This is a genomic window from Citrobacter sp. Cpo030, from assembly GCF_030333005.1.
In the GTDB taxonomy this organism is placed as follows: Bacteria; Pseudomonadota; Gammaproteobacteria; order Enterobacterales; family Enterobacteriaceae; genus Citrobacter; species Citrobacter portucalensis.
Genome location: NZ_JAOWGT010000067.1, coordinates 57,672 through 115,342, shown reverse-complemented (window position 1 = coordinate 115,342; position 57,671 = coordinate 57,672). Strand labels below are relative to the sequence as shown.

53 protein-coding genes, 5 tRNA genes, 1 other RNA gene and 3 pseudogenes (2 of these 62 cut by a window edge) are annotated in these 57,671 nt (G+C 52.2%); 21 read left to right on the top strand and 41 right to left on the bottom strand.

What is annotated here, in order from left to right; all coding sequences use genetic code 11:
• Window positions 1–566, top strand: partial view of a CDF family zinc transporter ZitB gene (zitB, locus tag OGY37_RS13555; RefSeq protein WP_063940679.1) — the 3' portion only. It extends 376 nt beyond the left edge of the window; only the last 566 of its 942 coding nucleotides appear in the window; its start codon lies beyond the left edge, outside the window; the stop codon is at window positions 564–566.
• Here zitB and pnuC read toward each other — a convergent pair.
• The 19 genes from pnuC to cydA form a co-directional block, all read right to left on the bottom strand.
• Complete coding sequence (gene pnuC / locus OGY37_RS13550) at window positions 563–1,282, bottom strand: nicotinamide riboside transporter PnuC (RefSeq protein ID WP_191233155.1); 720 nt, start codon at window positions 1,280–1,282, stop codon at window positions 563–565. The genes zitB and pnuC overlap by 4 nt on opposite strands.
• Before the next feature lie 26 nt (window positions 1,283–1,308).
• Entirely contained in the window at window positions 1,309–2,352 is a 1,044-nt protein-coding gene (gene nadA, locus OGY37_RS13545; protein ID WP_149281364.1) for a quinolinate synthase NadA, read from the bottom strand.
• 281 nt (window positions 2,353–2,633) lie between these two features.
• Window positions 2,634–2,766: non-coding RNA, RtT sRNA (locus tag OGY37_RS13540), on the bottom strand.
• A 22-nt stretch (window positions 2,767–2,788) separates the two neighbouring features.
• Window positions 2,789–2,864 (bottom strand) — tRNA-Lys (locus OGY37_RS13535).
• Window positions 2,865–2,896: 32 nt separating this feature from the next.
• Window positions 2,897–2,972 (bottom strand) — tRNA-Lys (locus OGY37_RS13530).
• 45 nt (window positions 2,973–3,017) lie between these two features.
• Window positions 3,018–3,093, bottom strand: a tRNA-Lys gene (locus OGY37_RS13525).
• A 3-nt stretch (window positions 3,094–3,096) separates the two neighbouring features.
• Window positions 3,097–3,172 (bottom strand) — tRNA-Val (locus OGY37_RS13520).
• A 36-nt stretch (window positions 3,173–3,208) separates the two neighbouring features.
• Window positions 3,209–3,284: transfer RNA gene (locus OGY37_RS13515), tRNA-Lys, on the bottom strand.
• A gap of 165 nt (window positions 3,285–3,449) precedes the next feature.
• On the bottom strand, window positions 3,450–4,241 hold the full coding sequence (gene cpoB, locus OGY37_RS13510) for a cell division protein CpoB (RefSeq protein WP_003831441.1): 792 nt from the start codon (window positions 4,239–4,241) through the stop codon (window positions 3,450–3,452).
• A gap of 9 nt (window positions 4,242–4,250) precedes the next feature.
• A complete protein-coding gene (gene pal / locus OGY37_RS13505) occupies window positions 4,251–4,769 on the bottom strand; it encodes a peptidoglycan-associated lipoprotein Pal (RefSeq protein WP_003022983.1) in 519 nt (172 codons plus the stop codon).
• Between the two features lie 34 nt (window positions 4,770–4,803).
• On the bottom strand, window positions 4,804–6,096 hold the full coding sequence (tolB, locus tag OGY37_RS13500; protein ID WP_003022981.1) for a Tol-Pal system beta propeller repeat protein TolB: 1,293 nt from the start codon (window positions 6,094–6,096) through the stop codon (window positions 4,804–4,806).
• Between the two features lie 128 nt (window positions 6,097–6,224).
• A complete protein-coding gene (gene tolA / locus OGY37_RS13495; protein WP_008784157.1) occupies window positions 6,225–7,481 on the bottom strand; it encodes a cell envelope integrity protein TolA in 1,257 nt (418 codons plus the stop codon).
• A gap of 64 nt (window positions 7,482–7,545) precedes the next feature.
• Entirely contained in the window at window positions 7,546–7,974 is a 429-nt protein-coding gene (gene tolR, locus OGY37_RS13490) for a colicin uptake protein TolR (protein WP_003022978.1), read from the bottom strand.
• Window positions 7,975–7,977: 3 nt separating this feature from the next.
• A complete protein-coding gene (gene tolQ / locus OGY37_RS13485) occupies window positions 7,978–8,670 on the bottom strand; it encodes a Tol-Pal system protein TolQ (protein WP_003022976.1) in 693 nt (230 codons plus the stop codon).
• The gene (ybgC, locus tag OGY37_RS13480) at window positions 8,667–9,071 is read right to left on the bottom strand and encodes a tol-pal system-associated acyl-CoA thioesterase (RefSeq protein WP_003831439.1); all 405 of its coding nucleotides are present in this window, start codon (window positions 9,069–9,071) and stop codon (window positions 8,667–8,669) included. The genes tolQ and ybgC overlap by 4 nt, the downstream gene beginning before the upstream one ends.
• 275 nt (window positions 9,072–9,346) lie before the next feature.
• A complete protein-coding gene (ybgE, locus tag OGY37_RS13475; RefSeq protein WP_003831434.1) occupies window positions 9,347–9,640 on the bottom strand; it encodes a cyd operon protein YbgE in 294 nt (97 codons plus the stop codon).
• Window positions 9,640–9,753: a cytochrome bd-I oxidase subunit CydX gene (gene cydX / locus OGY37_RS13470; RefSeq protein ID WP_003022970.1), complete on the bottom strand. Its 114-nt coding sequence runs from the start codon at window positions 9,751–9,753 to the stop codon at window positions 9,640–9,642. The genes ybgE and cydX overlap by 1 nt, the downstream gene beginning before the upstream one ends.
• 14 nt (window positions 9,754–9,767) lie before the next feature.
• The gene (gene cydB / locus OGY37_RS13465) at window positions 9,768–10,907 is read right to left on the bottom strand and encodes a cytochrome d ubiquinol oxidase subunit II (protein ID WP_003831431.1); all 1,140 of its coding nucleotides are present in this window, start codon (window positions 10,905–10,907) and stop codon (window positions 9,768–9,770) included.
• A 15-nt stretch (window positions 10,908–10,922) separates the two neighbouring features.
• Window positions 10,923–12,491, bottom strand: coding sequence for a cytochrome ubiquinol oxidase subunit I (gene cydA / locus OGY37_RS13460; RefSeq protein WP_003022965.1), 1,569 nt, complete (start codon window positions 12,489–12,491; stop codon window positions 10,923–10,925).
• Window positions 12,492–13,708: 1,217 nt separating this feature from the next.
• Here cydA and glmS point away from each other — a divergent pair.
• The 10 genes and pseudogenes from glmS (at window position 13,709) to cobO (ending at window position 24,917) form a co-directional block, all read left to right on the top strand.
• A complete protein-coding gene (gene glmS / locus OGY37_RS13455; RefSeq protein WP_003022963.1) occupies window positions 13,709–14,158 on the top strand; it encodes a methylaspartate mutase subunit S in 450 nt (149 codons plus the stop codon).
• Window positions 14,158–15,546: a methylaspartate mutase accessory protein GlmL gene (glmL, locus tag OGY37_RS13450; protein ID WP_003831429.1), complete on the top strand. Its 1,389-nt coding sequence runs from the start codon at window positions 14,158–14,160 to the stop codon at window positions 15,544–15,546. Before glmS ends, glmL begins: the two co-directional genes overlap by 1 nt.
• 18 nt (window positions 15,547–15,564) lie before the next feature.
• A complete protein-coding gene (locus OGY37_RS13445) occupies window positions 15,565–17,010 on the top strand; it encodes a methylaspartate mutase subunit E (protein ID WP_003831428.1) in 1,446 nt (481 codons plus the stop codon).
• Window positions 17,010–18,251: a methylaspartate ammonia-lyase gene (locus OGY37_RS13440; protein ID WP_003831427.1), complete on the top strand. Its 1,242-nt coding sequence runs from the start codon at window positions 17,010–17,012 to the stop codon at window positions 18,249–18,251. The genes OGY37_RS13445 and OGY37_RS13440 overlap by 1 nt, the downstream gene beginning before the upstream one ends.
• Window positions 18,252–18,254: 3 nt before the next feature.
• Entirely contained in the window at window positions 18,255–19,625 is a 1,371-nt protein-coding gene (locus OGY37_RS13435; protein ID WP_003831426.1) for an acyclic terpene utilization AtuA family protein, read from the top strand.
• The gene (locus OGY37_RS13430; protein WP_003831425.1) at window positions 19,622–19,939 is read left to right on the top strand and encodes a DUF4387 domain-containing protein; all 318 of its coding nucleotides are present in this window, start codon (window positions 19,622–19,624) and stop codon (window positions 19,937–19,939) included. The genes OGY37_RS13435 and OGY37_RS13430 overlap by 4 nt, the downstream gene beginning before the upstream one ends.
• 169 nt (window positions 19,940–20,108) lie before the next feature.
• Window positions 20,109–21,390, top strand: a pseudogene (locus OGY37_RS13425) (dicarboxylate/amino acid:cation symporter); the annotation flags it as partial.
• A gap of 169 nt (window positions 21,391–21,559) precedes the next feature.
• A complete protein-coding gene (glsA, locus tag OGY37_RS13420) occupies window positions 21,560–22,561 on the top strand; it encodes a glutaminase A (protein WP_063940684.1) in 1,002 nt (333 codons plus the stop codon).
• 91 nt (window positions 22,562–22,652) lie between these two features.
• Window positions 22,653–24,305 carry a class I fumarate hydratase gene (locus tag OGY37_RS13415; protein WP_003831421.1) on the top strand — a complete coding sequence of 551 codons (1,653 nt, stop codon included), beginning with the start codon at window positions 22,653–22,655 and terminating at the stop codon, window positions 24,303–24,305.
• A gap of 9 nt (window positions 24,306–24,314) precedes the next feature.
• On the top strand, window positions 24,315–24,917 hold the full coding sequence (gene cobO / locus OGY37_RS13410) for a cob(I)yrinic acid a,c-diamide adenosyltransferase (RefSeq protein WP_063940686.1): 603 nt from the start codon (window positions 24,315–24,317) through the stop codon (window positions 24,915–24,917).
• A gap of 82 nt (window positions 24,918–24,999) precedes the next feature.
• Here cobO and OGY37_RS13405 read toward each other — a convergent pair whose 3' ends face one another.
• The gene (locus OGY37_RS13405; protein WP_003022936.1) at window positions 25,000–25,902 is read right to left on the bottom strand and encodes a LysR substrate-binding domain-containing protein; all 903 of its coding nucleotides are present in this window, start codon (window positions 25,900–25,902) and stop codon (window positions 25,000–25,002) included.
• A 405-nt stretch (window positions 25,903–26,307) separates the two neighbouring features.
• Here OGY37_RS13405 and cobA point away from each other — a divergent pair, with 405 nt between their 5' ends.
• Window positions 26,308–27,096, top strand: a complete 789-nt coding sequence (gene cobA, locus OGY37_RS13400; protein ID WP_003831416.1) for a uroporphyrinogen-III C-methyltransferase — start codon at window positions 26,308–26,310, stop codon at window positions 27,094–27,096.
• Here cobA and OGY37_RS13395 read toward each other — a convergent pair.
• From OGY37_RS13395 to sdhC, 9 genes are all read right to left on the bottom strand, one after another.
• Window positions 27,075–27,968 (bottom strand): PocR ligand-binding domain-containing protein, encoded by an 894-nt coding sequence (locus tag OGY37_RS13395; protein WP_286620990.1) that lies wholly within the window; start codon window positions 27,966–27,968, stop codon window positions 27,075–27,077. The two genes, cobA and OGY37_RS13395, sit on opposite strands and share 22 nt — an antisense overlap.
• Window positions 27,969–28,279: 311 nt before the next feature.
• Window positions 28,280–29,149, bottom strand: coding sequence for a succinate--CoA ligase subunit alpha (gene sucD, locus OGY37_RS13390; RefSeq protein ID WP_003022929.1), 870 nt, complete (start codon window positions 29,147–29,149; stop codon window positions 28,280–28,282).
• Window positions 29,149–30,315 carry an ADP-forming succinate--CoA ligase subunit beta gene (gene sucC / locus OGY37_RS13385; RefSeq protein ID WP_003022927.1) on the bottom strand — a complete coding sequence of 389 codons (1,167 nt, stop codon included), beginning with the start codon at window positions 30,313–30,315 and terminating at the stop codon, window positions 29,149–29,151. Before sucC ends, sucD begins: the two co-directional genes overlap by 1 nt.
• A 90-nt stretch (window positions 30,316–30,405) precedes the next feature.
• Entirely contained in the window at window positions 30,406–31,629 is a 1,224-nt protein-coding gene (odhB, locus tag OGY37_RS13380; protein ID WP_003022925.1) for a 2-oxoglutarate dehydrogenase complex dihydrolipoyllysine-residue succinyltransferase, read from the bottom strand.
• Between the two features lie 14 nt (window positions 31,630–31,643).
• Window positions 31,644–34,445 carry a 2-oxoglutarate dehydrogenase E1 component gene (gene sucA / locus OGY37_RS13375; protein WP_003831411.1) on the bottom strand — a complete coding sequence of 934 codons (2,802 nt, stop codon included), beginning with the start codon at window positions 34,443–34,445 and terminating at the stop codon, window positions 31,644–31,646.
• Window positions 34,446–34,710: 265 nt separating this feature from the next.
• A complete protein-coding gene (sdhB, locus tag OGY37_RS13370) occupies window positions 34,711–35,427 on the bottom strand; it encodes a succinate dehydrogenase iron-sulfur subunit SdhB (RefSeq protein WP_003022921.1) in 717 nt (238 codons plus the stop codon).
• Window positions 35,428–35,442: 15 nt separating this feature from the next.
• Window positions 35,443–37,209, bottom strand: a complete 1,767-nt coding sequence (sdhA, locus tag OGY37_RS13365) for a succinate dehydrogenase flavoprotein subunit (protein WP_003831409.1) — start codon at window positions 37,207–37,209, stop codon at window positions 35,443–35,445.
• Window positions 37,209–37,556, bottom strand: coding sequence for a succinate dehydrogenase membrane anchor subunit (gene sdhD / locus OGY37_RS13360; RefSeq protein ID WP_003831408.1), 348 nt, complete (start codon window positions 37,554–37,556; stop codon window positions 37,209–37,211). Before sdhD ends, sdhA begins: the two co-directional genes overlap by 1 nt.
• On the bottom strand, window positions 37,550–37,954 hold the full coding sequence (gene sdhC, locus OGY37_RS13355; protein ID WP_003831406.1) for a succinate dehydrogenase cytochrome b556 subunit: 405 nt from the start codon (window positions 37,952–37,954) through the stop codon (window positions 37,550–37,552). Before sdhC ends, sdhD begins: the two co-directional genes overlap by 7 nt.
• Window positions 37,955–38,337: 383 nt before the next feature.
• On the opposite strand from sdhC, the pseudogene OGY37_RS13350 reads away from it, so the two are divergent.
• The 3 genes and pseudogenes from OGY37_RS13350 to OGY37_RS13340 all read left to right on the top strand — a co-directional run bounded on the left by OGY37_RS13350 (window position 38,338) and on the right by OGY37_RS13340 (window position 41,157).
• Window positions 38,338–38,448, top strand: a pseudogene (locus OGY37_RS13350) (hypothetical protein).
• 203 nt (window positions 38,449–38,651) lie between these two features.
• The gene (locus tag OGY37_RS13345) at window positions 38,652–39,935 is read left to right on the top strand and encodes a citrate synthase (protein ID WP_003831404.1); all 1,284 of its coding nucleotides are present in this window, start codon (window positions 38,652–38,654) and stop codon (window positions 39,933–39,935) included.
• Between the two features lie 175 nt (window positions 39,936–40,110).
• Entirely contained in the window at window positions 40,111–41,157 is a 1,047-nt protein-coding gene (locus OGY37_RS13340; RefSeq protein WP_286620988.1) for an AbrB family transcriptional regulator, read from the top strand.
• Here OGY37_RS13340 and nei read toward each other — a convergent pair.
• The 8 genes from nei to ybgI are packed head-to-tail and all read right to left on the bottom strand — an operon-like array spanning window position 41,154 to window position 47,446.
• Complete coding sequence (nei, locus tag OGY37_RS13335) at window positions 41,154–41,945, bottom strand: endonuclease VIII (protein WP_286546787.1); 792 nt, start codon at window positions 41,943–41,945, stop codon at window positions 41,154–41,156. The genes OGY37_RS13340 and nei overlap by 4 nt on opposite strands.
• A gap of 14 nt (window positions 41,946–41,959) precedes the next feature.
• Complete coding sequence (gene pcp / locus OGY37_RS13330) at window positions 41,960–42,604, bottom strand: pyroglutamyl-peptidase I (protein WP_003831398.1); 645 nt, start codon at window positions 42,602–42,604, stop codon at window positions 41,960–41,962.
• Window positions 42,605–42,613: 9 nt separating this feature from the next.
• On the bottom strand, window positions 42,614–43,609 hold the full coding sequence (locus OGY37_RS13325; RefSeq protein WP_008784131.1) for a DUF979 domain-containing protein: 996 nt from the start codon (window positions 43,607–43,609) through the stop codon (window positions 42,614–42,616).
• Entirely contained in the window at window positions 43,606–44,328 is a 723-nt protein-coding gene (locus tag OGY37_RS13320) for a DUF969 domain-containing protein (RefSeq protein WP_063940693.1), read from the bottom strand. The genes OGY37_RS13325 and OGY37_RS13320 overlap by 4 nt, the downstream gene beginning before the upstream one ends.
• A gap of 51 nt (window positions 44,329–44,379) precedes the next feature.
• Window positions 44,380–45,114: a 5-oxoprolinase subunit PxpA gene (gene pxpA, locus OGY37_RS13315; RefSeq protein ID WP_149335053.1), complete on the bottom strand. Its 735-nt coding sequence runs from the start codon at window positions 45,112–45,114 to the stop codon at window positions 44,380–44,382.
• Window positions 45,104–46,036 (bottom strand): 5-oxoprolinase subunit PxpC, encoded by a 933-nt coding sequence (gene pxpC / locus OGY37_RS13310; protein WP_286620986.1) that lies wholly within the window; start codon window positions 46,034–46,036, stop codon window positions 45,104–45,106. The genes pxpA and pxpC overlap by 11 nt, the downstream gene beginning before the upstream one ends.
• Window positions 46,030–46,686 carry a 5-oxoprolinase subunit PxpB gene (pxpB, locus tag OGY37_RS13305; protein WP_003831391.1) on the bottom strand — a complete coding sequence of 219 codons (657 nt, stop codon included), beginning with the start codon at window positions 46,684–46,686 and terminating at the stop codon, window positions 46,030–46,032. The genes pxpC and pxpB overlap by 7 nt, the downstream gene beginning before the upstream one ends.
• A gap of 16 nt (window positions 46,687–46,702) precedes the next feature.
• Complete coding sequence (gene ybgI, locus OGY37_RS13300; RefSeq protein ID WP_003831390.1) at window positions 46,703–47,446, bottom strand: radiation resistance protein YbgI; 744 nt, start codon at window positions 47,444–47,446, stop codon at window positions 46,703–46,705.
• A gap of 289 nt (window positions 47,447–47,735) precedes the next feature.
• On the opposite strand from ybgI, the gene dtpD reads away from it, so the two are divergent.
• The gene (gene dtpD / locus OGY37_RS13295; protein WP_003831389.1) at window positions 47,736–49,217 is read left to right on the top strand and encodes a dipeptide permease DtpD; all 1,482 of its coding nucleotides are present in this window, start codon (window positions 47,736–47,738) and stop codon (window positions 49,215–49,217) included.
• A 46-nt stretch (window positions 49,218–49,263) separates the two neighbouring features.
• On the opposite strand, the pseudogene OGY37_RS13290 reads toward dtpD, so the two are convergent.
• From OGY37_RS13290 to OGY37_RS13275, 4 genes and pseudogenes are all read right to left on the bottom strand, one after another.
• Window positions 49,264–49,632, bottom strand: a pseudogene (locus OGY37_RS13290) (Rpn/YhgA-type helix-turn-helix domain-containing protein); the annotation flags it as partial.
• Between the two features lie 38 nt (window positions 49,633–49,670).
• A complete protein-coding gene (gene phrB, locus OGY37_RS13285) occupies window positions 49,671–51,089 on the bottom strand; it encodes a deoxyribodipyrimidine photo-lyase (protein WP_286620984.1) in 1,419 nt (472 codons plus the stop codon).
• Between the two features lie 18 nt (window positions 51,090–51,107).
• The gene (locus OGY37_RS13280; RefSeq protein WP_286620982.1) at window positions 51,108–51,662 is read right to left on the bottom strand and encodes a DUF1722 domain-containing protein; all 555 of its coding nucleotides are present in this window, start codon (window positions 51,660–51,662) and stop codon (window positions 51,108–51,110) included.
• Between the two features lie 97 nt (window positions 51,663–51,759).
• Window positions 51,760–51,966 (bottom strand): YbfA family protein, encoded by a 207-nt coding sequence (locus tag OGY37_RS13275; protein ID WP_003022870.1) that lies wholly within the window; start codon window positions 51,964–51,966, stop codon window positions 51,760–51,762.
• A gap of 308 nt (window positions 51,967–52,274) precedes the next feature.
• On the opposite strand from OGY37_RS13275, the gene kdpF reads away from it, so the two are divergent.
• The 5 genes in view from kdpF to kdpD are tightly spaced (at most 20 nt apart) and all read left to right on the top strand, a layout consistent with a single transcriptional unit that may run on beyond the window.
• Window positions 52,275–52,364, top strand: a complete 90-nt coding sequence (kdpF, locus tag OGY37_RS13270; protein WP_001670793.1) for a K(+)-transporting ATPase subunit F — start codon at window positions 52,275–52,277, stop codon at window positions 52,362–52,364.
• Window positions 52,364–54,043, top strand: a complete 1,680-nt coding sequence (gene kdpA / locus OGY37_RS13265; protein WP_032942710.1) for a potassium-transporting ATPase subunit KdpA — start codon at window positions 52,364–52,366, stop codon at window positions 54,041–54,043. Before kdpF ends, kdpA begins: the two co-directional genes overlap by 1 nt.
• A 20-nt stretch (window positions 54,044–54,063) precedes the next feature.
• Window positions 54,064–56,112: a potassium-transporting ATPase subunit KdpB gene (kdpB, locus tag OGY37_RS13260; protein WP_286620980.1), complete on the top strand. Its 2,049-nt coding sequence runs from the start codon at window positions 54,064–54,066 to the stop codon at window positions 56,110–56,112.
• An 8-nt stretch (window positions 56,113–56,120) separates the two neighbouring features.
• Window positions 56,121–56,687 carry a potassium-transporting ATPase subunit KdpC gene (kdpC, locus tag OGY37_RS13255; RefSeq protein ID WP_003831371.1) on the top strand — a complete coding sequence of 189 codons (567 nt, stop codon included), beginning with the start codon at window positions 56,121–56,123 and terminating at the stop codon, window positions 56,685–56,687.
• 10 nt (window positions 56,688–56,697) lie between these two features.
• A protein-coding gene (kdpD, locus tag OGY37_RS13250) for a two-component system sensor histidine kinase KdpD (protein ID WP_148362257.1) crosses the window boundary here: on the top strand, window positions 56,698–57,671 show its beginning. The gene runs 1,711 nt beyond the window's last position; 974 of the gene's 2,685 nt are visible here — the first part of the coding sequence; it begins with the start codon at window positions 56,698–56,700; its stop codon lies off the right edge, out of view.

The following is a 57,671-nucleotide window of genomic DNA, read 5'->3' as shown; positions in this document are numbered from 1 at the left end:
TTATAGCTGTCGCGGGTTTACTGGCCAACGTGCTGGCTTTTTGGGTTCTACACCGCGGCAGTGAGGAGAAAAACCTGAACGTCCGCGCCGCGGCACTGCATGTGATGGGCGATTTACTCGGCTCGGTCGGGGCGATCATCGCTGCGCTGATTATTATCTGGACGGGCTGGACGCCTGCAGACCCGATTCTCTCGATTCTGGTTTCCGTGCTGGTACTGCGTAGCGCCTGGCGACTGTTAAAGGATAGCGTTAATGAATTACTGGAAGGCGCCCCGCTGACGCTGGATATCGCCGCACTGCAGCGCCATCTCAGCCGGGATATCCCTGAAGTCCGCAATGTACACCATGTCCATGTCTGGATGGTGGGTGAAAAACCGGTAATGACGCTGCATGTGCAGGTGGTTCCGCCGCACGATCACGACGCGCTGCTGGAGCGTATTCAGCACTTTCTTATCCATCACTACCAGATTGAACACGCCACGATCCAGATGGAGTATCAGCCGTGTAATGGGCCGGACTGCCACCTGTATCAGGGGGTATCCGGCCATTCACACCATCACCATTAATGGGACAGCGCGTGGGACCCCCGCTCACGCGCGCTGTTAATCCACATCCTGCTACCGTTCAGGGCGATAACAGTCAGGATCACATACTCCAGCGACATGGCATATACGCCTTGCAGGGCGAAAATCACTACGCTTATTACGTTAATGATCACCCACAGCAGCCAGTTTTCAACGTACTTACGCGTCATCAGGATCATCGCCGCAATCGACAACACCATCATGCAGGAGTCCCAGAATGGGAATGCATCGGGTTGCAACTCAGGCACAACAACCTGTAATCCCAATGCCTGCATAATGTTCACCGCAATGCGGGTCAGGAACGCAAAGACCGGATCGATATAGACCGACATCAGGCCGATCGCCACCACGCAAGCCGCCAGCCAGCCGATCGCTTTTGGTAACGGCAGCCAGCGAATTTTCAGTTCCGCTTCATGCTGGCTGGTTTGCCTGGACCAGGCATACCAGCCGTAGATGTTGGCGGCAAAAAAGAAAACTTGCAGCAACAGGCTTGCATAGAGCTGGATCTGAAAGAAGATAATCGCAAACAGCGTGACGTTTATCAGGCCGAAGAAGTAATTGCTGATTTTCTCAAGGCTCGCCAGGCCAATACACAGCAACCCGGCGATCGTCCCCACAGCTTCGATCCAAGACAGATCGTAACCGCCAGCGCCAATCGGAATATGTACCAGAATGTTCTGCGTGCTAAAAAAGTCCATCTTTTCCCCCAGAGCAAAAATATTAATTAAGCTCGAAGTGTAGCCGCAAATTCCAACATGCGGTTTAACGGCAACAACGCCCCTTCTCGCAGCCCAGCATCAACATGTATCTCATGAGCCGCTCCGCCTTGTTCCAGGCCCTCAGCAATCGCCTTGAGGCCGTTCATCGCCATCCACGGACAATGCGCACAGCTGCGACAGGTTGCCCCCTCACCAGCCGTCGGCGCTTCGAGTAACTCTTTATCCGGAACAGCCTGCTGCATTTTGTAAAAAATGCCCCGGTCAGTCGCCACAATCAGCTGTTGATGTGGTAACGATTTAGCTGCGTTGATTAACTGGCTGGTTGAGCCAACCGCATCGGCCATATCAACGATAGACTGGGGGGACTCCGGGTGCACCAACACCGCAGCATCAGGGTAAAGCCCCTTCATGCGTGTTAAAGCCTGAGTTTTAAATTCGTCGTGGACGATACAGGCCCCCTGCCAACAAAGAACGTCTGCACCGGTCTGTTTTTGTACGTAGTTGCCCAGATGTCTGTCCGGAGCCCAGATGATTTTTTCACCTAAACTATCAAGATGCTCAATAAGTTCTACCGCGATACTGGATGTGACGACCCAGTCCGCACGTGCTTTAACGGCGGCTGAGGTATTGGCGTAAACCACCACGGTACGATCCGGATGCGCATCGCAAAACGCGCTGAACGCATCAATCGGACAGCCCAGATCTAATGAGCATTCCGCCTGTAGGGTCGGCATCAGGATGGTCTTTTCCGGGCTGAGGATTTTGGCGGTTTCCCCCATAAACCTCACGCCTGCAACCAACAGCGTAGAGGCAGAATGCTTTGAGCCGAAACGCGCCATCTCCAGAGAATCAGAAATACAACCACCGGTCTCTTCGGCCAACTGCTGAATTTCGGGATCGGTGTAATAGTGCGCGACCATAACGGCATCACGCTCTTTCAGCAGGCGCTTGATTTTTTCACGATAAAATTGCTTTTCATCCACACTCAGCGGGGCTGGCTTCGGCGGAAACGGATAAATTGCTGCTTCTGGATCAAACATCACGCTCATCTTGCTTTCTCGTTTTACTGGCTTAACGAAATAACCGATTAAAAGCGTGACGCACGCCGTATTCGGTTAGATTTGTTTTATATGCTAAACAAGATAGCGGATTGGCGTAAGAAAGTCACAATAATTGCGTGTGATGAATGCCGGAAGGCGACTGACGTCTTATCCGGCCTACGTGAATAGTGTCGTCTGTAGGACTGATAAGCGAAGCGCATCAGGCAAGCAGGTTCGAACCTTATAAATCGCAGATAGCAAAAAGGCGCCTTTAGGGCGCCTTTTTACACTGGTGGGGCGTGCAGGATGACTCGCTTTGCTCGCCCTCCGGGCCGTCGCCGTAAACGGCTCCGTTGTCTCACTACGTGAGACCCGAACCTGCTGCAGGTTCGAATCGTTAATTCTGCACATAGCAAAAAGGCGCCTTTAGGGCGCCTTTTTACACTGGTGGGGCGTGCAGGATTCGAACCTGCGACCAATTGATTAAAAGTCAACTGCTCTACCAACTGAGCTAACGCCCCCTTATGGGGTTTACTTCTTTATACTTTCAGGATGGTGGGTCGTGCAGGATTCGAACCTGCGACCAATTGATTAAAAGTCAACTGCTCTACCAACTGAGCTAACGACCCGCTCGGGTATAACCTGAAAATTTTTACTCGGTACCACCAATAAATTGGTGGGGCGTGCAGGATTCGAACCTGCGACCAATTGATTAAAAGTCAACTGCTCTACCAACTGAGCTAACGCCCCGAGTGGTGGGTGATGACGGGATCGAACCGCCGACCCCCTCCTTGTAAGGGAGGTGCTCTCCCAGCTGAGCTAATCACCCGATACTGCGCTGGATACTACTTACTAACTAAGTTAGTGGTGGGTCGTGCAGGATTCGAACCTGCGACCAATTGATTAAAAGTCAACTGCTCTACCAACTGAGCTAACGACCCACTTTTTTTGCCGCTTTCGGGCTGTTTGATATCCCTTGGCAACGGCGGCATATATTACTGATTTCAGATTTTAGCGCAACAAAAATTTCGATGTAAATAACCCAACTGCTTAGGAATCACACGACGCGACCAGAATTAACACGATTTCTGGTCGCATGGTGTTCATTACATCGCGCCAAGGCGTTTTTGCGCTTGTTTCGCGCCATCAGTGCCAGGGTATTTAGTGATAACCTGCTGATAAACGGCTTTCGCTTTCTCTTTATCACCTTTGTCCTGCATGATGACACCGACTTTATACATCGCGTCTGCAGCCTTTGGTGATTTAGGGAAGTTTTTGACTACAGAAGCAAAATAGAACGCTGCATCATCTTTTTTCCCCTTGTTGTAATTCAACTGACCCAGCCAGTAATTCGCATTTGGCAGGTAAGTTGAGTCTGGGTACTTTTTAATGAAGTTCTGAAATGCTTCAATCGCGTCATCCTGGCGGGATTTATCCTGCACCAGAGCAATGGCCGCATTGTAATCGGTATTCGCATCGCCAGTTTGTACCGGAGCACCTGACGCTGCCGCTGCACCCGCATCAGGTGCAGGGGTTGCTGCTGCCCCACTCTGATCGCCGCCCGCTGATTGCGCCGCAGGTGCACTACCGCTGCCAAGATTATTCATCTGCAGCAATATCTGCTTCTGGCGTTCAACAACCTGATTCAGTTGATACTGATTTTCCTGAATTTGACCGCGCAGGGAATCAATATCGGACTGATTATCGGAGAGTTGTTGCTGGAGTTGGGTTAAAAGCTGACTGTGAGCGTTAGAAATACGCTCGAGTTGAGTGACACGGTCTTCGACCGAGCCAGAGCCGACACTACTGATTGGCGCCTGTGCAAAAGCGGCCCAGGGGGCCGCTATGCCAACCAGTAACGACAGACTCAACAGATGATGTCTGAAGTTACTGCTCATGCAATTCTCTTAGTAAACCAGTACGGCGCGACGGTTTTTGGCGTAAGCCGCTTCGTCATGACCCAGTACTGCAGGTTTTTCTTTACCGTAAGAAACGATGGAGATCTGGTCAGCAGAAACGCCTTTACCCTGCAGGTACATCTTAACGGCGTTCGCACGACGCTCACCCAGGGAGATGTTGTACTCAGGAGTACCACGTTCGTCCGCATGACCTTCTACGGTGACTTTGTAAGACGGGTTGCTACGCAGGAAGTTAGCGTGAGCATCCAGCATTGCAGCGAAGTCAGAACGGATATCGTACTTGTCCAGATCGAAGTAAACGATGTTGTTCTGCTGCAGCTGTTGCATCTGAAGACGCGCTTGCTCTTCAGAAGACATGTTGCCGCTGCCGTTTGCATCCATACCAGTGCCGGCACCCAGCATGCCTTCGCTGCCGTCATTGCTGGCGTTCTTGTTAGAAGAACACGCTGCAATAGCCATAACAGGCAGAGCAATCATCAGCCCTTTCAGCACTTTGTTCAGTTGCATTTCAATGATTCCTTTATTAATCAATTATTTATTATCACAGATACGGCGACCAGGCAGGGAATTTAACCTGTCCATCAGTTGCCGGAAGACGCGCTTTGAAACGCCCATCTGTAGAAACCAAATTCAGCACGGATCCCATCCCCTGAGAAGAGCTGTAGATTACCATAGTGCCGTTAGGTGCCAGACTTGGCGTTTCGTCCAGGAACGTTGACGACAGAACTTGTACGCCACCCGCTACCAGATCTTGTTTGGCAATGTGCTGCTGACCGTTGGCCGAGCTTACCATTACCATAAATTTACCGTCGCTGCTCACATCCGCATCCTGGTTTTGCGAACCTTCCCAGGTAATGCGCTGCGGAGCACCGCCGTTGACGTTAACTTTATAAACCTGCGGACGACCGGCCTGGTCAGACGTAAAGGCCAGGTTTTGGCTGTCCGGGAACCAGGTAGGTTCCGTGTTGTTGCTACGACCATCCGTCACCTGACGGATCTGACCGGAACCAATGTCCATGACATACAGGTTCAGGCTACCGGTTTTAGACAGGGCAAACGCCAGTTTGCTGCCATCCGGAGAAAACGCAGGCGCACCGTTGTGACGTGGGAACGAGGCTACCTGACGAACCGCGCCGTTAGACAGTGTCTGAATAACCAGCGCAGAACGACCGCTTTCGAAGGTAACGTACGCCAGTTTTGAACCGTCCGGTGACCACGCCGGAGACATCAGCGGCTGCGGAGAACGGTGTACCACGAACTGGTTGTAACCATCGTAGTCGGACACACGTAATTCGTACGGGAACTGACCACCGTTGGTCTGAACAACATAAGCGATACGGGTACGGAATGCACCTTTAATGCCGGTCAGTTTTTCAAACACTTCGTCACTTGCAGTATGGCCCGCGTAACGCAGCCACTGCTTGTTCACTTTATAGGTGTTCTGTGCCAGTACGGTACCCGGTGCGCCACCGGTGTCAACCAGCTGATAGGCAACGCTGTAAGAACCATCCGGGTTCGGCGTAACCTGGCCGACGACTACGGCATCAATGCCCAGCGCAGACCAAGCGGCAGGTTGAACTTCCTGCGCGGTACCGGGCTGCTGAGGCAGACGAGAACGGTCTAACGGGTTAAATTTACCGCTGTTACGCAGGTCAGCACCTACGATACCACCGATATCTTCAGGTGCAGCACCCGGTCCTGCCCACTGGAAGGGGACAACACCAATCGGGCGCGCCGAGTCCACCCCCTGGGTGATCTCGATACGTACTTCTGCGTGCAGCACCGCTGCCCACAGCATCAGAAAACCAAATGCTACTCGTAATGCCTGCTTCATCATATCTCCCTTATCTGGACGGAAAGCCCACGATAATTTAGCAGAATGTTAACAAACTCAAATACACAAAACTACCAGAACTCTGTCTCAACCTTAGACCGTTTCCCCTGATTTCTCAGGGGTCGTTATTACAGTTTGAAGTCCAGTTTGGCATCTTTTACTTTTTCATAAACTGCCTGGCTAGGCGGTTTAGGAATTCTGGCGGTTTTCGCAGCCGTCAGCGCAGCCTGACACAATGCCGGATCCCCGCCCTCTTCGGTTACATCCAGTAACAGACCATCAGGCGCTAACTTGATATGTAATACGCAAGATTTACCTGCATACAAATCTGCCCCATACAGACGGCTCTGGATCGCATTACGAATTTGAGATGCATAAGCACTGATATCCGCGCCAGAAGCACCACCATTGGCACCACTTGTACCACTATCTTTCGCCGGTTGGCCGTTTCCTTTCGCTCCACCGCCCGATTTCGGTGCATTCTTACCGGAGCTCAGGTCGCCCAACAAGTCGTCAACGCCAGAGGCTGCAGCGGCTTTTTCGGCCGCAGCCTTTTTAGCAGCAGCTGCTTTATCTGCCGCAGCTTTCTTATCGGCAGCGGCTTTCTCAGCTGCAGCTTTTTTGTCTGCTGCTGCTTTTTCTGCAGCGGCTTTCTTATCAGCCGCCGCTTTTTCAGCAGCGGCAGCTTTCGCGGCAGCGGCTTTTTCTGCTTTCTCAGCAGCAGCTTTCTCGGCTGCAGCTTGCTTAGCGGCTTCAGCCTGTGCTTTCTTCGCAGCGTCCGCAGCTGCCTTAGCAGCTTGCGCTTCTGCAGCTTTCTTCGCATCAGCGGCGGCTTTAGCGGCTTCAGCCTCAGCTTTTTTCTGTGCGTCTGCAGCGGCTTTCTTCGCGGCATCTGCCGCTTGCTTAGCCTGAGCATCAGCTTTAGCCTTCGCGTCTGCAGCAGCCTTCGCCGCAGCCTCTTCAGCCTGTTTCTGTTGCTCTTGCGCTTTCGCTGCGGCGGCTTCAGCTTGCTTCTGCTGTTCCGCCTGTTCGCGCACTTTTTCCTGCGCGGCTAAACGTTCTTTTTCCAGCTGCTTCAGTCGCTCTTGCTCAGCTGCCTGCTTCTCGCGAAGTTCTTCAGCTTGCTGCTGCGCCTGCTTTTCACGCTGCTCTTCAGCACGTTTCGCACTTGCCTGCTGTTGCTGCTGCCTGTCGTACTGTTGCACAACGGCGCCAGGATCGACCATAACGGCGTCGATGGACGAACCGCCACCGCCGCCGGCTGAAGCATCAATGTGCTCATCGAACGAACTCCAGATCAGCGCTGCAAATAAAATGACATGCAGCACCGCTGAAATAATTATCGCCCTTTTGAGCTTGTCGTTTTGTTCGGTTGCCTTTGACACTCTCGGTTCCCAAAAAACTGTTCGCCTGTTACGTGCTATCTTTCAAGCCAGCAAAACGCAGTCATCAGATTGGCTGCGTCATCAAGCCAACCGATTTTACGCCTGCGCTGTGTAACAAGTTCAGCGCTTTAATTATTTCATCATAAGGCACGTCTTTCGCACCACCGATTAAAAAGACCGTTTTCGGATTGGTCTGCAGGCGGCTTTTCGCTTCCGCGATAACCTGCTCCGGCGGCAGTTGATCCATACGATCTTTCTCAACCACCACGCTGTATTGCCCAATACCGGAAACTTCAATAATGACCGGGGGTTCGTCGTTACTGCTGACGGCTTGCGACTCGGTCGCATCCGGCAGGTCGACTTCCACACTCTGCGTAATGATCGGTGCGGTTGCCATAAAGATCAGCAACAGCACCAACAGTACGTCGAGCAGCGGTACAATATTGATTTCGGACTTGAGTTCGCGACGACCTCGTCCACGCGTTCTGGCCATGGCTTACCCCTTGTTGCTCTCGCTAACGGTAAACGCCTGGCGGTGCAGAATCGCGGTGAACTCTTCCATAAAGTTGTCGTAATTCAGTTCCAGTTTGTTCACGCGCTGGTTCAGACGGTTGTAGGCCATAACCGCCGGGATTGCCGCAAACAGACCGATAGCCGTTGCAATCAACGCTTCTGCGATACCCGGTGCGACCATTTGCAGCGTCGCCTGTTTTACCGCGCCCAGCGCGATAAATGCGTGCATGATCCCCCAAACGGTACCGAACAGACCGATATACGGGCTGATGGAGCCAACTGTGCCGAGGAATGGAATATGCGTTTCCAGCGTTTCCAGTTCACGGTTCATCGAGATACGCATCGCACGGGAAGCCCCCTCTACGACCGCTTCCGGCGCGTGGCTATTTGCCCGATGCAAACGCGCAAATTCTTTGAATCCGCTATAGAAAATTTGTTCCGAGCCCGCCAAATTATCACGACGCCCCTGGCTTTCCTGGTACAGGCGCGACAATTCAATGCCGGACCAGAACTTGTCTTCAAATGCTTCGGCTTCACGCGAAGCAGCATTAAGAATACGGGTCCGTTGGATGATGATGGCCCAGGATGCGATTGAGAAACCAATCAAAATCAACATGATAAGTTTAACCAGAAGGCTTGCCTTCAGGAACAAATCAAGGATATTCATGTCAGTCACTGCTTAAACTCCGCGACAATAGACTTGGGAAGCGCACGAGGCTTCATTTTGAGTGGATCAACGCAAACAATCAGAACTTCGGCTTCATTCAGCACGGTGTTCTCTGCGTTGACAATGCGTTGCGTGAAAACCAATGAGGTGCCACGCATTGACGTAATTTCGGTTTGAACTTCGAGCATATCGTCGAGCCGGGCAGGCGCAAAATACTCGAGGGTCATCTTGCGCACCACAAAGGCTACACGTTCGGCCAACAGGACCTGCTGACTGAAGTGATGATGACGAAGCATTTCTGTGCGTGCTCTTTCATAAAAAGCGACGTAACTGGCGTGGTAAACCACCCCACCGGCATCGGTATCTTCATAATAGACACGAACCGGCCATCGAAACATATACTTATTCATTCCTACTGCCTCTTTGTTGGCTTCGCCCACTCGCACCAGTTACTTACCTTTGTAAGCGTCTGGTGATTCGCGTTCTTGCCGCCGCGATGCATCAAGAATGTCGTTGTATATCGCGCTGTCTTCACTGTACATCCCGGTAATGCAACAAAAGGTTAGTGCTTTCAAACTTCGCTACTATACGCGCGGGAATGGTGCTTTGGAATGGGGGAAAGTAAACGTAGAGTAAAAAATTATGGGCTTATGCAAGCCCATAAATATTTAAGGATGTTTCTTATTCAAAAGAAGAAGAAAATCAGACCAACAACGAGGACAATATCCGCGATCAGCGGGCAGAAGATGCCCTGCCAATGTACGGCGCGAGGACGGAAGCCAACGCCGTGAATAATGCCTGCGCAGACCGCCCACATCAGCAGGAAACCATGCCAGATTTCAAGCTCACTGGTTTTGGCCGCAAAACGTGACGGATCCCAGAATATGCAGCCAGCCAACACGATTGCCAGCACAAATGAAAGCGCCCGCAAGGGGCGCTTGTCCATCGCGTTGTATACCATCGCGATAATGTTGGTCATTAGCTATCTTCTTGCCCGGCTTTGCCTGATTCAACGTGCTCAAGCGCCAGCGCAGTGATTATCCCAAATGCACAGGCAAGAAGCGTTCCCAAAATCCATGCGAAATACCACATTTTAAGCTCCTTACTTAGTACAGAGAGTGGGTGTTGCTTTCAATATCTTCTTTAGTGATGCGACCGAACATCTTCCAGTAACACCAGCTGGTGTATAGCAGAATGATCGGTACAAACACCGCCGCGACCCAGGTCATCAGATTCAATGTACGCTGGCTGGAGGTGGCATCCCACATGGTCAAACTTGCGTTCATCATGGTGCTGGATGGCATCACAAACGGGAACATTGCGATACCGGCAGTCAGGATGATGCAGGCTAACGTCAGTGAGGAGAAGACGAACGCCCATGCCCCTTTCTCCATACGAGAAGTCAGGATGGTCAACAGCGGCAGAACCACGCCCAGTGCAGGAACCAGCCACAGGATAGGTGCATTGTTAAAGTTCACCATCCATGCGCCAGCCACACGAGCAACTTCTTTGGTCAGCGGGTTAGAGGCGGCATGATGATCCAGTGCAGAGGTCACAACATAACCGTCAATACCGTAAATCACCCACACACCGGCCAGCGCGAAGCAGACCAGAGTCACCAGCGCCGCAACCTGTGAAGTTGCACGAGCACGCAGATGCAGTTCACCTACCGTACGCATCTGCAGATAGGTCGCACCCTGGGTGATGATCATCCCAACGCTCACGACACCCGCCAGCAGACCAAACGGATTCAGCAACTGGAAGAAGTTACCGGTGTAGTACAAACGCATGTAGTCATCTACGTGGAACGGAACCCCTTGCAGCAGGTTACCGAACGCCACGCCAATCACCAGCGGTGGCACGAAGCTACCTATGAAGATGCCCCAGTCCCACATGTTGCGCCAGCGCATATCTTCAATCTTAGAGCGGTAGTCAAAACCGACCGGACGGAAGAACAAGGACGCCAGAACCAGAATCATCGCCACATAGAAACCGGAGAACGCAGCGGCATAGACCATCGGCCAGGCAGCGAACAGTGCGCCACCCGCGGTGATGAGCCAAACCTGGTTACCGTCCCAGTGCGGGGCGATGGAGTTAATCATAATTCGACGCTCGGTATCATTACGACCGAGGAAACGGGTGAGCATGCCCACCCCCATGTCGAAGCCATCAGTGACCGCAAAACCAATCAGCAGAATGCCAACCAGCAGCCACCAGATAAAACGCAATACTTCATAATCGATCATTTGACGACTCCTGTCTTAGCGTGCCGGCTGAGAAGTCACAGTGGACTGCTCGTAGTGATAACGACCGGTTTTCAGGCTACTCGGCCCAAGGCGTGCGAACTTGAACATCAGATACAGTTCAGCCACCAGGAACAGGGTATACAGGCCGCAAATCAATAGCATCGAGAAGATGAGGTCGCCAGCAGTCAGCGAAGAGTTCGCTACGGCTGTTGGTAACACTTCACCAATCGCCCACGGTTGACGACCGTACTCTGCAACAAACCAACCGGATTCAATAGCAATCCACGGCAGAGGAATCGCATACAGCGCGGTGCGCAGCAGCCATTTTTTCTCACCGATACGGTTACGAAGCACAGTCCAGAAGGACACCGCGATAATTGCCAGCATCAGAATGCCGCATGCCACCATGATACGGAAAGCGAAGTACAGCGGCGCAACACGAGGAATAGAATCTTTCGTTGCCTGCTGAATTTGCGCTTCGGTCGCGTCGGTGACGTTATCCGTATAGCGTTTCAACAGCAGACCATAACCCAGGTCTTTCTTCATGCTGTTGAACTGGTCGCGAACGGCCTGGTCGGTAGTACCAGCACGCAGTTCTTCCAGCAACTGATACGCTTTCATCCCGTTACGGATACGCTCTTCGTGCTGCACCATCAGATCTTTCAGACCAATGACCGGTGTATCAACAGAGCGGGTGGCAATGATGCCCAGCGCATAAGGAATCTGAATCGCAAAATGGTTTTCCTGCGCATCCTGGTCCGGAATACCGAACAGCGTAAAGGAAGCTGGAGCAGGCTGAGTTTCCCATTCTGCTTCAATCGCAGCGAGTTTGGTTTTCTGCACGTCACCCATTTCGTAACCAGATTCATCACCCAGAACGATAACAGACAGAATAGCAGCCATACCAAAGCTGGCAGCGATAGCAAAAGAACGTTTAGCAAACGCGAAGTCACGACCGCGCAGCATATAGTAGGAGCTGATACCCAGAACGAACATCGCGCCACATACATAACCAGATGCCACAGTGTGAACAAATTTCACCTGTGCTACCGGGTTGAGCACCAGTTCAGAGAAGCTCAGCATCTCCATACGCATGGTTTCGAAGTTGAAATCCGCTGCGATTGGGTTCTGCATCCAGCCGTTCGCAACCAGAATCCACAACGCAGACAGGTTAGAACCCAGAGCCACCAGCCAGGTGACACACATATGCTGGACTTTACCCAAACGGTCCCAGCCGAAGAAGAACAGACCTACAAAGGTGGATTCGAGGAAGAAGGCCATCAAACCTTCGATCGCCAGCGGCGCACCGAAAATATCCCCTACATAGTGGGAGTAGTAAGACCAGTTAGTCCCGAACTGGAACTCCATGGTCAGACCGGTAGCCACACCCAGAGCGAAGTTGATACCAAACAACTTGCCCCAGAACTTGGTCATATCTTTATAAATCTGTTTGCCGGAAAGGACGTAGACCGTTTCCATAATGGCCAGCAAGAACGCCATACCGAGCGTCAGTGGCACAAACAGGAAGTGGTACATCGCGGTCAAGGCAAACTGTAAGCGCGACAGTTCGACTATATCTAACATCATGACTCCTTGCTCATCGCATGAAGACTCCGAGAGTGAACCCCGTTAGAAAGGGTCACACGCATGCCCCAATACAAATTTATCTGCTTCCTTCCGCCGCTACCCTTCCCTCTCATTTGAAGAAAGGATAATGATGAAAAGTTACAAACATGTTAATAAAACACTCAAATTGATCCCGCAATTATATTACGCCGTAAAATCCTTACAATAAACAGGTTTTTATCGAGACAAATTTGCATTTTTCGATAGTGATCAATTTATAGCTAATTTACCACTTTCAGACCAATTTGATCTGAAGCAATTTAACCTCTTTTGATGCTGTTTTCCAAGTTTTAAACATTGATTTAAATCAATTTTCAAATTTAATGTTAATAGTGTTTAGCACTCACGCTACTAGTAAACGCGATGTTAACAACATGTTTTTCAATGAGTAATTGCCGTTACTACAAATGATAGGATATTTATTTAAATGTACACGATCTTTTAACCAGCCCGGCTGACTAAATTGATAGCAGATAAAGAATCACTAATGCTGGGTAGCTCACAGTTTTTTGTTTAGCAAGTCATGGATTTGTTATTTCATACAAATTATTCATTTAAATTTTACTTATAATTAACACCGAGATGTAACTATCTCAACTGGAAGCGAAAACGTTCCACAATGACCGATGCATTGCGTTTGTCGTTCTGCGAGAGAATGCTGACGTTTCGCTTAAATCATCACTGAAAGTTATCATTAACACCCCCTCTTCTCTTATGTGGCAAAGATTAAATATGTCACAAACATTTCCTTATCATTTTTATCCTAAATTTAACAAAAATGAATTATGACATATAAGATTAAAAAATAAAAAACCGTTATGTCGTTCACAAGTTAATTAGTAATTGGGATTTTTGAAATTATTTAAAACACGTCATAAATGGCGCGCATAACAAAATAAGATTTCGATCACAAACATGGCAAGTCATTTATTACCCAATTCTCTAATAAATTAAAACCAGTTAAAAAAACACATCACATCACATTGATTACAAAAGAATTTTACACCAACTAAATATAACAATCATTTTTCTCAGGATATTTTGAAAATAGATCAATTGCTTCCTTTTTCGCTTCCACAGAAACTCCAACCCTATTAAGAGGTTGTCACAATCCATGTTCTAAATATTAGAAAATAATTTCACTTATTGACCATCAGCCCTACAGAGGATTACCCATGAAGAAATCTACACTTGTTATTGGCGTCATCGGTGCTGACTGCCATGCAGTAGGTAATAAAGTTCTGGATCGCGTTTTTACTGCTCATGATTTTCACGTAATCAACCTCGGGGTGATGGTGAGCCAGGATGAATATATTGATGCTGCGATTGAAACAGGCGCCGATGCCATCGTGGTGTCCTCTATCTACGGTCATGGCGACATTGACTGCCTCGGGTTACGTGAGCGCTGCATCGAACGCGGCCTTGGCGACATTCTGCTGTACGTCGGCGGCAACCTGGTCGTCGGTAAACATGACTTCGCCGACGTGGAAGTGAAGTTTAAAGAGATGGGCTTTAACCGGGTCTTCGCCCCCAGCCACGATCTGGAAGATGTTTGCGCGCTTATCACTAATGATATTCACCAACACAATGGCCTCGAACAGCGTTGCCTGGAAGAGGCCATCTGATGCAAACAGTTTCTGTCGATATCGGCTCGACATGGACCAAGGCAGCCCTCTTCGCACATGAAGGCGAGGAATTAACCCTGGTAAACCATGTCCTGACCCCAACCACCACACATCATCTGGCAGACGGTTTTTTTGCCAGCCTGAATCAGGTGCTGAATGTTGCCGATGCTCGCCCGTTACTGAAAAGTGGTGAAGTGCAGTTGAAATACTCCTCCTCAGCGAAAGGTGGGCTCGCCGTTGCAGCAATGGGGCTGGTGCCTTCCATTACGCTGGAGTCGGCAAAAGTTACCGCCCATTCGGCAGGAGCGAAAATCGCGCAATATTATTCGTACAAGCTGAACCGTCATGACATCCAGGAGCTGGAATCATCACCACCAGACATTCTGTTGTTTACCGGCGGGACAGACGGTGGCGAAGAAAGTTACGGCCTGGCGAATGCACACGCGCTGGCAGGCTCAAAGCTTGATTGCGCCATTATCTACGCCGGAAACCGGGACATTCAGGACGAAATACAAACGATTCTGGGACATAAGGATCTGACCACGGTAGACAACATTCTGCCGGACCTCGATCACCCGAATCCGTTTGCCGCGCGCCAGGCGATTTGCGATGTGTTCTTGTCACGCATCGTCAAAGGCAAAGGTCTGGACGTTATCGTCGGCGAAACAGGCGAAGAGCCTATGCCGACGCCATGGACGGTATATGAGTTAGTCAAAGCCATTAGCGATTACGACAGCGCATGGAAGGAATTCATGCTGATTGATATGGGCGGAGCCACCACGGATGTCTATTCGGCCAGCGCGAATACCCTCTCCCCCGATACCGTCCTGCATGGTGTTCCTGAACCGTTCGTCAAACGTACCGTTGAAGGCGACCTTGGCATGCGCGTTTCCGCCGTTGTGGTGGGAGAAAGCACGCAGGATATGGTGAAAGTCATCTTCGCCCAGCAGCCACAGCGCGAGGAAGCGTTTTACCGCTATCTACGCCACTTGGTTGGGCAACCGGATTACCTGCCACTCAGCGAGGAAGAGAAATATTTCGACACCCTGCTGGCAGGTTTATGCGTGGGCTATGCCGCTGAGCGCCACGCGGGCACTAAAAAGCAGGTTTGCACCTGCGTGGGTAATGTGGATTTACAGATGGGTCGCGATCTCACCACCGTACGCAAAGTCGTCGGTTCAGGGGGATGGCTCTCTCGCGCCAGCCAGTTCGATATCCATAACTGGCTCAAATACAGGGAGCTGGACGACCAGGGCAAAAGAATTCTGTTACCGAATCAGTTTGAGTATTACCGCGATTCAAATGGCCTGCTCCCGCTACTGGCAAACGTCGCCAGGCTGTACCCGCAAGCCGCTGCTCGCACCAGCATTCAGTGTTTAACCCTATAAAACTTAAGGCAGCTACGAATGGAACTTCGAAATAAAAAATTGACCCATGACGAATTCATGACCGAAAGGCATCAGGTGTTACAAACCTGGGAAACCGGTAAAGACGTTGAGAACTTCGAAGATGGCGTGAAGTACCAGCAATCAATTCCAGAGAAAAAGCGTTTCTCCCTCGCCCTGCTGAAGGCCGATCAGGAGGGTAAAACTCTGAGCCAGCCGCGCGCAGGTGTGGCATTAATGGATGAGCATATTGCGCTGCTCAAAACATTGCAGGAAGAGTGCGACCTCCTGCCAAGTACTATCGATGCCTATACCCGTCTGAACCGCTATGAAGAAGCCGCTGTCGGGATCCAAAAATCCATCGAAGCAGGTACTTCCAAGCTGAATGGTTTACCGGTCGTCAATCACGGGGTTGCTGCCTGCCGTCGTATGACTGAATCGCTGGATAAACCGATCCAGGTTCGCCACGGTACACCGGATGCGCGTCTGCTGGCAGAAATCGCCATGGCCAGTGGCTTTACCAGCTACGAAGGCGGCGGTATCTCCTACAACATCCCTTACGCCAAACGCGTCACCCTGGAAAAATCTATCCGCGACTGGCAGTACTGCGACCGTCTGATGGGTCTGTACGAAGAGAACGGCATTCGCATCAACCGTGAGCCGTTTGGTCCGCTGACCGGCACGCTGATCCCGCCGTTCATGTCCCACTCAGTCGCGATTATCGAAGGTCTGCTGGCGCTGGAGCAGGGCGTGAAGTCTATTACCGTCGGTTACGGCCAGGTCGGTAGCCTGACACAGGATATCGCTGCTATTCAGGCACTGCGTGAACTGTCCCACGAATACTTCCATAACCATGGCTTCGACGATTACGAGCTGAGCACCGTTTTCCACCAGTGGATGGGCGGATTCCCGGAAGATGAAGCAAAAGCTTTCTCCGTTATCGCCTGGGGCGCAGCGGTTGCCGGTATGTCTGGTGCCACAAAAGTCATTACCAAAAGTCCGCACGAAGCATTCGGTATCCCAACCGCGGCAGCTAACGCCCAGGGCCTGAAAGCGTCACGCCAGATGCTCAACATGGTCAGTGATCAGAAATTCCCGCAGTGCGCTGCCGTGGAGCAGGAAGTTGACCTGATTAAGAGCGAAGTCCGCGCGGTATTGAAGAAAGTCTTCGAACTGGGCAATGGCGACATTGCGCGCGGTACGGTGCTGGCCTTTGAAGCTGGCGTGCTGGATGTGCCTTTCGCTCCTGCCGCCTGTAACGCCGGTAAGATCCTGCCTGTTCGCGATAACACAGGCGCAATCCGTATTCTTGAAGCCGGTGCAGTGCCGCTGCCGAAAGATATTCTCGCCCTGCACCACGACTACGTTGCAGAGCGCGCACATTTCGAAGGTCGCAAGCCTTCTTTCCAGATGGTCATTGATGACATCAACGCCGTATCCCACAGTAAATTAATAGGAAGACCATAATGAAAATTAAACAGGCCCTTTTCACAGCTGGCTACTCCTCATTTTATTTTGACGATCAGCAGGCCATCAAAAACGGCGCCGGTCATGACGGGTTTATCTATACCGGCGATCCGGTAACGCCTGGATTTACGTCTGTTCGTCAGGCGGGTGAATGTGTTTCCGTACAGCTGATTCTGGAAAACGGCGCGGTAGCTGTGGGCGATTGCGCAGCGGTGCAATATTCAGGTGCAGGCGGTCGTGACCCACTGTTCCTGGCTGAAAACTTCATTCCGTTCCTCAACGACCACATCAAGCCGTTACTGGAAGGTCGTGACGTTGATTCGTTCCTGCCGAACGCGCGTTTCTTTGACCAACTGCGTATTGACGGTCATCTGCTGCATACCGCCGTCCGCTATGGTTTGTCTCAGGCGCTGCTCGACGCTGCGGCGCTGGCTACCGGTCGTCTGAAAACTGAAGTGGTTTGCGATGAATGGCAACTGCCGTGCGTCCCGGAAGCCATTCCATTATTTGGTCAGAGCGGTGACGACCGTTATATCGCCGTTGATAAGATGATCCTCAAAGGTGTGGACGTCCTGCCGCATGCGCTGATCAACAACGTGGAAGAGAAGCTGGGCTTTAAAGGCGAAAAACTGCGTGAGTATGTACGTTGGTTATCCGACCGCATCTTAAGCCTGCGCACCAGCGAACGTTATCACCCGACGCTGCACATTGATGTGTACGGCACGATCGGTCTGATCTTCGATATGGATCCAGTGCGTTGCGCCGAATACATCGCCAGCCTGGAAGCCGAAGCCCAGGGTCTGCCGCTGTATATCGAAGGTCCGGTTGATGCCGGTAACAAGCCGGATCAGATCCGCATGTTGACCGCCATCACCAAAGAGCTGACTCGTCTGGGTTCCGGCGTGAAAATCGTTGCGGATGAATGGTGTAACACCTATCAGGATATCGTGGACTTTACCGATGCAGGCAGCTGCCACATGGTACAGATCAAGACTCCGGATCTGGGCGGTATTCACAACATCGTTGATGCGGTGCTGTATTGCAACAAACACGCGATGGAAGCCTATCAGGGCGGTACCTGTAACGAAACCGAGATCAGTGCCCGCACCTGCGTACACGTGGCACTTGCCGCGCGTCCAATGCGCATGCTGGTTAAACCGGGTATGGGTTTCGATGAAGGTCTCAACATCGTGTTTAACGAAATGAACCGCACCATCGCGTTGTTACAAACTAAGGATTAAGAGATGGCACGCACATTTAAGATCTTATCGCCTACGGCTATCCTGGGTTATGGCTTCCCGGAAGAAAGTTTTCGTAAAGCCATGGAAGAGTCACCGGATCTTATTGCTGTTGACGCAGGTTCCTCCGATCCTGGCCCCCACTACCTGGGGGCAGGTAAACCCTTTACTGACAGGGCCGGTGTGAAACGCGATCTGCGCTATATGATTGTGGCAGGCGTTAAGAACAACATCCCGGTAGTAATCGGCACAGCTGGTGGTTCTGGCGCAGCTCCGCATCTGGAGTGGTGTCGCCAGATAATCCATGAGATCGCGCAGGAAGAAAAACTGTCTTTCTCAATGGCGCTAATTCCGTCTGATGTCGACAAAGAAATCGTTCATCAGGCGCTGGATAACGGCAAAATCACTGCGCTCGATTTTGTGCCGGAACTGACTCACGAGGCCATTGAAGAGAGCACCTACATTGTCGCACAAATGGGCATCGAGCCTTTCCAACGTGCGCTGAAAGCCGGTGCGCAGGTGGTCCTGGGCGGACGTGCCTACGATCCGGCCTGCTTCGCCGCGCTGCCGATTATGCAGGGCTTTGATGAAGGTCTGGCGCTTCATTGCGGTAAGATCCTTGAGTGTGCAGCCATTGCCGCCACCCCTGGTTCCGGCTCAGATTGTGCGATGGGAATCATTGACGATAACGGCTTTACGCTGAAGGCGTTCAATCCCAAGCGTAAGTTCACCGAGACTTCCGCAGCAGCACACACCCTGTACGAAAAGTCAGATCCGTACTTCCTGCCAGGGCCAGGCGGTGTGCTGAACCTGAAGGCATGCACTTTCACCCAGGTTAACGAGGGTGAAGTGTATGTCAGCGGTTCACGCCATGAAGAAACACCGTATGCGTTGAAACTGGAAGGTGCACGCCAGGTTGGCTTCCGTTGCCTGACCATCGCCGGAACACGTGACCCGATTATGATTGCCGGGATTGACACGATTCTTGAAGAGGTACAGGCAAGCGTGGCACGTAACCTCTCGCTGAATGACGACAGTATTCGCATGACGTTCCACCTGTACGGTAAGAACGGTGTGATGGGCAACCATGAGCCGATGAAAACTGCGGGCCATGAACTGGGAATTTTACTGGATGTCGTCGCGCCAACGCAGGATATCGCCAACAGCGTTTGCTCTCTGGTGCGCTCTACCCTGCTGCACTACGGCTATGAAAATCGCATTGCGACTGCGGGCAACCTCGCCTTCCCGTTCTCGCCATCTGATATTCAGAGTGGACCGGTGTATGAGTTCTCGATCTATCACCTGATTGAAGCGAGCGATGCGCTGCGTTTTGATTTCCACATTGAACAGGTGACGCCAGAAGGAGTTCAGGCATGAAACACTCAATTTGTTCACTGGCGCAAGTAATTCGTTCCAAAAACGCCGGACCGTACGAACTAGTTTTAGATATTTTATTTAAAACAAGGGAAGACTATCAGCGGGTAAAAGCCTGCGAGCAATTAACGCCGCAGCTTATTGCCGGTTTATATAATGTTGAGCCTGAGTTTATTCACAATATCGTCTGGTTCGATCCAGCGAATGCCGTAAAAATCGTAATGCCACGGGATATTATTTCCGGCAATGTCGGTGACAATGATGTTTATGGTGCGCAGCAACACGCTCCATTATTAAGTATTGAGTTTGACTTGTAACAAAAAAACACAATAACAACCATTGGAGCACAGAATTCAGCTGTATCACAGTGCTTCGAATTATTCATGCGGTTGGTCACAACAGGCGTGCGTCTGAGCTGCTGTCCAGGTTCAGGCGCACGCCACCCTACACAATTCCAATTACCAGCCTTTATCCGATGGAGTACACATGAAGAAAATTAGTTTAACGAAGATGATCATATTAGGCCTGATACTCGGCATGATTGCCGGGGTGGCCATAAATAATATGGCCGCGGCTGAAACAGCAAAATCTTATGCAGCAGATATTTCCATTTTCACCACTATATTCTTACGTATGGTGAAAATGATTATCGCTCCATTGGTTATTTCAACTCTGGTTGTGGGTATTGCCAAAATGGGCGATGCCAAAACGCTGGGACGTATATTTTCAAAAACCTTCTTCCTGTTTATTTGCGCCTCTCTGGTGTCAATTGCACTGGGTCTGGTTATCGTTAATATCTTCCAGCCAGGCGCAGGTATCAACTTTGTGCCACATGACGTCGGAGCCGTTGCCGCCGTTAAGTCAGAGCCATTCACGCTGAAAGTATTCATCTCACACGCGGTACCGACCAGTATTGTCGATGCGATGGCGCGTAACGAAATTCTGCAGATCGTCGTGTTCTCAATCTTCCTCGGTTGCAGCCTCGCTGCGATTGGTGAAAAAGCCGATCCTATCGTGAAAGTGCTGGATTCACTGGTGCACGTCATGCTGAAGCTGACGGGTTACGTCATGCTGTTTGCACCACTGACCGTTTTTGCCGCTATTTCAGGTCTGATTGCCGAACGTGGTCTGGGTGTGATGGTTAGCGCCGGGATCTTCATGGGTGAGTTCTACCTGACATTGGGTATGCTGTGGGCAATCCTGATTGGCCTGTCTACTATGATCGTCGGGCCTTGCATCGCACGGTTAACTAAATCAATCCTCGAACCCGCTCTGCTGGCCTTTACCACTTCAAGCTCTGAAGCCGCCTTCCCGGGTACGCTGGACAAGCTGGAAAAATTCGGTGTTTCTTCAAAAATCGCCAGCTTCGTTCTGCCTATCGGTTATTCCTTTAACCTGGTCGGTTCCATGGCTTATTGCTCATTTGCCACCGTCTTTATTGCCCAGGCGTGCAACATCGAACTGAGCATGGGCGAGCAAATCACCATGCTGTTGATCCTGATGCTGACCTCAAAAGGAATGGCAGGCGTACCGCGCGCATCAATGGTGGTTATCGCTGCAACCCTGAACCAGTTCAACATTCCAGAAGCTGGCCTGATTCTGCTGATGGGCGTCGATCCGTTCCTCGATATGGGTCGTTCCGCCACCAACGTTATGAGTAACGCAATGGGTGCTGCCATCGTGGGCCGTTGGGAAGGCGAACACTACGGCCAGGGTTGCCGTGGAACTGCGCCGGTGAAGACCCCGGAACAAGAACGTCCGGTTACCGAAACGGAAGTCGCTTTGTCCTGACAGTAGAAGAACGACTAATCGTAGGCCGGATAAAACGCGTCAGCGTTGCCATCCGGCAATTATACCGTGTTAACGCCGGATGGCGGCGTTAACGCCTTATCCGGCCTACAGGATAGTTTTCCCAACAACACCAACAGGAATGCATAATGAATAAAACAATTCTCGGCGTGAGTCTCTTTTCTTTCAGCGTCTTGTTTAGCGCAACCACATTCGCGCAAACCACGCCCGACTACGCCAAGCTGATAGAACAGGCTCATCAGAAGTACAAAAGTAACAACGATGGAAAAGTCGCCGACTACATCCCTGCTCTGGCGACCTATAGCCCGAAAAATTTTGCCATCACCATTGCGACGGTGGACGGCAAGATCTACCAGGTTGGCGATGTTAACAAACCTTTCCCAATGGAATCCCTGAGTAAAGTGTTCACCATGGCGCTCGCCATGGAGCAGCACGGTCCTCAGGTAGTGCTGGATAAACTTGGCGCCAATGCCACCGGTATGCCATTCAACTCAGGTTTAGCCGTTGAACTGACCAAAGGCGCGCCTGAAAACCCGCTGGTAAACGCCGGGGCCATGAGCACCGTTAGCCTGATCGAAGCCAAAGACAAAACCGATCGTTGGAACAAAATTCTCGACAACCTGAACGTCTGGGCCGATGCCACTCTCACCGTGAACGAACCGGTTTTCAAATCTGAAATGGAAACCAACCAGCACAATCAGGCGCTGGCCAAGCTGATGGAATCCTATAACAGCTTCTATGGCAACACTGACGAAGCCGTCGAAATTTATACCCGCCAGTGCTCGGTGGATATCACCGTTGAGCAACTGGCCAAAATGGGTGCCGTACTCGCGAACAAAGGCAAATCTCCGTTCAACGGTAAACAGTTGCTGAACGAGAAATATGTTCCGCAGGTGCTGGCAGAAATGGCAATCGCCGGGCTTTACGACGGTAGCGGTAAATGGCTGTACACCGTTGGCATCCCGGCGAAAAGCGGCGTCGGCGGCGGCATGGTTGCCGTTGTCCCTGGCGAATATGCGATTGCGGTCTATTCTCCGCCGCTGGATGCAGCCGGTAACAGCGTTCGAGCCCAGCAAACTATCGAATATGTCGCCGAAGCGACAAAAGCCAATGTCTTTTTAGCCAAATAACTTTACGCCGGATGGCGCTTCGCTTATCCGGCCTACGATTAGCGCATTTATTTACGCCGTCATCCGGCAAAATGAAAAGGTGAGAAGTACTATGTCTAAACCATTTGTCTGGCAGGAACTCTTTGTTCAGAGTAAAGATAGTACCGAGTATGAATTACTGAGTAACCAGCACGTTACGGTAACGGAGTTAGACGGAGAGGAAGTGATCAAGGTTGCACCGGAAGCGTTAACCTTGTTAGCACAGCAGGCGTTTTATGAGGCTTCATTTTTCCTGCGCGCCGGACATTTAAAACAGATTGCCAGCATTTTGCACGACCCACAGGCCAGCAGTAACGATAAGTACGTCGCATTGCAGCTGCTGCGCAATGCAGAGGTTTCAGCTAAAGGCGTACTGCCCAACTGCCAGGATACCGGGACGGCAACCATTGTGGCCAGCAAAGGACAACATGTCTGGACCGGCGGCGATGACGCAGAAGCATTAAGCAAAGGCGTGTATTCCACCTTTACCGAAAACAACCTGCGTTACTCGCAAAATGCCCCGCTGGATATGTATACCGAGGTCAATACCCAGACCAACCTGCCCGCACAAATCGATATTAGCGCCACCCCAGGTAACGAATACCGTTTCCTGTTCGTCAATAAAGGTGGCGGCTCAGCTAACAAAGCGGCACTGTACCAGGAAACCAAATCCATTCTACAGCCGGAAAAACTCACTGCGTTCCTGATCGAAAAAATGAAATCACTGGGTACAGCCGCTTGTCCGCCGTATCACATCGCTTTTGTGGTTGGGGGCTTATCCGCCGACCAGGCGCTGAAAGTCGCCAAACTGGCTTCAACCAAATATTACGATAATCTACCCACCAGCGGGAACGAGCTGGGCCAGGCGTTCCGTGATACGGCGCTGGAAGCCGAGTTGCTCAATGCCAGCCGCGAGTTTGGCATCGGGGCGCAGTTTGGCGGCAAATACTTTGCCCACGATATCCGCGTAATTCGCTTACCGCGCCACGGCGGCTCCTGCCCAATCGCGATGGCCCTCTCCTGCTCTGCCGACCGCAACATTAAGGCCAAAATTAATAAACACGGTATCTGGCTGGAAAAACTCGAGCATAATCCGGGCAAATTTATCCCCGATTCTCACCGGGTAGAAAACGGCGCTCAGACCGTACAACTGGATCTGAACCGTCCGCTGCGTGACATCCTGCATGACCTTTCCGCTCTGCCCATTGGTACACGCCTGTCGTTAAGCGGCCCGATTGTTGTCGCTCGCGATATCGCCCACGCGAACATCAAAGCGCGACTGGATAACGGCGAACCTATGCCGGAATACATGAAAAAGCATATCGTTTACTACGCTGGTCCCGCCAAAACCCCGGAAAATCAGGCCTGTGGCTCGATGGGGCCCACCACCGGCGGGCGCATGGATGGGTATGTCGATGCTTTCCAGGCACAAGGCGGCAGCCTCATTATGCTCACCAAAGGTAACCGCAGCCAGCAGGTCACTGATGCCTGTCACAAACACGGTGGATTTAGCCTCGGCAGCATTGGCGGTGCCGCAGCCCTGCTGGCGCAGCAGTACGTGAAAAGCCTACAGTGCCTTGAATATCCCGAACTGGGAATGGAAGCCGTATGGATGATGGAAGTTAAAAATATGCCGGCCTTCGTATTAGTGGATGACAAAGGCAATAACTTCTTTAGCCAGTTCGAGCAGCAGCATCGCTGCGCAACTTGTCCGGCAGGGCATTAAGGAGTTTCCATGGAAGCGCGCGCCAATAACGACAGACACCGTCAGCGTCAGCAGAAGCTGAAAGAGCAGGTTGATACCCGCGTAGCGGCTGCAACGGAGAAGAAAGGGATCCTGATTGTCTTCACCGGCAACGGAAAAGGAAAATCCACCGCAGCCTTTGGCACGGCAACGCGCGCAGTGGGTCACGGAAAAACCGTTGGCATCGCGCAGTTTATTAAAGGTCAGTGGGATAATGGCGAGTACAACACACTGCAACCGCTCGGCGTCGAGTTCCATATTATGGGCACCGGATTTACCTGGGAAACCCAAAATCGGCAAGCAGATATCGAGGCGGCAACGGTTGTGTGGCAGGAGAGTAAGCGCATGCTGGCTGATGCGCATTACGATCTAGTGGTGCTAGATGAACTCACCTACATGCTGGCTTACCACTATCTGGATACGCAAGAGGTTATCAGCGCCATCGAAAATCGCCCTGCCGGTCAGAGCGTTATCGTCACAGGGCGCGGATGCCATACGCTGTTACTGGAACTGGCCGATACGGTCAGTGAAATCCGCCCGGTCAAACACGCGTTTGACCGCGGTATTCAGGCACAGGTTGGGATCGATTGGTAGCCGTTCTTTTGCCGGATAACGATGCTAACGCGTCTTATCCGGCCTACCCATCGTTGTAGGCCTGATAAGGCGCAAGCCACCCTCAGGCAGCCGATACCACGGACTTACTGAGCAACCAGTTACGGAAAATCTGTAAATGCTCGGATTCCGATTTCTCTTCACGCCACGTCATAATAAATCGATTCCCGGTACGCATTGGAACATCGCAAGGAATGACCATATCACCACTGTCCAGATCGTGCTGAATGGCAAAACGCGGGAGCAGCGCAACGCCCAGATTAGAACGGACCGCCGCGATCAGCATCGATAACAAATCAAATCTCGGACCTTTATTCACCAGCGGACTGCTGACATCTGACAGCGCAAACCACTCCTGCCACCCTTTGATGCGCGTACTTTGGTGCAAGAGCGGAAATTCGTTTAGTAATTCGTTCACCGCCAGTTTTCGTTCCGGTTCGGCCAGCAAACAGCGGCTGCATACCGGCAGAATTTCCTCTTCAAACAGGTACTCAACCCCTGACCATGGCGAATAAAAGTCTTCACGCATAATTGCCGCGTCATACTCTCGATTGAGAAAATCACCAATATTCGCCAGGGAATGAATGTTCACGATAATATCAGGATTAAGTTTGTTAAATTCACGCAGGTTTGGGATCAGCCAGTGCGTGCTGAACGTCGGATTCACCGCCAGCTCAATAACCTGTACCGTCGGTTGCCAGGTCATTATCGTCGTCGTATCTCGTTCAAGTTTATTTAACGTTTCTTTAACGATACTTAAATAGTGTTTGCCAGCCGCATTTAAAAAAATGCGTTTTTTGGCATGATTAAATAGCGCGGTATTGAGAAAATCCTCCAGTGCATTTACCTGGCGGAAAACAGCACTTTGTGTTAAAGCCAGCTCTTCAGCTGCCCGGGTATAACTTTCGTGACGCGCAACAACTTCAAAAGTTACCAGCAACTCCGTCTTAGGTATTTTTCCTCTCATAACCTCTTCCATATGCAGCGTGCAAAAATAGTTTAATTTATAAAAAATAATTCAAGATACCCAGATAAGCACCGAGAGTTATATTTTATTTCATCCATTAATGTCATTGATCCAATCCATGATTTGCTCACACTGATGGCGGATAAATATTAACCGATAATACTCAAGGGCAACAATAAACACAATTTAAATAAGGTTAAATCCAAGCAAATAGTGCCAATAAGTTCTTAATAATTTTTCAAGTTATCTTGTTTATTGCAGAAAAAACTTTGCGAGATTAATCAATATTATCAGTGCGATAATTTTGGATAATTTCACGTTATAACTTACGGGCAAACGACTGCTTTTTATCATTCCTTGATGTAGTTTCTGCCTTTTTTTGAATGATGTGATAAAGGACACAATGTGAAAACTTTCGGAAAGGTCTGGCTCGTTGGGGCAGGTCCCGGTGATATTTCATTACTTACCCTCAAAGCAATGATGTGCATTAAACAGGCTGATGTCATTATTTACGATCGGCTAGTCAATCCGAAAATTTTGGAATGGGCATTACCTGATTGTCTGCTTATCAATGTCGGCAAAAACCCAGGCTTCCATTGTGTACCGCAGGATGAAATCAATGCACTGCTTGTCCAGTATGCCCAAACGCACAATAATATTGTGCGTCTGAAAGGCGGCGATCCGTATGTTTTTGGACGTGGGGCTGAAGAAGTCGAGGATCTCGTCGAGACGGGAATCCCGTTTGAAGTGGTGCCGGGTATCAGCTCAACTATTGGTGGCCTGACCTATGCCGGGATTCCGGTAACACACCGCGATTTCGCCTCGGGATTTCACGTGGTAACCGGTCATACGCGGGAGGGCAACCAACAGCAGGACTGGCGTCAGCTGGCCAAACTGAATGGTACGCTGGTTATCGTCATGGGTATCGCCAATCTGGCGTTTATCTGTGAGGAATTATTGATGGGTGGAAAATCGGCAGATACACCTGCAGCGCTAATTATGTCCGCCACCCGGGATAACCAACGCCGACTGACCTGTACGCTCGGTTCACTACTGAGCAAGGCGCAGGAAGCTAACATCCTCCCCCCTGCGCTGATAGTGATTGGTGATGTGGTAACCCTAAGCGATCGGCTCTCTTTTATCCCTGAAGCCATCACGCTGCCAGAAAACCTTTACTGCGACAGTCTGGCATGACGAAAAGACTGGGGCGACGTTTGATGCGCCGCCCGGAAAACGCGGCAAAAGTAACTGGTTTGTGCGTATTGGAGTTTCCGGGCAATGCTGTCTATTGAATGAATGGGATCGTGCAATAACTCCCCCGCTTTTTGCATTTTTTTCTGATTCACCCAGGTTTTAAAGTTAACGCCCTGCCGTTTCTTAAAAAAACGGCTGAAATAGTTTGCGCTTAAGCAGACATGAGCCGCTACGGATTCCAGAGATAATTCACTATATAAATTCTCATCAATATAACGCAACGCTGCCAGAAGCTTTTTTTCGTGTCGGGAAGGTTCTGTAAAATAATGACGCGTGTAACTGGCCGGCGGAATAACAAACTCATCCGATTGCTGCTGTTCTGTCTCGAAATTATCAACAATAAAACTTAATAAATTAGCTGATGCCACCAGCGCATTATTATCTACTACCGCTACCTGACTCCATTCAGCTTTTATTTTTGGTTCATCCATCCATGAGCATTCATTATCAATAACGATAGTTTTATATTCCTGATATTTTGCCCGCACCTGCCCACAGAGCATAAAACCGTACAGATGCCCCTCGCGAATTAATGGCATAGAAAACAGACTTAGCCCTGCGTGACAGCTGAGTATTCTGGGTTTAAGGTGTTTTAATCCTTCAAAAGCACAATACTTGTCGCACTTTTGGCAACTCACACAATAGCGTTCATCCGCCCGCATTAATGTGCAGAACGAATTAAAGTTATGGCAATCCGAGAGAGTTTTTCCGCTAACATCAACCACAACAGTGGCTAATCCAGTCGCACTGGAGAATACTTTTGCTATCGAGAAAAAACGTTGTAGGTAATCATCCTGGATTTTCAACGACACGGTATCCTCCGGCATTAATGAAATTAAAGCCGGTAATATGCAGAATTTCATCAGGAGAAAGAATGATGCTCACCGCAAAAAATAATCTCATTTATGCAGATGATTATGATCAAATTGCAAGATAAATATTGAATGCCATGATGGTTATTAGCTACAGAAGAAAAATCGTATAGCTTTAAGCAGGTTATAAAAATAACGCACAGACAAAAGATGAATTGCAGACATAAAAAAGGCCATCATCAGATGGCCAACCATGTCGAAACGGGACCAGCCCTTGACTATGCAGAGAGTCAGGGCTGTTTTTTTATTTCTTACTTAATAACGGTTTTCAGCGCTTCGCCGATATCGGCCAGGCTACGAACAGTTTTCACGCCTGCAGCTTCCAGCGCAGCGAATTTCTCATCCGCTGTACCTTTACCACCCGCGATGATCGCACCCGCGTGACCCATACGCTTACCTTTCGGCGCAGTCACACCCGCGATGTAACCTACAACCGGCTTGGTTACATGATCTTTGATGTAAGCAGCCGCTTCTTCTTCCGCGCTACCGCCGATCTCACCGATCATGACGATCGCTTCAGTCTGCGGATCTTCCTGGAACAGCTTCAGGATGTCGATGAAGTTAGAGCCTGGGATCGGGTCACCACCGATGCCTACACAGGTAGACTGGCCGAAACCATAGTCGGTAGTCTGCTTAACCGCTTCATAGGTCAGGGTACCTGAACGGGAAACGATACCCACTTTACCCGGCTTGTGAATGTGGCCCGGCATGATACCGATTTTACATTCACCCGGAGTGATAACGCCTGGGCAGTTCGGGCCGATCATGCGTACGCCAGCTTCATCCAGCTTCACTTTCACGGTCAGCATATCCAGCGTTGGGATACCTTCGGTGATGGTGATGATAAGCTTGATGCCTGCATCAATTGCTTCCAGGATGGAGTCTTTGCAGAATGGCGCCGGAACGTAGATAACGGTGGCGGTTGCGCCGGTCGCTTCTACTGCTTCACGTACGGTGTTGAACACTGGCAGACCCAGATGCGTGGTGCCGCCTTTGCCCGGCGTAACGCCACCGACCATTTGCGTACCGTAAGCGATCGCTTGTTCAGAGTGGAATGTCCCCTGGCTACCGGTGAAGCCCTGGCAGATAACCTTGGTATCTTTATTAATTAAAACTGACATTATTTCCCCTCCACTGCGGCAACAACCTGCTGAGCTGCATCCGTCAGACTTTTCGCTGCAATAATATTCAGGCCGCTATCAGCCAGTTTTTTCGCGCCGAGTTCAGCGTTGTTACCTTCCAGACGTACCACGACCGGAACGTTTACGCCTACTTCTGCTACCGCGCCGATGATACCGTCAGCGATCAGGTCGCAACGTACGATACCGCCGAAGATGTTAACCAGTACGGCTTTAACATTGTCATCAGAGAGGATAATTTTGAACGCTTCGGTTACACGCTCTTTGGTCGCACCGCCGCCAACGTCGAGGAAGTTAGCCGGTTCGCCGCCGTGCAGCTTAACGATGTCCATGGTGCCCATTGCCAGGCCCGCACCGTTAACCATACAACCGATGTTGCCGTCCAGCGCAACGTAGTTCAGTTCCCACTGTGCAGCCTGCGCTTCACGCGGATCTTCCTGAGACTGGTCGCGCATTTCGCGCAGGTCAGCCTGGCGGAACAGTGCGTTGCCGTCAGCGCCCAGTTTGCCGTCGAGGCAGATCAGGTCACCCTGCTTGGTCACAACTAGCGGGTTGATTTCGATCAGCGCCAGATCGCGCTCCAGGAAGATAGTCGCCAGACCCATGAAGATCTTGGTGAACTGCTGAACCTGTTTACCTTCCAGACCCAGTTTGAACGCCAGCTCACGCCCCTGGTAAGGCATCGGGCCTGCCAGCGGATCGAGCGCCACTTTGTGGATCAGATGCGGGGTTTCTTCCGCCACTTTTTCGATTTCCACGCCGCCTTCGGTAGAGGCCATGAAGACCACGCGACGGGAGCTACGGTCAACAACTGCGCCGAGGTAAAGTTCTTTACCAATGTCGGTCGCGGCTTCAACCAGAATCTGATTTACCGGTTGGCCATGAGCGTCTGTCTGGTAAGTGACCAGACGTTTACCCAGCCAGTGTTCAGCAAAAGCGCGAATGTCTTCTTTGCTGTTTACCACCTTCACACCGCCCGCTTTACCACGGCCACCAGCGTGAACCTGACATTTCACTACCCACGGGCCAGCACCGATTTTAGATGCAGCTTCTTCGGCTTCACGCGGAGTAGTACAGGCATAACCCACCGGTGCCGGTAAGCCATAGCGGGCAAAAAGTTGTTTTGCCTGATATTCATGTAAGTTCATGTGTTCTGTCCATCCTTCAGGTAATCGTTATCTTTTACCCGTAGGTCTGATAAGCGTCCAGACCTACGGGGCAGGTGATACTCTTATTAACTACACGTCCAGCAGCAGACGCGTTGGATCTTCCAGCAACTCTTTAATGGTTACCAGGAAGCCTACTGACTCACGACCATCGATCAGACGGTGGTCATAAGACAGCGCCAGATACATCATCGGCAGGATTTCAACCTTGCCGTCTACCGCCATCGGACGATCTTTGATGGCATGCATACCCAGGATGGCGCTCTGCGGTGGGTTGATGATCGGCGTAGACATCAAGGAACCGAACACACCACCGTTAGTGATGGTGAAGTTACCACCCGTCAGATCTTCGACCGTCAACTTGCCGTCGCGACCTTTAACTGCCAGTTCTTTAATATTCTTCTCAATGTCAGCCATACCCAGCAGATCCACATCACGCAGGACCGGCGTGACCAGGCCACGCGGCGTGGAGACCGCCATGCTGACATCAAAGTAGTTGTGGTAAACCACGTCATCGCCGTCGATGGACGCGTTCACTTCCGGATAGCGTTTCAGCGCTTCAACAACCGCTTTCACGTAGAAAGACATAAAGCCCAGACGGATACCGTGGCGTTTCTCGAACGCATCACCGTATTGCTTACGCAGGTCCATGATTGGCTTCATGTTGACTTCGTTGAACGTGGTCAGCATGGCGGTAGAATTTTTCGCTTCCAGCAGACGCTCTGCTACGCGTTTGCGCAGACGGGTCATCGGAACACGTTTTTCGCCACGTGCGCCCAGTTGAGCCTGTGGTGCAGGTGCTGCTGCCGGCGCTTTTGCTTCGGCTTTCGCAGCCGGCGCTTTCGCCAGATGTTTTTCAACATCTTCACGGGTGATACGACCGCCGACACCGGTGCCGTTGATAGCGCTGGCTTCGAGGTTATGCTCACCCAGCAGGCGACGGATCGCCGGGCTCAGGGCATCGTTGTTCTGCTCAGCAAGAGACGCCTGCTGGCGCTGTGCCGGAGTAGAATCTTTCTCTTCAGACTTAGCACTGGTTTCTTTACCGGTGCTATTGCCTTCACGCAGGCGACCGAGGATCTGGCGAGAAGTGACGGTTGTCCCTTCATCTTCCAGAACCGCATCAAGAATACCGTCCGCTGATGCCGGTACTTCCAGTACCACTTTGTCAGTTTCGATTTCTACCAGTACTTCATCACGACGTACTGCATCGCCCGGTTTTTTGTGCCAGGTTGCAACCGTTGCATCCGCTACGGATTCAGGCAGGTCGGGAACAAGAATATCTACGCTACTCATTATTTATCCTTTATTTAATCGACGTTCAGCGCGTCATTTACCAGATCTTGTTGCTGCTTCTGGTGAACGGACATATACCCTACTGCCGGAGAGGCAGAGGCCGGGCGACCTGCATAACGCAGAGCTGACCCAAATGGAATTACTTCACGGAAATGATGCTGGCTGCAGTACCATGCGCCCTGGTTGAGCGGCTCTTCCTGGCACCAGACAAAATCATGTACGTGAGCAAATGGTTTCAGCGCTTCCTGCACCGCTTTATGCGGGAACGGATAGAGCTGTTCGATGCGCACAATGGCGACATCTTTTTGGTCGTTCTTGCGGCGTTGCTCCAGCAGGTCGTAATAAACCTTACCAGAACACATCACGACACGCTTCACGCCTTTAGGATCAAGTTCATCTACTTCGCCAATGGCTGGCAGGAAAGTACCATTTGCCAGTTCGTCCAGCGTAGACACCGCCAGCGGATGACGCAGCAGCGACTTCGGTGACATCACCACCAGCGGACGACGCATACCTCGCAGCGCCTGACGACGCAGCATGTGGTAAACCTGCGCCGGGGTAGACGGGACGCAAACCTGCATGTTTTGCTCAGCGCAAAGTTGCAGATAACGTTCCAGACGCGCGGAGGAGTGCTCCGGACCCTGACCTTCATAGCCGTGCGGCAGCAGCATAACCAGACCGCACATACGGCCCCATTTCTGCTCACCGGAAGAGATGAACTGGTCGATAACGACCTGCGCACCGTTGGCGAAGTCGCCGAACTGTGCTTCCCAGATGGTTAGCGTGCGCGGTTCTGCTGTGGCATAACCGTACTCGAACGCCAGCACGGCTTCTTCAGACAGTACGGAGTCCCATACGCGGAAGGTGCCTTGTCCGTTATGCACATGCTGCAGCGGAGTGTAGGTTGAACCGTTGGCCTGGTTATGAATTACCGCGTGACGGTGGAAGAAGGTTCCGCGACCGGAGTCTTCACCAGACAGACGGACCGGAATGCCTTCGTCAACCAGCGTGGCGTAAGCCAGATTCTCTGCACCACCCCAGTCAAACAGCTTCTCGCCTGCGGCCATGGCCTGACGGTCGCCGTAAATCTTGGCAACACGCGACTGCATTTCAACCGCTTCAGGTACAGTGCTGATGCGTTTTGCCAGCTCCTGCAGACGCTTCATCTCAACTTTGTTCGGGTAGTTTTCATCCCACTCGTGGTTGAGGTACGGCGACCAGGTGAAGGAGTGCATGTTCATTGGACGCCACTCTTTCACTACGCATTCGCCAGCATCCAGCGCGTCACGGTACAGATTGACCATTTCAGTCGCATCTTCCAGCGTGGCGACCTTGTCCGCTTCCAGCTTATCAGCGTAGATTTTGCGCGGGGTCGGATGCTTTTTGATTTTCTGATACATCAGCGGCTGGGTTGCGCTCGGCTCGTCGGCTTCGTTGTGGCCGTGACGGCGGTAGCACACCAGATCGATGAAGACATCGCGTTTAAAGGTATTACGGAAATCCAGCGCCAGGCGGGTCACGAAAGCGACCGCTTCCGGGTCATCCGCGTTCACGTGGAAAATCGGCGCCTGAACCATCTTACCGATGTCGGTACAGTACGGTGTAGAACGCGCATCCAGCGGGTTAGACGTAGTGAAGCCCACCTGGTTGTTGATAACGATGCGAACGGTACCGCCCACTTCGTAACCACGCGCTTTCGACATGTTCAGGGTTTCCTGAACCACGCCCTGCCCGGTAACTGCCGCATCACCGTGAATGGTGATTGGCAGGACTTTATTGCTGCTCGGCTCGTCCAGACGATCCAGACGTGCACGTACGGAACCGATAACTACCGGGCTAACGATTTCCAGGTGCGACGGGTTAAACGCCAGCGCCAGGTGTACCAGGCCGCCTTCGGTTTCGATATCAGACGAGAAGCCCATATGGTACTTCACGTCACCGGTGCCGAGGTGTTCTTTATGTTTGCCCGCAAATTCGTCGAAAAGTTCCTGCGGGCGTTTGCCCAGTACGTTAACCAGAACGTTCAGACGACCACGGTGCGCCATGCCCAGTACCACTTCACGGGTACCGCTGTTACCGGCGTGGCGGATCATCTCTTTGAGCATTGGGATTAACGCATCACCGCCTTCCAGCGAGAAGCGTTTTGCGCCCGGGAACTTAGCGCCCAGGTAGCGTTCCAGACCTTCCGCTGCGGTCAGTTCGCTGAGGAAGCGTTTCTTCTCTTCACTACTGAACGCGGCACGTCCAGACTCGATACGCTGTTGAAGCCAGCGTTTTTCTTCGGTGCTGGTGATGTGCATATACTCGGCGCCAATTGGGCCGCAGTAGGTTTGTTTCAGCGCGACAACCAGGTCGCTCAGCTTCATGGTGTCTTTGCCGCCGGCAAAAGAACCTACGTTAAAGCTTTCCTGGAAATCCGCATCGGTCAGATCGTGGAAAGACGGGTCCAGATCGGCCACATTTTCTTGTTGCCACAGTCCCAGCGGATCGAGATTCGCATGCTGATGACCGCGGAAACGATAGGCGTTAATGAGCTGCAGGACTTTAACCTGCTTCACATTGGCATCAGGGTCGGAAATAGAAGAAGAGTAACGTGGGGTAATCAACGCCTGTCGACGGAAATAATCACGTGTTTTTGAGTGGAGTTGATCCGGTTTGACTCCGGTACCAGGTAACTGCTGGAACGTCGAACGCCAGTTAGCATCTACCGAGTCAGGGTCGGTTAAGAAGTCTTCATAGAGCTGTTCTATCCAGCTCTGGTTTGAACCAGAGAGGTAAGAAGAGTCCAACCAGGCTTTCAAAGCGCTGTTCTGCATCGTGATCCCTTAAGCATTTGTATGCTTACTTCGCCGTGGATACTACCACGCACACCGATGTGCGTGCCGGGGTTCACTTGTTGCGGACTGTCGTGTTTTCTGCGTCCGCTAAGGAACCTTTAAAAACTGTCTAATAATGTGGCAGTTTTTAGAGGTTTCCTGCACTTATATTGCCTGATGGCGCTTCACTTATCAGGCCTACAAGGTACATAACCCGTAGGCCGGATAAGACGCTACGTCGCCATCCGGCAACCACTACAACAACTTACGCACTACGTTTGAGCAGCATCGACTTAATATGGCCGATGGCACGCGTCGGGTTCAGTCCTTTCGGACATACGCTGACGCAGTTCATGATGCTATGGCAGCGGAATACGCTGAAAGCGTCACTTAAACCTTCCAGGCGGCTGTCGGTCTCGGTATCGCGGCTATCAATTAAGAAGCGATACGCTGCCAGCAGGCCTGCCGGGCCAATAAACTTGTCCGGGTTCCACCAGAATGATGGGCAGGACGTTGAGCAGCATGCACACAAAATACATTCATACAGCCCATCGAGCTTCTCACGCTGCTCTGGCATTTGTAAATGCTCACGAGCCGGCGGATTTTTCCCATTATTCAACAAGTAAGGCTTAATCTTCTCATACTGTGCGTAGAATTGCCCCATGTCTACCACCAAATCGCGCACAACCGGTAAACCCGGCAGCGGGCGAATGACAATTTTTTTGCCCGGCTGATTCAGCGCAGAAATAGGAGTGATACAGGCCAGTCCATTTTTGCCGTTCATATTCAGACCGTCGGAGCCACAAACCCCTTCACGGCAGGAGCGACGAAACGACAGCGACGGATCTTTTTCTTTCAGCTGCATCAAGGCATCCAGCAGCATCATGTCACGCCCTTCTTCCGCCTCCAGGGTGTAATCCTGCATGCGCGGAGCGTCGTCAACATCCGGGTTATAGCGATAAACTGAAAACTCGAGTTTCATTGTCCTGTCTCCGCATTAATAAGTACGAATCTTCGGCGGGAATGCCGGGCGCAGCTTCGGTTCCATATTGACTTGACGTCGCGTCATGGATTCCGATTCTGGCAGGTACAGGGAATGGCACAGCCAGTTTTCATCATCACGTTCCGGGAAGTCGAAGCGGCTATGCGCGCCACGGCTTTCGGTACGGAAGTTTGCAGATACTGCAGTGGCGTACGCGGTCTCCATCAGGTTATCCAACTCCAGACACTCAACGCGCTGGGTGTTGAACTCGCTGGAGGTATCGTCCAGACGGGCATTTTTCAGGCGTTCGCGGATCGCTTTCAGCTCTTCCAGACCTTTCGCCATCGCATCGCCTTCGCGGAATACCGAGAAGTTATGCTGCATACATTCTTGCAGCGCTTTGCGAATCGCCACCGGGTCTTCACCGTTACGGTTACCGTTCCAGCGGTTCAGACGCGCCAGAGAAGCGTCGATTTCATCTTCGGTCGCATCCAGCAGGTCACCCTGCTCAGCGATAGATTCCTGCAGGTGCAGACCAACCGCACGACCAAATACGACCAGGTCCAGCAGCGAGTTGCCGCCAAGACGGTTGGCGCCGTGAACCGATACGCAGGCGATTTCGCCGACGGCAAACAGCCCAGGGATCACCACATCTTCACCCTGCTCATTCACGGTCAGCGCCTGACCAGTGACTTTGGTCGGAATACCGCCCATCATATAGTGGCAGGTTGGGATAACCGGAATCGGCTCTTTGACCGGGTCAACGTGAGCAAAGGTACGGGACAGTTCGAGAATGCCCGGCAGACGGGATTCCAGCACTTCTTTACCCAGGTGGTCGAGTTTCAGTTTGGCGTGTGGACCCCACGGGCCGTCGCAGCCGCGACCTTCGCGAATTTCGATCATGATGGAACGCGCCACCACGTCACGACCCGCCAGGTCTTTCGCATTCGGGGCATAACGCTCCATGAAGCGCTCACCGTGTTTGTTCAGCAGGTAGCCACCTTCACCACGGCAGCCTTCTGTTACCAGAACGCCAGCACCGGCGATACCGGTTGGGTGGAACTGCCACATCTCCATATCCTGCACCGGCACGCCTGCGCGGATAGCCATACCAACACCGTCACCGGTATTGATGTGGGCATTAGTAGTGGACTGATAAATACGGCCAGCACCGCCGGTGGCCAGCACGGTCGCACGGGCTTTAAAGTAAACCACTTCACCGGTTTCGATACACAGCGCGGTACAACCGACAACTGCGCCATCGGCGTTTTTCACCAGGTCCAGCGCATACCACTCGGAGAAGATGGTGGTATGGTTTTTCAGGTTCTGCTGATACAGCGTGTGCAATAGTGCATGACCGGTACGGTCGGCCGCTGCCGCTGTACGAGCCGCCTGCTCGCCGCCGAAGTTCTTCGACTGGCCGCCAAACGGACGTTGATAAATTGTGCCGTTGTCGAGGCGAGAGAACGGCAGCCCCATGTGGTCCAGCTCCAGAATCGCTTCCGGACCGGTTTTACACATATATTCAATAGCGTCCTGGTCACCAATGTAGTCCGACCCTTTAACGGTGTCGTACATGTGCCATTCCCAGTTATCTTCATGGGTATTACCGAGCGCAACGGTGATGCCACCCTGCGCGGATACGGTATGGGAACGGGTTGGGAACACTTTGGAGAGCAGCGCACAGGTCTGACCGCTCTGGGAAATTTGCAGCGCCGCGCGCATACCTGCGCCGCCGGCACCAATCACAACAGCATCAAATTCTCTGACTGGCAGTTTCATTACACACCCCACACCACAACAAATCCATAAATGACGTAAACCACCAGCGCAACGACGATAGCCAGTTGCAGAATCAGGCGCACAGCCAGAGGTTTAACGTAGTCGGTCAACACCTGCCACATGCCGATCCAGGCATGAATCAAGATGGAGAAAAGTGCCAGCAGGGTGAAGACTTTGGTGAATGCCGATGAGAAGAAACCGGTCCAGACTTCATACGTCAGCTCGCCGCTGGTGGCGAAGAAACCGACCATATAGATGATGTATAACGTCAGAACGATAGCGGTAGCACGGACCAGAATGAAGTCATGTACGCCGTTGCGTCCTAATGCGGAGGCGTTGCTTACCATACGAGGACTCCTGCGAGAAGTGAAAGCACGACAATGATAACGAAACAAATTTTGGCGGAGCGTGTCCCTGCTTCGAGGGTTTCTTCGATATAGCCAAAATCCATCAACAGATGGCGAATGCCCATTACGGCGTGATATGCCAGCGCAATCAGGATCCCCCACAGAATTAACTCTACAAAGAAGTTATTCATAATGGATGACGCGGTGAGGAAACCTTCAGGGGAGGAAAGGCTGGTACCCAATAACCACAACAGAATCCCGACCGCCACGAAGGTGATCACTCCGGATACGCGATGGAGAATGGACGCTATCGCCGTGATTGGGAACCGGATCGTTTGCAGATCCAGATTGACAGGTCTTTGTTTTTTCACATTTCTTATCATGAATAACGCCCACATGCTGTTCTTATTATTCCCTTTAGACTTCGGGTACAGAAGATGAAGACACCTGTAGCCTGAAAGACGACGGGATTTCCTTCCTCCGGTCTGCGTGCGGGTCAGACAGCGTCCTTACTATAACTACGCGTCATATAAAACACTGCTTCCAGATGCTAAAACGACACGTTACAACGCTGGTTGGCTCGGGATTGCAGGGTATTCCGGAGACCTGGCGGCAGTATAGGACGTTCACAAAATCATTACAATTAACCTACATATAGTTTGTCGGGTTTTATCCCGAACAGTGACATAGGTCACGATAACAACATTATTTTAATTTTTAATCATCTGATTTGACAATCATTAAACAAAGTTGTTACAAACGACACCAGAAAAAGCATATAATGCGTAAAAGTTATGGGGTCACTCTTTCACCGGAGATTTAGTTATGTAACAGTGTGGAAGTATTGACCAATACCTTCAGGACAGTTATTAGTGATAGACAGGTTAAATAATTCGGATTGCTAAGTTCTTGATTTGCAGTTTATTCGCCATGAAAAGACCGTTTTACCTGCAAGCGCCCATAGCTCTGTACCCAGGTCATCCCCTCTTTCGCAGAGCGGCGAGCCAAATAACAAACTGGTAACGGTTTATTGATGCACGAAGGCAAATTTAAGTTCCGGCAGTCTTAAGCAATAAGGCGCTAAGGAGACCGTAAATGGCTGATACTAAAGCAAAACTCACTCTAAATGGTGACGCTGCTATTGAACTGGATGTGCTGAAAGGTACGCTCGGTCAAGATGTTATTGATATTCGTAGCCTTGGCTCAAAAGGGATGTTTACTTTTGACCCAGGTTTCACCTCTACCGCATCCTGCGAATCCAAAATTACTTTCATCGACGGTGACGAAGGTGTTTTGCTGCATCGCGGCTTCCCGATTGACCAGTTGGCGACCGAGTCCAACTATCTGGAAGTGTGTTATATCCTGCTGTACGGCGAAAAACCGACGCAGGAAGAGTACGACGAGTTCAAAACCACAGTCACTCGCCATACCATGATCCACGAGCAGATCACCCGTCTGTTCCACGGTTTCCGCCGCGACTCTCACCCGATGGCCGTTATGTGCGGTGTAACCGGAGCGCTGGCAGCGTTCTATCATGACTCGCTGGATGTAAACAACGCGCGTCACCGTGAAATCGCCGCCTTCCGCCTGCTGTCCAAAATGCCAACCATGGCAGCGATGTGCTACAAATATTCCATCGGGCAGCCGTTCGTGTACCCACGTAACGATCTCTCCTACGCCGGTAACTTCCTGAACATGATGTTCTCTACGCCGTGCGAAAAATACGAAGTGAATCCTATCCTGGAACGCGCAATGGACCGTATCTTAATCCTGCACGCTGACCACGAACAGAACGCCTCAACCTCTACCGTACGTACCGCGGGCTCTTCTGGCGCTAACCCGTTTGCCTGCATCGCAGCCGGTATTGCTTCCCTGTGGGGACCGGCTCACGGTGGCGCAAACGAAGCTGCGCTGAAAATGCTGGAAGAAATCAGCTCTGTTAAACACATTCCGGAATTTGTTCGCCGCGCGAAAGACAAGAATGATTCCTTCCGCCTGATGGGCTTTGGTCACCGTGTTTATAAAAACTATGACCCGCGCGCTACCGTCATGCGTGAAACCTGCCACGAAGTGCTGAAAGAACTGGGTACCAAAGATGATCTGCTGGAAGTGGCGATGGAACTTGAGCACATTGCGCTCAATGACCCGTACTTCATCGAGAAGAAACTCTACCCGAACGTAGACTTCTACTCCGGCATCATCCTGAAAGCGATGGGTATTCCGTCCTCCATGTTCACCGTGATCTTCGCCATGGCACGTACCGTTGGCTGGATTGCACACTGGAACGAAATGCACACCGACGGCATGAAAATCGCGCGTCCGCGTCAGCTGTACACCGGCTACGACAAGCGCGATTTTAAGTCTGATATTAAGCGTTAATTGTCTGCCGGATGGCGCTAGCGCTTGTCCGGCTTAAAGTTATAAACGCTCCCAGGCCGGATAAAGCAGTGATGCCTATGTCCGGCCTGTTTTTATTTGATCCACATTATTTTATTCTTATCGTGCTTTCTCTATGATTTACTGAGATTTCTCACATTTTACTCAGGAGCATGGGATGCCTGTTTTGCAGTGGAGCCTGTTGTTTGTGCTATCGCTCCTTCTTTCCCTGCTCTTTCTGTTTATCCATCTTCCAGGCCCCTTGCTGCTCGGTTCGATGATCGTCGGCATCATTTTCAGTATGCGCGGCATCTCGCTGCATCCTCCTCGCTGCACATTTCTTGGCGCACAGGCGATTCTCGGCTGCATGATTGCCCAAAATCTGACCGGTTCAATCTTTACAACCCTTGCAGCCCACTTTCCGATGGTGATTGTTATCCTGCTGGCAACCCTTATCAGCAGCGCGATAATCGGCTGGCTGCTGGTTCGCTACAGTAATCTACCGGGGAATACCGGTGCGTGGGGCTCGTCGCCAGGCGGTGCAGCGGCAATGGTCGCAATGGCCCAGGATTATGGAGCCGACATCCGGCTGGTGGCATTTATGCAGTATCTGCGCGTACTGCTGGTGGTCGGCGCGGCTGCGCTGGTCACCCGGCTGGTGATGGGCGACCAAGCCCAAACGATCAGTGAACAAATCATCTGGTTTCCGCCGCTAAGCGGCAATCTTTTCAACACTCTGATGCTGGCCGCCGTTGCCGGCACGGCTGGACGCCTACTGCGTATTCCCTCTGGCGTTATGCTATTGCCAATGCTGGTGGGTGCCATGCTGAATGCAAGCGGAGTGATGGCGATTGAACTGCCGGAATGGCTACTGGCAATAGCCTACATGTCAATTGGCTGGCAAATCGGTCTTGGCTTTGACAAGCAGATCTTTTTGATGGCATTACGACCACTGCCACAGATCCTGTTGTCCATTTTTTCACTGATGGCGATCTGCGCCGCCATGGCCTGGGGACTGGCGCATTACATGCAGATCGACTTTCTCACTGCCTATCTGGCAACCAGTCCTGGAGGCGTGGATTCTGTTGCGGTGATCGCCGCAGGAAGCCACGCTGATATGGCGCTCATCATGGCGATGCAAACCCTGCGACTGTTCAGCATTTTGTTAACTGGCCCCGCAGTCGCGCGTTTTATTTCGGTGCACGCACCAAAACAACCCGCTTAGTGCTGACAACCCGGACACCAGTAAAAGGGGCGCGAAGAGAGCATCGTTTTCTCGATTATTCCACCACAACGCTCACAGGTTTCGCCGTCCCGATGAAAGACCTTAAAGCGAAACAACGCACCGTGATGTTTATTCTCATCGACCAGGCCACGGGTAGTATAAGACAGGCGCGGAATATCAAGCAGCGCATGTGCCAGTTGATCCAGTTGCTCATCACTAAGCTGCGACGCTTTATGCTGCCCGGTCAACCCAACCTGCCAAAGGATCTCTACCCGCAGGTAGTTACCTAATCCCGCCAGAAACGCCTGGTCCAGTAGCAGACCAGAAAACTGGCGGTTGCGAAAACGCGGAGATAACAGACGCGCTTTAACCTCATCGGGCGTTAAACGTAAATCCAGTACATCCGGCCCTACCCGTTGCAGGAACGGGTGGGTGGAGAGCTGTTCTGGCGTCAGTATTTCGATATCAGACGCGCTATAGAGCAGAATAGTTTTGTCGTGTGTCTGCAGCCTGACACGCAGTACCCGCGAAGTTTGCGGAATTTTGCCGGTATCCACCACTCGCCACACGCCATAGAGCTGATTGTGACTGTACAGCGTCAGGCCATTAGAAAAATGGGTCAGTAATGCTTTCCCCCGCGTTTCAAGCTGGGTTACACGTTGCCCAATCAGTTGAGATTGATACGGTTTTAACTGCTCAAAGGCAAACCAGACATCCGTCAGGGGTTTGCCTTTGACTGCCGCCTCCAGGTTATCCGCCGCGCGGCGGATCTCCGGGCCTTCAGGCATAATACTTTCCTTTGTTAATGTGTTGCGCCGCCCGTCACTGCGATATCGCTTTCCACTTGCAAGGCGGTGGCAATCGCAATCTCCAGCGCACGGCGCACCGTTTCTGTCGCCATACTTGGCGCCCCGGGATGCTGTGCAGCCTGTTGCGGCAAATAAGGGATATGAATAAAGCCGCCCTTCACCGCCGGTACGTCTCGTAGTTTATGCAGCAGGCCATACATCACGTGGTTACACACGAAAGTACCCGCAGTCTGGGAAACCGAGGCCGGTATTCCCGCGTTGCGCATGGCGACAACCATCGCTTTAATCGGCAACGTACTAAACCATGCCGCCGGGCCATCGACTACAATCGGCACATCGACCGGCTGTTGCCCCTGGTTATCCGCAATACGCGCATCGTCAACGTTAATCGCCACGCGTTCCACGGTGATATCCGTACGACCACCCGCCTGCCCCACCGCCAGCACCAGAGATGGCGACAACGCGTCAATCGCGGCATTGAGTACGGCGAGAGACTCGCCAAAAACGCACGGCAGCTGGCGGGCAATAACGCGGCATCCGCCGATAATAGCATTGTCGAGGCTCGAGACCACTTCCCAGGAAGGGTTAACTGACTCGCCGCCAAAGGGTTCAAATCCCGTGATGAGTACTGTTTTCATCCTTCCTCCTTACAGGAACATCAGGAAATACATCAGGAACACGTTGACCAGTAGCAGCAGTACGCCGGTTGGCACCTGCGCTTTAATCACCGCATTTTTGTCCGGTAGTTCCAGCAACGCTGCAGGAACAATATTAAAGTTCGCCGCCATCGGCGTCATCAGCGTCCCGCAATAGCCGGAGAACATACCAATCGCCGCCATTACCGCTGGGTTGCCGCCGTGTTGCAGTACGAGGATTGGGATACCAATCCCAGCGGTCACAATCGGGAAAGCAGCAAACGCATTACCCATAACCATGGTCAGCAATGCCATGCCGATGGTGTACACCGCCACCGCGATAAAGCGACTATCCACCGCCAGATATTCCTGCGTCAGGTATGAAATGCCGCTACCCACACCCGCCGCTGTAAACAGCAGCCCAAGCGTAGCCAGAATCTGCGGCAGAATGAACGCCCAGCCAATGGAGTCCAGCAGACGTCGTGCCTCCTGAATCGGTTGATGCACCCGCTCATGGGTCATTTTTATCGCCATCGCCAGACCAATCAACGAGCCCGCTGTCATTGAAAAGAGCGTTACCAGCGTGGCGTGATTACCCGGCCCGAACAGCGCATCCTGTAAGCCCGGAATATGGTTGAACATCAGTACGCCAATGACCGTTACCACCGGGATCGCTAATGCCGGGAAAAACAGGCGGTTGCCCAGGCGGCTGGCGCTTTCTTCGCGCTGTTGCTGCGTGCGTTGATGGTAGCTTCCCAGCTTCACACCGCCAAAACCCGCGATCAGGGCCAGCACGACCACCGCAACGCCGACGGCAATATGCACTGCGCGTTTATCGCCAAACAGCGAGTATGTCCAGTCACCAAGCAGAAACAGTACGCCATAGATGCCCCAAAACAGGCCTGTGGTAAAGCGGCGCGGGTTTGCTTTGTCCTGCCAGGACATCAGCGCCACAATCAGTAATACCGCACCTGCCAGCCAGTAGAGATAGCTTTGTTGAAAATTCATTTCGCTTCCCCTTTCGCTGCGGCATTCGCTTTCGCCACCTCACGTTGCAAATAGCTATCCAGACGCCACAAACGCGTGCCGTGGATCAGGAAAGCACAAATTGCCGTTGGGATCCCCCACAAGGCGATATGCAGCGGTTCGGTCTGGATCCCACCAGACTCCAGCATAAAGTTGTGCATGAATATGATCGCGCCGAAGGCAACAAAGATATCTTCACCGAAAAACAGCCCGACGTTATCGGTCGCCGCTGACATTGCGCGCAGGCGATAGCGAACCGCGCCGGGTATCTCGCCGTGATTTTTCTCGGCGGCCCCTTCCGCCATTGGCGCCAGCAGCGGGCGCACCATCTGCGGATGCCCCCCCAGACTGGTCAACCCTAACGCAGCAGTCGCTTCGCGAATGAACAGATAGACAATAAGCAGACGGCCACTGGTGGCACTGCGGATTTTAGCAATCCACGCCTGAGCACGCTCTTTGAGTCCGTGGCGTTCCAGCAGGCCAATAACCGCCAGCGGGATCAGCAGGATAAACGGCAGGTTGCGGGTGTTAAGAAAACCTTCACCCAGCTTCTCGAGGATGGTGGCGATCGGCATATGCGCCGCCAGTCCCGTGACGATCCCGGCAATAATAACCACCAATACCGGATTAAAACGTAAAAGAAATCCGACCACAATGACGGCGATACCCGTCAATGGCCAGAGAGAAATAGCCTCTCCCATAATTAAAACCCTTATGTTGTTGTGTAATATCTTATTGTTTTAAATTAAAAATTATGCGCTAATTTGAATATTGCATGCATTAAAGGCGCTACGCAAGCGACGGGCAAAAGCGAGTGCGTGCTCACCATCCCCATGAATGCATACCGTCTGGGCAGTCACGCTTGCCCATGTTCCACTTTGGCTTTTTACTCTGCCGGATTGCACCATTTCTAACGTTTGCGCCAGCGCCTGTTCTTCATCCTCTATCAGTGCGCCCGGCTGGTTACGTGGCACCAGACTGCCATCGGCCTGATAACCCCGATCGGCAAAAACCTCCTGACGCGTTATCAAGCCATAGTGTTCTCCAGCGCGAATCAGTTCGCTTCCCGCCAGCCCGACCAGAACCAGCGACGGATCGCAGGCATGAACCGCTTTCGCAATCGCATCGGCCAATTGAGGATCTTTCGCCGCCTGGTTATAGAGCATGCCATGCGGTTTGACATGGCGCATCACACCACCTTCTGCCCTCGTGATGGCAGCCAGCGCGCCAATTTGATACAGCGTCTGTGCATACACCGTTTGTGCAGGCAGAGTCATGGCGCTACGACCAAAATTTTCCCGATCCGGAAAGCTGGGATGCGCGCCTACCGCCACACCATTTTTTAACGCATCACGCACGCTTGAGAGCATAGTTTGCGCATCGCCGGCGTGAAACCCACAGGCGATGTTGGCCGATGACACCAATTGCAGCAACGCTGCATCGTTCGCACATCCCTCACCGAGGTCTGCATTGAGATCAATTTTCATTGTTAAGTCGCCATGCTAACTGTTCCAGATAACGCTGCTGGTCGTACCGCGCCTTCAGCGCTTCCTCCAGCGAACACTGCACAAAATGAATCGGCTGACCGAGCGGGATCTGCGCCAGATGATACATATCTGCCTCGAAGATACAGGCGATGCGCGGATAGCCACCCGTCGTCTGAGCATCGTTCATCAGCACGATTGGCTGGCCATTATGCGGAACCTGCACCACGCCGGGGAGCAAACCATGCGACAGCAGCTCGCGATCGGTCGTGCGCGTCAGCGGCTGCCCCTGAAGACGATACCCCATACGGTTACTTTGCGGGCTAAGCTGCCACGGCGAGCGCCAGAAAGAGGCCTGCGATACCTCATCAAACTCCTGATACTCAGGGCCGGGCAGTGCGCGAATGAGATTACCCCACATCAGTTGTTTTACACCTTGTGGCCCGCTGAATTGCCGGGTCGATACGCCAATCGCCAGTCGATCGCCATCACGCAGCAGACGCCCTTCAAACCCACCAATGCCCACTTTCAGATCGGTACTACGCGAGCCCATCACTTCGGGAACATCAATACCGCCCGCTACCGCCAGATAACTGCGCATGCCATGAAGCGGGCGTTTTAGCGTCAGGCGCTGCCCGGCTTTTACCGGTAACCGCCATCCGCTCCATACGGGAGTTCGATCCAGATGCGCTTCGCATCCGGCACCGGTCAGGGCAAACCAGCCATCGGCTTCAAACTCCACCACCAGTTGCCCCAGCGTGATTTCCAGCGCTGCGGCATTCGCATCATTACCCACCAGCAGGTTAGCCACGTTCAGCGCCGGTTTATCCAGCGCGCCGCAGTGACTAATTCCGGATTGACGAAAACTATGGCGTCCCCCGTCCTGTACTGAGGTGTACATGCCAGCGCGGATGATGTTTAACATATCCCCTCCTTCTGCGGGACAAAACGCACGGTATCGCCAGCCCGTAACAGAATCGGCTCCTCCCGTTTTGGATCAAATAACGAAACGGAGGTACGCCCAATCAATTGCCACCCACCGGGTGTGGCAAGCGGGTAGATCCCCGTTTGAGATCCACCGATACCGACAGAACCTGCCGGAACAAGCAAACGCGGTTCCGCACGTCTGGGGGTATGCAGCTGTTCAGGTAAGCTCCCGAGATAGGGAAATCCCGGCTGAAAACCGATAAACCACACCACATAGTCAACTGACGCATGAAGTTCGACGACCTGCTTGTCGCTTAATCCACTGTGTCGGGCGACCTCTGCCAGATCAGGGCCAAACTCACCACCATAGGTCACAGGTATTTCAATAAAGCGTGAATCCGGCTCCAGTGCTTCACTCTCTTCCCACCAGCGCTGCAGGCGTTCAATCGCATCCAGCGCCAGTGTTTGCGGGTCGCGCAGGGTAACCGTGATATTGTTCATTCCCGGAATAGCTTCAAGCACATTCGGGGCGTCAACTAAACGCTGAGCCAGACGCCAGATGCGTTTCTGAGTCGCCAGCGTGATGGGGGGCTCCAGTTCAAGAACCACCGCCGTTTCACCTAACAGATAACAACGCGCTCGCTGCACTTTCATCCCTCTTTTATTACGCTGGATTAGGAATATCGATAAAGGTTACGTCCAGATCGGTATTTTCATTCAGCCATTCGCTTAATGCGCGAATGCCGCCGCGTTCGGTCGCATGGTGACCGGCAGCATAAAAATGCAGCCCCTGCTCGCGGGCTGAGTGAATGGTTTGCTCAGAGACTTCACCGGTAATAAAGGCGTCGACACCAAATCGGGCTGCGCTATCAATAAAACTTTGACCGCCCCCGGTACACCAGGCAACGCGCTGAACTTTCTCCGGCCCGGTATCACCGCACCATAACGGTTTACGACCTAAACGCGCTTCAATCCACGATGCCAGCTCCAGCCCCGGAACCGGCATGGAGAGTTCTCCCCATGGCACCAGCGGTTCAATTTCACCCATCACGGTGATTCCTAACAGCGCGGCCAACTGCGCGTTATTCCCCAATTCCGGGTGTGCATCCAGCGGCAAGTGCCAGCCATACAGGTTGATATCATTTTCTAACAGCGTTTTCAGACGATTGCGCTTCATGCCGCGAATAACCGGAGATTCGCCTTTCCAGAAATAACCGTGGTGAACGATAACCGCATCCGCTTGCTGGCGTACCGCCTCGTCCAGCAATGCCTGGCTTGCAGTCACACCGGTCACGATTTTATGCACCGTCTCTTTGCCCTCAACCTGCAAACCATTCGGCGCATAATCGCTAATGGCGGCGCTGTTTAGTTTGTCGTTGATCAGTTGTTCCAGTTCGGTGTTTTTCATCATCGTCCTCGTAGTCATCATTTCTGCCTGCCCAATCAGCAACACAGCTTAGGTTAAAATAGCGTCCCCGCCTGCGTTCGTCGATAGCCATTTCACTGACACATAAAGAAACAATCACACCCGCTTTGAACGTGATTTGCTTACCACTACGCGATCTAATTCATGTATATTTATGCAATCAGACAGCATATTGCAAAAATAATCAGATCTGTATCAAAGTTACAACTTTAAGGAAACACACTCGCGCAGCACGTTCAGCCAGTCGCGAGGCATTTACTTCGAGAAAATAATGAATAAACAAGCATCTCAACCACGGGCGATATACTACGTTGTCGCGCTACAAATCTGGGAATACTTCAGTTTTTACGGCATGCGTGCGCTGCTGATCCTGTATCTCACTAACCAGCTTAAGTACGACGATAATCACGCATATGAACTGTTCAGCGCCTACTGCTCGCTGGTCTATGTCACCCCTATTCTCGGGGGATACCTGGCCGATAAAGTGCTCGGCAATCGAATGGCGGTGATGATCGGCGCATTTTTAATGGCGGTGGGACATCTGGTTTTGGGTGCCAGTGAAATGGCCCCGGCGTTCCTCTATTTGTCGCTGGCGATAATTGTCTGCGGTTACGGTCTGTTTAAATCAAATATCAGTTGCCTGCTTGGCGAGTTATATCAACCTGAAGACCCACGTCGCGATGGTGGATTCTCTCTGCTCTACGCCGCCGGTAACATCGGTTCGATCATCGCACCAATTGCCTGCGGATACGTGCAGGAAGAGTACAGTTGGGCGATGGGCTTTGCGCTGGCTGCCATCGGCATGCTGGCAGGGCTGGTGATATTCTTATGTGGTAATCGCCATTTCGCCCACACCACCGGCGTCAACAAGGCCGTTCTGTGTGCTAAAACCTTTATTCTGCCAAACTGGGCCTGGCTGTTAGTTTTGTTGGTTGCCGCACCGCTGCTGATTACCGTGCTGTTCTGGAAAGAGTGGTCCGTTTACGCACTGATTGTTGCCACCATTATTGGTCTGGCAGTTCTGGCGAAGATTTATCGCCAGGCACAGACGCAGAAACAACGCAAAGAGCTGGGGCTTATCGTCACGCTGACCTTCTTCAGCCTGTTGTTTTGGGCCTTTGCTCAACAGGGCGGCAGTTCGATCAGCCTGTATATCGACCGCTTCGTTAACCGCGATATTCTGGGGTATTCCGTCCCTACCGCGATGTTCCAGTCGGTTAACGCTTTTGCCGTTATGCTGTGCGGTATCGTACTGGCGTGGGTAGTCAAAGAAAGCGTGAGTGGCAATCGTACCGTACGTATCTGGGGTAAATTTGCCCTTGGCCTCGGCTTAATGAGCGCTGGGTTCTGTATTCTAACCTTGAGCGCTCGCTGGTCCGCTGCTTACGGCCACTCTTCGATGCCGCTGATGGTACTTGGGTTGGCGGTCATGGGCTTTGCCGAACTGTTTATCGATCCGGTGGCAATGTCACAAATTACGCGTATTGAGATCCCTGGTGTTACCGGCGTATTAACCGGCATTTATATGCTGCTTTCCGGTGCTATCGCCAATTACCTGGCAGGCGTTATCGCCGATCAGACCTCACAAGGCTCGTTTGATGCTGCGGGCGCTATCAACTACTCCATCAATGCCTATATTGATGTCTTTAGTGAAATTACCTGGGGCGCGCTGGCCTGTGTGGTGCTGGTGCTGATGATTTGGCTGTACCAGTCGCTTAAGTTCAGAAACCGTTCACTGGCGGTAGAATCCTGAGTGTAGGGGCCCGATGATGTAATCTGATTCGGGCTTTTTTCAGGAATTACGCATGACTGGCAGTCAACTTCTCTTCAGAAAGACCTGTAACCAGAAGCACCATGTTGCGATCTATTCCCTGCTCCAACATAGTTTGCGCTATACGTAATGCGGTTTCTCGTTTGCTTTGCTACAAACCTTCCTGTAATCCATCTAAGCGTAACCGCTCCGCAATCGTCATCAGCTTTTCCTTGTGTTGGGGGATCCGTTGCGTCATATCTTGTATAAATTCATTAAAGCGAGATTCATCGCCGGATTGCAGGATGTAATTAAACATCGCCTGTAGTTGTGTGTCATTAGCGCACCCTGTAAGTAACAGCGTGGCAAGCTGATCTACCAGTCCCAGCAAATCCCGCTGACGGATATGTTTTTGCAGATCTGCTGGAAGGTATTACGCAAAAATCCGCTGCGCGCTTATCCCTTACGCGCTGCCTCATATGCCGCCAGCGTCGCCAGCCTTGCCTGTTTATGATCCACAATGGGGCGAGGGTAACTTAGTGTTACCTGCGCTTTTTCAGCCCACGTCCACGGGTCATGAATAGCTTTACCCGGCACGTCGCGCAGTTCCGGCACCCACTGGCGGATAAACTCACCGTCACGGTCGAATTTTTCGCCCTGCGTCGTGGGGTTAAAGATACGGAAATACGGTGCGGCGTCGGTTCCGGTTGAGGCTGCCCATTGCCAGCCGCCGTTATTAGCCGCCAGGTCGCCATCGATCAGTTGCGACATAAAATACTGTTCGCCTTTACGCCAGTCGATCAGCAGGTCTTTCACTAAAAAACTGGCGGTAATCATGCGTAAACGATTATGCATCCAGCCCGTTGCGTTGAGCTGACGCATGGCCGCATCCACAATGGGGTAGCCCGTATTCCCTGTTTTCCAGGCCTGCAAATGCGTCGGATTATTCTGCCATTGCACGCGATCGGTCCAGCGAATAAAAGGTTGATACCGACACAGCGCCGGATGGTAAGTCATCAGATGACGATAAAATTCGCGCCAGATAAGCTCATTCAACCAAACGCTACCTGCCCCATCCTCAAGCGCCTGCGGCTGCTCCACGAGCAGTCGATTCAGGCACTGGCGCGGTGATAGTCCTCCTGTCGCCAGGCTTGCGGATAATCGACTGGTTCCGTCAATCGCCGGAAAGTCACGCAGTTGTTCATATTCTCCGGCGGCCTGCTGGCAAAAATGGCGTAACTGCGCGATGGCCAATTTTTCTTCTGCCGGAAATTGCTGCGTATTAAAATCCTGCTGCGGGTAGCTCAGCGAGATGGATGTTAATGGAGAGTCAAGAGCACCGCTTTCTCTCACCTTCGGCGCACTGACACATTCTGGGATCCCGTCTTTTATCCGCTTCAGCCAGGCATTTTTAAACGGCGTAAAGACTTTATACATCTCGTGATTACCGGTCATGACCGCCCCCGGAGGCAGGATCACGCTGTCGTCAAACCCTTCGCACACCACCTGAGGTAATGACTTTTCGACGGCAGCATCACGCTGGCGTTCGTTTATTTCATATTGATAGTTATAAAATATTCGACTGACGCCATGCTGTACGCAGACGTTTTTGACGGTTTCCACACTGGTCGCAAAATCAGCAACTTCATGAAACAGAAGCGGGATGCCCTTTTCTGCCAGCGCCGTTTGCAACGCGTTCAGCTGCGCGTTAACCAATGCCGCCTGACGTGGGGCCATATCATGCGCCTTCCACTGTTCAGGCGTGGAGATATAGAGCGCGAGTACATGTGCAGAACGATCCCGACAAGCCGCCGCCAGCGCGAGATTGTCATGCAGACGTAAATCACGCCGAAACCAGACCAGATGCGTGGTCATAACACTCCCTGATAAAAATTAATCATTGCCCTGTAAACGCCAAATCGCAGACCAGAGTTCAAAATAACGTTGCCCGGACAACCAGGTGTTCGGGTGCTCAGCCATATAGTGTTTGAGAAGCATTAAGGGTGCAAGTAGCGGCTGCGCCTCGCGTCGATAGTTATCGATTATCGAGGTCAATTCCTGACGTTGACGCAGATCGAGCTGATTACGGAAATAGCCCTGTACGTGCATCAATACATTGGTATGGTTACGCCGGGTAGCAGGATTTAATAACAGATGGGTCAATCGTAGGCGATACTCGGTAAAAAAAGCATCGAGATCTTGCCATTCATGGATTGCGGCAACGAAGGGGCCAAGCTCCCGATACTCTGGCTGGGAATGCGCCAGTAGTACCAGTTTGTAGCGGGTATGATAGTCAATTAATGCGCCCCGCGTTAATTTTCGCTGACGCAGGCGGTGCAATTCATGCAAAGCGTAAACACGTATTAATGTATTTTCGTCGAACTGAGGTGCCTCACTCGCTTCTGTGGTCAGACAGGTGCGGATACCAACAGGAATTCTCGTGCTCATCGCCACTCCTTATCCGTTACTCAGATAAGTGTAGACGTCGGCGTATAAAAAAACCGCCACATTGCTGTTGGCGGTTTTCTTGAACAATAACGACAACTTAATAGAAGTCGCAGGTGGCTTTTTCAGCCTGCTCCATCCACACCGGTTTATCACTAGTTTTGGACCAGACGCGGTGCAGATAGCTGTAAAAACGGGCGCGGTCTTTCCAGAACAACATGACCGGCAGCGCCAGCACGCCCGCCACAACGGCAAAGGTACGGCGCAAGAAAACAATGTGTGCTGGATATTCTTTATAAAAGTCCATAATCCTCTCCCATATATCTGTTCGGTGAATCGCACCGGAAAAATAAACTTGGTTAACTGATGAAAATAATACCGCCTTGTGTGTAATTTTGCTACTCATCCGACCACTTATTTTTATCTATTGATGCTCCGTTTAGCTAAAAACCGTAATTAAGTTACATAAAAGTTAAATTAATACTAATCATTAGTTAAATAATGGTCTTTGCCATTTTTATACTTTTTTTACACCCCTCCCACTGATTTTTGCGAAATCTTTGCAAGCAAAAATCTACGCTCTGGTTATCACATTTATGCCACTGGAGGTGCACCGTGAGTGCAGGCGTGATAACCGGCATTGTGCTGGTCTTTTTATTATTAGGTTATCTGGTGTATGCCCTGATTAATGCGGAGGCGTTCTGATGGCGGCCCAAGGATTTTTACTCATTGCCAGTTTCTTGCTGGTACTGTTTATCATCGCCAGACCGCTGGGTTTTGGCTTGGCTCGGCTGATCAATAATACGTCCCTGCCGGGCCTGGCTGGCGTGGAACATCTGCTCTGGCGCGGTCTGGGCATCTCGCAGCAGGAGATGAACTGGCGGCAGTATCTGTTGGCGATCCTCGCGCTCAATGTGCTGGGGTTGCTGGTCCTGTTTTCAATGCTGATGGCGCAAAACCTGCTGCCGCTAAATCCGCAACAGCTACCTGGGCTTTCGTGGGATTTGGCGCTCAACACGGCGGTAAGTTTTGTCACCAACACCAACTGGCAATCCTATGCTGGCGAAACCACCTTAAGCTACTTCAGCCAGATGGTCGGGCTGACCGTGCAGAACTTCCTGTCAGCGGCAACCGGGATTGCGGTGATTTTTGCCCTGGCCCGTGCCTTTACTCGCCAGAGTATGAACACGCTGGGCAACGCCTGGGTCGATCTGGTTCGCATTACGCTGTGGATCCTGCTCCCCATTGCATTGCTCATTGCGTTGTTCTTCATTCAGCAAGGTGTGCTGCAAAACGTGTTGCCCTATCAGCCCATTACTACCCTTGAAGGGGTGAAACAGCTGCTGCCGATGGGGCCCGTCGCCTCACAGGAAGCGATTAAGATGCTTGGCACTAACGGGGGCGGGTTCTTTAACGCTAACTCATCACATCCGTTTGAAAACCCTACCGCGTTGACCAATCTGGTACAGATGTTGGCCATTTTCTTAATTCCTACCGCGCTGTGTTTTGCCTTTGGTGATGTGGTTGGCGATCGTCGCCAGGGGCGGACCCTGCTGTGGGCCATGTCGCTGATATTTGTGGTCTGCGTAGCCGTGGTGATGTGGGCCGAAGTTCAAGGCAACCCGCACCTGATGGCATTCGGTGCAGACAGTAATATCAACATGGAAGGCAAAGAAAGCCGCTTTGGCGTGCTGGCTACGAGTCTTTTTTCCGTCGTGACGACAGCGGCATCTTGCGGCGCTGTCGATGCGATGCATGACTCCTTCACCGCGCTGGGTGGGATGGTGCCGATGTGGCTAATGCAGATTGGCGAAGTGGTCTTCGGTGGTGTCGGTTCGGGCCTGTACGGCATGCTGCTGTTCGTGTTGTTGGCGGTGTTTATCGCGGGCCTGATGATTGGTCGCACGCCGGAATATCTGGGTAAGAAAATAGACGTGCGTGAAATGAAAATGACTGCACTGGCGATTCTGGTCACCCCTGCGCTGGTACTGCTCGGTACGGCGATAGCGATGATGAGCGATGCCGGACGCAGCGCCATGCTCAACCCTGGTCCACATGGCTTTAGTGAAGTGTTGTACGCCGTATCGTCTGCCGCGAACAACAACGGTAGCGCCTTCGCCGGATTAAGCGCCAACAGCCCGTTCTGGAACTGTCTGTTGGCTCTGTGCATGTTCTTCGGCCGTTTCGGCGTGATCATTCCCGTGATGGCAATTGCCGGATCGCTGGTCAGTAAAAAGATCCAGCCAGCAAGCCCTGGCACGCTGCCTACTCACGGTGCACTGTTTGTCGGGTTGTTAATCGGTACGGTGTTACTGGTTGGCGCCCTCACCTTTGTTCCTGCCCTGGCACTTGGCCCGGTCGCAGAATACCTGTCATTACACTGAGTGATGCGGAGCACATGACTATGAGTCGCAAGCAACTGGCGCTGTTCGAACCCTCTCTGGTCGCACAGGCGCTGATGGACGCCGTGAAAAAATTAAGCCCACATACCCAGTGGCGCAATCCGGTGATGTTTATCGTCTGGCTGGGCAGTCTGCTGACAACCCTGTTAACGCTGGCAATGGCCACAGGCCATATGCAAGGCAATCCGTGGTTTACCGGCGCGATAAGTCTGTGGCTGTGGATTACCGTTCTGTTCGCCAACTTTGCCGAAGCGCTGGCGGAAGGACGCAGTAAGGCTCAGGCTAACAGTCTGAAAGGCGTTAAAAAAACCGCTTTTGCTCGCAAACTCCGCGAACCGAAATACGGTGCCGCCATGGATCACGTTCCGGCGGAGGATTTGCGCAAAGGAGATATCGTGTTAGTAGAAGCGGGCGATATTATCCCGTGTGACGGCGAGGTCATCGAAGGTGGCGCATCGGTGGATGAAAGCGCCATTACCGGTGAATCCGCGCCGGTCATTCGTGAATCCGGTGGTGATTTCGCCTCCGTCACCGGCGGGACCCGCATCCTCTCCGACTGGCTGGTGATCGAATGTAGCGTAAACCCTGGTGAAACGTTCCTCGACCGGATGATCGCCATGGTTGAAGGCGCGCAGCGGCGTAAAACGCCGAATGAAATCGCCCTGACGATCCTGTTGATAGCCCTGACCATCGTTTTTCTGCTGGCGACCGCCACGCTGTGGCCGTTTTCCGCCTGGGGTGGTAGCGCGGTTAGCGTCACGGTACTGGTTGCCCTGCTGGTGTGTCTGATCCCCACCACCATCGGTGGGTTGCTCTCTGCTATTGGCGTCGCCGGGATGAGCCGCATGTTGGGCGCGAACGTCATCGCCACCAGCGGACGTGCAGTGGAAGCGGCGGGTGACGTGGACGTACTGCTGCTGGACAAAACCGGCACCATTACGCTGGGCAACCGCCAGGCTTCAGATTTTCTGCCCGCCCAGGGGGTGGATGAAAAGACGCTGGCCGACGCCGCGCAGCTTTCATCACTGGCCGATGAAACCCCTGAAGGCCGCAGTATCGTGATTCTGGCAAAACAGTGCTTTAATCTGCGTATTCGCGACGTGCAATCGCTGCACGCCACCTTTGTACCGTTTACCGCCCAAAGCCGAATGAGCGGGATCAACATCGACAACCGCATGATCCGCAAAGGGTCGGTCGATGCTATTCGTCGTCACGTCGAAGCCAACGGCGGCCACTTCCCTGCCGACGTGGAGCAGAAGGTCGAAAACGTCGCACGCCTTGGCGCTACGCCGCTGGTGGTTGCCGAAGGCTCCCACGTGCTGGGCGTGATTGCCCTGAAAGATATCGTAAAAGGCGGAATCAAAGAACGTTTTGCCCAACTACGCAAAATGGGCATCAAAACGGTGATGATCACCGGCGATAACCGCCTGACCGCCGCCGCGATTGCGGCAGAAGCCGGGGTAGATGACTTCTTAGCTGAAGCCACGCCGGAAGCCAAGCTGGCGCTGATTCGTCAGTATCAGGCGGAAGGTCGTCTGGTGGCGATGACCGGCGACGGAACCAATGACGCCCCGGCGCTGGCGCAAGCCGACGTGGCGGTCGCCATGAACTCCGGGACCCAGGCGGCGAAAGAAGCAGGCAACATGGTGGATCTCGACTCTAACCCCACCAAGCTGATTGAAGTGGTGCACATTGGTAAACAGATGCTGATGACGCGTGGTTCGCTGACCACCTTCAGTATCGCCAACGACGTGGCGAAGTATTTCGCCATTATCCCGGCCGCGTTCGCCGCCACCTACCCGCAGCTCAATGCGCTTAACGTGATGGGCTTGCATTCGCCGGACTCGGCGATCCTCAGCGCGGTTATCTTTAATGCGCTGGTTATCGTCTTACTGATCCCGCTGGCGCTTAAAGGCGTGGGCTACAAACCGTTATCCGCATCCGCAATGCTGCGCCGTAATTTGTGGATCTATGGTCTGGGTGGTCTGGTTGTGCCGTTTATCGGTATCAAAGCAATTGATTTACTGCTGACCCTACTGGGTCTGGTGTGAGGTTTCAGATGAGTGGATTACGTCCTGCATTATCAACATTGATTTTCCTGATGCTTATCACCGGCGGAGCTTACCCGTTGTTGACCACCGCGTTGGGGCAGTGGTGGTTTCCCCACCAGGCTAACGGCTCGCTTCTACGCGAAGATCAAGTCGTTCGCGGCTCTGCGCTCATTGGGCAACATTTTACCGCGGCCGGTTATTTTCAGGGACGTCCGTCAGCTACAGCAGAAATGCCCTATAATCCAATGGCTTCAGGCGGCAGTAACCTGGCAGCCAGCAATCCGGAACTGGATAAACAGCTGCAAAGCCGGATAGCCGCACTGCGTGCTGCTAACCCGCAGGCAAATCCTGTCGTTCCGGTAGAGCTGGTAACGGCTTCCGCCAGCGGGTTGGATAACAATCTGACGCCAGCCGCGGTGGCCTGGCAAATCCCCCGCGTGGCGCAGGCTCGCAACCTCAGCGTTGAAGAGGTCACGCGCCTGGTTGCACAATACACGCAAAAGCCGTTGGTCAGTTTTATCGGCCAGCCGGTGGTGAACCTGGTAGAACTTAATTTAGCGCTGGATAAGCACTGAGAAAAAGGACATGCATAACGAACCCTCACGCCCCGACCCCGATCGCCTGCTGGAGCAGACCGCTGCCCCGCACCGCGGAAAACTGAAAATTTTCTTCGGCGCGTGTGCAGGCGTCGGTAAAACCTGGGCCATGCTGGCAGAGGCCCAACGGTTGCGGGCGCAGGGGTTAGATGTGCTGATTGGGGTGGTGGAAACCCACGGACGCAAAGAGACCGCCGCGTTGCTGGACGGTCTCAGCATCCTGCCGCTAAAGAGACAGGCGCGCCATGGTCGTCATATTAGCGAGTTCGATCTCGACGCGGCGCTGGCCCGCCGTCCGGCGCTCATTTTGATGGATGAACTGGCGCACAGTAATGCGCCTGGCTCACGCCACCCTAAGCGTTGGCAAGACATTGAAGAGCTGCTCGAAGCCGGTATTGACGTTTTTACTACCGTCAACGTGCAGCATCTGGAAAGCCTCAATGATGTGGTCAGCGGCGTCACCGGCATTCAGGTTCGCGAAACCGTCCCCGATCCTTTTTTCGATGCCGCCGACGATGTGGTGCTGGTCGATCTTCCCCCCGATGATTTGCGCCAACGCCTGAACGAAGGCAAGGTCTATATCGCCGGTCAGGCGGAAAGAGCCATCGAGCATTTCTTTCGCAAAGGGAACTTGATCGCGCTACGTGAGCTGGCCCTGCGCCGCACGGCCGATCGGGTTGACGATCAGATGCGTGCCTGGCGAGGGCGTCCGGGGGAAGAAAAAGTCTGGCATACCCGTGACGCCATTTTACTGTGCATTGGACACAATACCGGCAGCGAAAAGCTGGTGCGTGCTGCCGCGCGTCTGGCAGCGCGCCTCGGCAGCGTCTGGCATGCAGTGTATGTCGAAACGCCAGCGCTGCACCGACTGCCCGAAAAACAGCGCCGCGCAATTTTAAGCGCTCTGCGGTTAGCCCAGGAGCTGGGTGCAGAAACCGCCACCCTTTCCGATCCCGCTGAAGA

What these genes read in the sequence shown, in the direction of transcription:
- cydX (WP_003022970.1), bottom strand. Translation starts at nt 9,753, where the DNA reads ATGTGGTATTTCGCATGGATTTTGGGAACGCTTCTTGCCTGTGCATTT.
- glmS (WP_003022963.1), top strand. Translation starts at nt 13,709, where the DNA reads ATGAAGAAATCTACACTTGTTATTGGCGTCATCGGTGCTGACTGCCAT.
- cpoB (WP_003831441.1), bottom strand. Translation starts at nt 4,241, where the DNA reads ATGAGCAGTAACTTCAGACATCATCTGTTGAGTCTGTCGTTACTGGTT.
- OGY37_RS13415 (WP_003831421.1), top strand. Translation starts at nt 22,653, where the DNA reads ATGTCTAAACCATTTGTCTGGCAGGAACTCTTTGTTCAGAGTAAAGAT.
- ybgE (WP_003831434.1), bottom strand. Translation starts at nt 9,640, where the DNA reads ATGACCAACATTATCGCGATGGTATACAACGCGATGGACAAGCGCCCC.
- OGY37_RS13440 (WP_003831427.1), top strand. Translation starts at nt 17,010, where the DNA reads ATGAAAATTAAACAGGCCCTTTTCACAGCTGGCTACTCCTCATTTTAT.
- kdpC (WP_003831371.1), top strand. Translation starts at nt 56,121, where the DNA reads ATGAGTGGATTACGTCCTGCATTATCAACATTGATTTTCCTGATGCTT.
- kdpA (WP_032942710.1), top strand. Translation starts at nt 52,364, where the DNA reads ATGGCGGCCCAAGGATTTTTACTCATTGCCAGTTTCTTGCTGGTACTG.
- glsA (WP_063940684.1), top strand. Translation starts at nt 21,560, where the DNA reads ATGAATAAAACAATTCTCGGCGTGAGTCTCTTTTCTTTCAGCGTCTTG.
- sucA (WP_003831411.1), bottom strand. Translation starts at nt 34,445, where the DNA reads ATGCAGAACAGCGCTTTGAAAGCCTGGTTGGACTCTTCTTACCTCTCT.
- nadA (WP_149281364.1), bottom strand. Translation starts at nt 2,352, where the DNA reads ATGAGCGTGATGTTTGATCCAGAAGCAGCAATTTATCCGTTTCCGCCG.
- pal (WP_003022983.1), bottom strand. Translation starts at nt 4,769, where the DNA reads ATGCAACTGAACAAAGTGCTGAAAGGGCTGATGATTGCTCTGCCTGTT.
- pcp (WP_003831398.1), bottom strand. Translation starts at nt 42,604, where the DNA reads ATGAAAACAGTACTCATCACGGGATTTGAACCCTTTGGCGGCGAGTCA.
- sdhA (WP_003831409.1), bottom strand. Translation starts at nt 37,209, where the DNA reads ATGAAACTGCCAGTCAGAGAATTTGATGCTGTTGTGATTGGTGCCGGC.
- tolB (WP_003022981.1), bottom strand. Translation starts at nt 6,096, where the DNA reads ATGAAGCAGGCATTACGAGTAGCATTTGGTTTTCTGATGCTGTGGGCA.
- cydA (WP_003022965.1), bottom strand. Translation starts at nt 12,491, where the DNA reads ATGTTAGATATAGTCGAACTGTCGCGCTTACAGTTTGCCTTGACCGCG.
- OGY37_RS13430 (WP_003831425.1), top strand. Translation starts at nt 19,622, where the DNA reads ATGAAACACTCAATTTGTTCACTGGCGCAAGTAATTCGTTCCAAAAAC.
- OGY37_RS13325 (WP_008784131.1), bottom strand. Translation starts at nt 43,609, where the DNA reads ATGAATTTTCAACAAAGCTATCTCTACTGGCTGGCAGGTGCGGTATTA.
- sdhB (WP_003022921.1), bottom strand. Translation starts at nt 35,427, where the DNA reads ATGAAACTCGAGTTTTCAGTTTATCGCTATAACCCGGATGTTGACGAC.
- pnuC (WP_191233155.1), bottom strand. Translation starts at nt 1,282, where the DNA reads ATGGACTTTTTTAGCACGCAGAACATTCTGGTACATATTCCGATTGGC.
- sucD (WP_003022929.1), bottom strand. Translation starts at nt 29,149, where the DNA reads ATGTCAGTTTTAATTAATAAAGATACCAAGGTTATCTGCCAGGGCTTC.
- tolR (WP_003022978.1), bottom strand. Translation starts at nt 7,974, where the DNA reads ATGGCCAGAACGCGTGGACGAGGTCGTCGCGAACTCAAGTCCGAAATC.
- sdhC (WP_003831406.1), bottom strand. Translation starts at nt 37,954, where the DNA reads ATGTGGGCGTTATTCATGATAAGAAATGTGAAAAAACAAAGACCTGTC.
- OGY37_RS13445 (WP_003831428.1), top strand. Translation starts at nt 15,565, where the DNA reads ATGGAACTTCGAAATAAAAAATTGACCCATGACGAATTCATGACCGAA.
- kdpB (WP_286620980.1), top strand. Translation starts at nt 54,064, where the DNA reads ATGAGTCGCAAGCAACTGGCGCTGTTCGAACCCTCTCTGGTCGCACAG.
- odhB (WP_003022925.1), bottom strand. Translation starts at nt 31,629, where the DNA reads ATGAGTAGCGTAGATATTCTTGTTCCCGACCTGCCTGAATCCGTAGCG.
- OGY37_RS13345 (WP_003831404.1), top strand. Translation starts at nt 38,652, where the DNA reads ATGGCTGATACTAAAGCAAAACTCACTCTAAATGGTGACGCTGCTATT.
- ybgC (WP_003831439.1), bottom strand. Translation starts at nt 9,071, where the DNA reads ATGAATAAGTATATGTTTCGATGGCCGGTTCGTGTCTATTATGAAGAT.
- OGY37_RS13340 (WP_286620988.1), top strand. Translation starts at nt 40,111, where the DNA reads ATGCCTGTTTTGCAGTGGAGCCTGTTGTTTGTGCTATCGCTCCTTCTT.
- OGY37_RS13280 (WP_286620982.1), bottom strand. Translation starts at nt 51,662, where the DNA reads ATGAGCACGAGAATTCCTGTTGGTATCCGCACCTGTCTGACCACAGAA.
- cobO (WP_063940686.1), top strand. Translation starts at nt 24,315, where the DNA reads ATGGAAGCGCGCGCCAATAACGACAGACACCGTCAGCGTCAGCAGAAG.
- sucC (WP_003022927.1), bottom strand. Translation starts at nt 30,315, where the DNA reads ATGAACTTACATGAATATCAGGCAAAACAACTTTTTGCCCGCTATGGC.
- phrB (WP_286620984.1), bottom strand. Translation starts at nt 51,089, where the DNA reads ATGACCACGCATCTGGTCTGGTTTCGGCGTGATTTACGTCTGCATGAC.
- OGY37_RS13435 (WP_003831426.1), top strand. Translation starts at nt 18,255, where the DNA reads ATGGCACGCACATTTAAGATCTTATCGCCTACGGCTATCCTGGGTTAT.
- dtpD (WP_003831389.1), top strand. Translation starts at nt 47,736, where the DNA reads ATGAATAAACAAGCATCTCAACCACGGGCGATATACTACGTTGTCGCG.
- cydB (WP_003831431.1), bottom strand. Translation starts at nt 10,907, where the DNA reads ATGATCGATTATGAAGTATTGCGTTTTATCTGGTGGCTGCTGGTTGGC.
- nei (WP_286546787.1), bottom strand. Translation starts at nt 41,945, where the DNA reads ATGCCTGAAGGCCCGGAGATCCGCCGCGCGGCGGATAACCTGGAGGCG.
- pxpA (WP_149335053.1), bottom strand. Translation starts at nt 45,114, where the DNA reads ATGAAAATTGATCTCAATGCAGACCTCGGTGAGGGATGTGCGAACGAT.
- pxpC (WP_286620986.1), bottom strand. Translation starts at nt 46,036, where the DNA reads ATGTTAAACATCATCCGCGCTGGCATGTACACCTCAGTACAGGACGGG.
- ybgI (WP_003831390.1), bottom strand. Translation starts at nt 47,446, where the DNA reads ATGAAAAACACCGAACTGGAACAACTGATCAACGACAAACTAAACAGC.
- OGY37_RS13405 (WP_003022936.1), bottom strand. Translation starts at nt 25,902, where the DNA reads ATGAGAGGAAAAATACCTAAGACGGAGTTGCTGGTAACTTTTGAAGTT.
- OGY37_RS13275 (WP_003022870.1), bottom strand. Translation starts at nt 51,966, where the DNA reads ATGGACTTTTATAAAGAATATCCAGCACACATTGTTTTCTTGCGCCGT.
- OGY37_RS13320 (WP_063940693.1), bottom strand. Translation starts at nt 44,328, where the DNA reads ATGGGAGAGGCTATTTCTCTCTGGCCATTGACGGGTATCGCCGTCATT.
- glmL (WP_003831429.1), top strand. Translation starts at nt 14,158, where the DNA reads ATGCAAACAGTTTCTGTCGATATCGGCTCGACATGGACCAAGGCAGCC.
- sdhD (WP_003831408.1), bottom strand. Translation starts at nt 37,556, where the DNA reads ATGGTAAGCAACGCCTCCGCATTAGGACGCAACGGCGTACATGACTTC.